This is a genomic window from Pseudomonas sp. X10 (genome assembly GCF_054889225.1).
This window is the reverse complement of the sequence record NZ_CM142677.1, coordinates 1,714,255-1,771,367: the sequence shown is the minus strand read 5'-3', so window position 1 is coordinate 1,771,367 and position 57,113 is coordinate 1,714,255. Positions and strand designations below refer to the sequence as shown.

Sequence of the window (57,113 nt, the reverse complement as noted above, 5' to 3'; positions counted from 1 at the left end):
CAGGTGGATGTCGGTGATTGCCTGGTTGGCCGACAGCCCCATGTACTTCAGGGCGCGCTCGATCGAGCCACGCTTGACCAGGTCCGGCTCGGCGGCAGGATCGGGCACGCGCTGGTCCACGGCCAGGACCATCTCCGGCGAGGTACCCCAGCTGACCTGTGGCTTGATCTGCGCGGCATCCAGCTCGACCACAGTGTCGAACACCGCGTCCTCGTCGGACACCAGGCTCTTCCAGGTCTCGACCGCCTGCTCCCATTGCTCGCCCTTGGGCGCATAGGGGCGGCCTTTCACGTATTCGATGGTCTTTTCATCAGTGGCGACCAAGCCGACACGGGCGCCGGCCTCGATCGACATGTTGCAGATGGTCATGCGACCTTCCATGGACAGGTCGCGGATGGCGCTGCCGGCGAACTCCATGGCGTGGCCATTGCCGCCTGCGGTACCGATCTTGCCGATCACCGCGAGGACGATGTCCTTGGCGGTCACGCCGAACGGCAGCGTACCCTCGACGCGCACCAGCATGTTCTTCATCTTCTTGGCGACCAGGCACTGGGTGGCCAGCACGTGCTCGACTTCGGAGGTGCCGATGCCGTGGGCCAGCGCGCCGAAGGCGCCGTGGGTCGAGGTGTGCGAATCGCCGCAGACCACTGTCATACCCGGCAAGGTCGCGCCCTGCTCAGGGCTGATGACATGGACGATGCCCTGGCGCACGTCATTCATCTTGAATTCGACGATGCCGTATTCGTCACAGTTCTCGTCGAGGGTCTGCACCTGCAGGCGCGACACCTGGTCGGCGATGGCCTCGATACCGCCCTTGCGTTCCGGCGTGGTCGGCACGTTGTGGTCCGGCGTGGCGATGTTGGCATCGATGCGCCATGGCTTACGGCCAGCCAGACGCAGGCCTTCGAAGGCCTGTGGCGAAGTCACTTCATGAATGATGTGGCGATCGATGTAGATCAGCGACGAGCCATCGTCGCGCTGCTTGACCACATGCGAATCCCAGAGTTTGTCGTAGAGCGTTCTGCCGGCCATCAGACGGTTCCTCATCAGTGTTTCTATGCCAATTAACCCCTTGGCTTGTACGGTCGATGCTATGGGGTTAGATTGAATAACTCAAATTCATAATTTTTATGCTTTGGATAACCAAAAGGAATTCGTGAAGTGGACCTGGCCAACCTCAGTGCCTTTATCGCGATCGCCGAAACCGGCAGCTTCTCCGGGGCGGGAGAACGCCTGCACCTTACCCAGCCGGCCATCAGCAAGCGCATCGCCGGTCTCGAGCAACAGCTCGACGTGCGGCTGTTCGACCGCCTGGGGCGGGAAGTCACCCTGACCGAGGCTGGCCGGGCGCTATTGCCTCGCGCGTACCAGATCCTCAATGTACTGGATGATACCCGGCGCGCCCTCACCAACCTGACAGGCGAAGTGGCTGGCCGCCTGACCCTGGCCACCAGCCATCATATCGGCCTGCACCGCCTGCCGCCGCTACTCAGGGCCTTCACTCGCCAGTATCCGGCCGTGGCGCTGGATATCCAGTTCCTGGATTCGGAAGCCGCCTATGACGAGATCCTCCATGGCCGCGCCGAAATCGCCGTGATCACCCTGGCTCCGGAGCCTCATCACCTGGTCCGTGCCGTGCCGGTCTGGGAGGATGCCCTGGATTTCGTCGCCGCGCCCGAGCACCCCCTGGCCAACAACAGCGAGGTCAGCCTGGCCGATGTCGCCCACCACCCTGCAGTGTTTCCCGGCGGCAACACCTTCACCCACCATATCGTCCAGCGCCTGTTCGAAAGCCAGGGCCTGGTCCCGAACATCGCCATGAGCACCAACTACATGGAAACCATCAAGATGATGGTCTCCATCGGCCTGGCCTGGAGCGTGCTGCCGCGTACTATGCTCGATGGACAAGTCGCACCGATCGCCCTGCCCGGCATACAACTGTCGCGCCAGCTAGGCTACATTCTGCACACGGAACGAACGCTATCGAACGCGGCAAGAGCCTTCATGGCCCTGCTCGACAGCCAGGCAGGGTCCGCCTGAAGGTCGGCTGCCCGCCATTGCCCCAAGGACGCGCCATCCGCCAAAGGTCTGGTATCGATGTCCAAATCAGCAAACCGTTTTCCGCGCTTGCCGCGCATACACGCGGCAGATCCCCAGGAGTCGGAGCAGGCCTGGCAGAACGCCCCGCAATTGCTGGCGGCACTCAACGGCGCGCGCCTCGGGGCCTGGCTATGGGACATCGAAAGCGGCCGGGTGAGTTGGTCACGGGGCACCCAGGCATTGTTCGGCTTCGATCCACAGCAGCCCCTGCCCTACGACATGGACTACCTGGACCTGCTGCCCGAGGAAGACCGCGCCCGCACGCGCCAAGCGTTCCACGCAGTGGTCAACGGCGAACCGGTGGAGAAGGCGATGCGTCACCGCATCCGCTGGCCGGACGGCAGCCTGCACTGGCTGGAGATCACCGGCAGCCTGACCCGCGACAGCCACGACCACCCGCAGATGATCGGGGTGATCCGCGAAATCACCCGCCAGCGGGAACGTGAAACCGCGCTGATCAACTCGGAAAAGCGCTTCGCCACGCTTTTTCACCTCAGCCCCAACGTGATTCTGCTGACCCGCCGCCATGACGGCATGATCTTCGAGGTCAACCAGCATTTCGAGCACATCCTCGGCTGGCCCGCGCTGCAGGTGATCGGCAAGACCACCCTGGAGCTCGGCCTGTGGGTCAACCTGCAACAGCGCCAGCAAGTGCTGGAAGCGACCCGCAGCAACACCGGCCCGGTGACCCTCGAGGTCCAGTTCCGTGCCAGCAGCGGCCATGTCCATGATGGCATCCTCAGCACCCAGGGTATCGAACTGGAAGGCGTCACCTACCTGCTCAGCACCTATGTCGACACCAGCGAGCGCAAACGCGCCGAGCAAGCGCTCAAGGACAGCCAGGAGCGCCTGGACCTTGCCCTGGACTCGGCGCAATTGGGCACTTGGGACTGGCACATCCCCAGCGGCATGCTCTACGGCTCGGCCCGTGCTGCCCAATTGCACGGCCTGGAACCGGTGCCCTTCCATGAGTCCTTCGAAGCGTTCTTCGAGGGCGTCCCGGAGCAAGAGCGCAACACCATGCGCCAGGCCTACCGCAGCCTGCGCGAAGGCCCGGCAGGCAATTACCAGATCACCTACCGCATCCAGTTGGAGAACGGCACCTCGCGCTACATCGAGAGCCGCGCCCGACTCTACCGCGACGAACAGGGCAACCCCTTGCGCATGGCCGGCACCCTGCTGGACATCACCGATCAGGTGGAGCGCGAGCAGCGCCTGAGCGCCTCGGAAGAGAAGTTCGCCAGCCTGTTCCAGGCCAGCCCCGACCCGATCTGCGTCACCCGCCAAGACAACGGCCAGTTCATCGAGATCAACCCGGCCTTCGCCCAGATCTTCGGCTGGAGCACCGAGCAGGTGATCGGTCGCACGGCCGAGGAAATCGGCCTGTGGGGCGAGTCGCCCAAGCGCGCGCAGCGCATCGAGCGGGTGATCCGCGACCAGGCGCTGAGCAACGTCGCCGTCGTGGTCAACCATTGCAACGGCACGCCGCTGACCTGCGTGATTTCCAGCCGCCTGATCACTGTCGACAACCAGCCCTGCAGCGTCACCACCCTGCGCGACATCACCCAGCAACAGAGAGCCGAGGCCGCGCTCAAGGCCAGCGAAGAGAAGTTCGCCAAGGCCTTCCACTCAAGCCCCGACGCCATCACCATCACCGAACACCTCAGCGGCCGCTACCTGGAGGTCAACGACGGCTTCTGCCGCCTGACTGGCTACAGCGCCAGCGAGGTGATCGGCCGCACGGTCTATGAGCTGGGCATCTGGGCCGACGATAAGCAGCGCAACGCACTGCTCAATGAACTGACCGAACATGGCCGGGTGCATCACCGGGAAATGCTCGGGCGCAACAAACGTGGCGACGTCCTTACCGTGGAAGTCTCGGTGGAACCGATCAGCCTCAACGAGACCGACTGCTTGTTGCTGACTGCCCGCGACGTCAGCCAACTGAAGAACGCCCAGGCGCAGATCCGCCACCTGGCCTACCACGACCCGCTGACCAACCTACCCAACCGCGCCTTGTTGATGGATCGCCTGAGCCAGCAGATCGCCCTGCTCAAGCGCCATAACCTGCGTGGTGCCCTGCTCTTCCTCGACCTGGACCATTTCAAGCACATCAACGACTCGCTCGGCCACCCGGTGGGCGACACCGTGCTGAAAGTCATCACCGCCCGCCTGGAGGCCAGCGTACGCCTGGAAGACACCGTGGCCCGCCTGGGCGGCGATGAGTTCGTGGTCCTGCTCAGCGGCCTGGAGGGCAGCCGCGAAGTGGTGGAAAACAAGGTCCGCGAACTGGCCGACACCCTGCGCGAACTGCTGGCCGAACCCATGTCCCTGGACGGCCAGCGCCTGCAGGTGACACCGAGCATCGGCGTGGCGCTGATCCCCGACCATGGCGCGACACCGGCGGATCTGCTCAAGCGCGCCGACATCGCCCTGTACCGGGCGAAGGATTCCGGCCGCAACACCACGCAACTCTTCCATACCACCATGCAGAAGGCCGCCAGCGAACGCCTGCGCATGGAAAACGACCTGCGCATGGCCCTGGCCCGTAGCGAGCTGACCTTGCACTTCCAGCCCCAGGTGGATGCCCGCGACAACCGTATCGTCGGCGCCGAGGTCCTGTTGCGCTGGCATCACCCGCAACTGGGCCAGCAGCCACCGGTGCAGTTCATCCAGGTCCTGGAGGAAAGTGGCTTGATCCTCGAAGTTGGCAGCTGGATCCTAGACGAAGCCTGCGATGCCTGTGCGCGCATGCTCGAGGATGGGTTGATCGACGCCGATGACTTCAGCCTGTGCGTCAACATCAGCCCGCGCCAGTTCCGCCAGAACGATTTCGTCGAACGTGTGTTGCGCAGCCTCGACGACTACCGGCTGCCGCGGCGCATGCTCAAGCTGGAGATCACCGAAGGCATCGTCATCCAAAACCTCGAAGACACCATCAGCAAGATGCGTGAGCTCAAACGCTACGGGGTGAGTTTTGCCATGGACGACTTCGGCACCGGCTATTCGTCGCTGACCTATCTCAAGCGCCTGCCGGTGGATGCCCTGAAGATCGACCAGTCCTTCGTCCGCGACGCCCCGGTGGACCCCAACGACGCAGAGATCGTCCGCGCCATCGTCGCCATGGCCCGCAGCCTGGACCTGGCGGTGATCGCCGAAGGGGTGGAACTGTCGGAGCAGTTGGAATTCCTCGAACGCCAAGGCTGCCATCTCTACCAGGGCTACCTGCACAGCCGCCCCCTGCCGCTGCTGGAGTTTCGCCAGATGCTGATGGAAGCACCCGCGGATTATTGAGCGTTGCACGCCCCCATAGGGGCAGTATCGATCCGCCAGAACGCAAAAAAGGGCACTCGAAAGTGCCCTTCTTCTCACACAACCGGCCTCAGTTCAGTGCTGGTTTTTCCGAGTTGATCGGAATGCGCTTGGCCTTGGCCTCTTCCGGCACGAGGCGCAGCAGGTCAATGCTGAGCAGGCCATTGGCCAGTTCCGCGGCCTTGACCTCGATATGGTCGGCCAGGCGGAAGGACAGTTTGAAGGCCCGCTGGGCAATACCCTGGTGCAGGTAGGTGACGCTCTCAGCGCTGCTGTCACGCTTGCCGCCAGTGACGGTCAAGACGCCTTTTTCCACTTGCAGGTCCAGGTCCTGCTCTTGGAAACCGGCTGCAGCAACGACGATCCGATAGTGGTCATCGCCATGTTTTTCAACGTTGTAGGGTGGGTAGCTGCTACCCGCCTCGTTACGCGCCGCGGACTCGAATAGGTCGTTGAAACGGTCGAAGCCAACGGAATGGCGGAACAGTGGAGCGAGGGAAAAAGCGGTAGTCATGGTACATCTCCTGATATTCAGCGAGTTTGTCATCACGCGACCCGAATTCGGCATCGCGTACAGAACAGATATGTCCCATCAACAGCTTTTCAAGCGCTCCTGGGTAATTTTTTTATGACTAGTGGGTGCATGCCTACGCAGTCGCCCCCTGCTCCGCATCCGCCACAGGCATCCCCAGCAAACCACTGATCCGCGCGCAATCGCTCTCCCGGCGTACCTCGGCAAACAGTGCCACCGCTTCCGGGTAGCTGCGGGTGAGCATCGCCAACCACTGCTTCATACGCCCCGGCGCATAGCGCGGCGAGAGCTTGTCCTGAGCCTGGCGCCAGAACTCTTGGAGCAACGGCAACAAGGCAGCCCAATCCAGCGGCTGATACGCTCGCCCCTCCCGAGCCGCAGCGATCTGCAAGGCCAGGTCAGGCCGCGACACCAGCCCCCGGCCCAGCATGATGTGTTCGGCACCGCTGACGGCGCGGCAGCGCTGCCAATCCTCGACCGTCCAGATCTCGCCATTGGCGAACACCGGCACCTTCACCACCTCCTGCACCCGCGCTACCCACTCCCAGTGGGCCGGCGGCTTGTAGCCATCGATCTTGGTCCGCGCATGCACCACCAAGTGCTCCGCACCACCTTCGGCCAGCGCCGTGGCGCACTCCAGGGCGCCGGCCGGGCTGTCGTAGCCCAGACGCATCTTCGCCGTCACCGGAATGTGCGCAGGCACTGCCCGCCGTACTTCACGGACGATAGCGTGCAACAACTCCGGCTCCTTGAGCAGCACCGCTCCCCCACGTGACTTGTTCACCGTCTTGGCCGGGCAACCGAAGTTCAGGTCGATCACCGGCGCCCCCAGCTCACAAGCCTGCACCGCGTTGTCAGCCAGGCAGGCAGGGTCCGAACCCAGCAGTTGCACACGCATCGGCACCCCGGCCGCCGTGCGTGCGCCATTGCGCAGCTCCGGAGCGAGCTTGTCGAATTGAGCAGGAGGCAGCAGCCGGTCACAGACACGAATGAACTCGGTGACACACCAGTCGATGCCACCCACCCGGGTCAGGACGTCGCGCAGGATGTTGTCGACCAGCCCCTCCATGGGGGCTAAGGCAATTTGCATAAAAAAACCTAAAGAAAAGCAAATAATACCAGAGTCATCACCTGCCTGGTCCAGCCAGAAAGCTGACACCTAGGGGCACCTCAACTGATACAGGTGTTAAAAAACGATGAACGGTGCAAAAAAAGTCCATTCAAGCAACCGCTATTTATCACTCCTTCCCACCTATAAATAGGAGTACTCCCACAGCTTTACAATCCCAAAGCCTCACACATTTAGGCGCACCCCTTCAAAAACACAACTTTCAGAAACACCCTACATAACAATTAGACGTCACTGTAAGCCCCATCACCAAGAAAAATCTCCAGCACTTGACCCTATTTAAACATAACAAACTCCAACTCCAGCCAAACTCAACATCGAGCATTTGACTCCATGGGCGGTACAAGCTAAAACCAAATCACCCGCAAACGCGGGCCCAATTACACAATGGAGATACCATAACAATGAATAGTCATTATGGAATCGAACTTTTGAGCCTCAATCTCGAAAACCAAGACCTATTGGACTCAGAGTTCTTTGGTGGATCCGGCGGACAAGGTGGATGCGGTGGTAGCGGCGGTTGCGGCGGCGGAGGTGGCTGCAGTGGTGGTAGCGGTGGCTCGGGCGGATGCGGAGGAAATGCAATAACTACCCAGCATCATGAAGAATAAATGATTGGCCAGCGTCCCCACTTCCTTGGGATGGGGACGCCTTCTCAAGGAAACAACAATGAAAAGCCTGAAAATCTGCAATTACGAAATCCTTAACTTCGAGACGGAACCGTTAGTTTATTCAGCCAAAGGCATAACAAAAATCACAAACCCAAATCTAGCAAGTGCACTGCATAAGATAATCAAGCTAAAAGAAACAGGAGTCGCACCCAGCCTTATCGAAGAAATCCTCAAAGAGGAGGGAGTTCATGCTCAGAGCGCACTACAGTTCCTGAAAGATATTGCGATCCTCTCAAACGACATCCCCGCCCCATATTTCAGCAAAGCTGTGATTTACTGCGACTGGCAGATTTCACCAAATACGGAATACCTAGCAAACCGTCAGAACCCAATTCAGATTGAAATAAGAGATCTCGATAAAAACTACAAACCACAAGAGCCATCTCCCACTCTATTCATACTAGCCAGTCTAAAACTGGACTACAAAGAAACCCGAAAAAAATATCATGCATTAATAAAAAACAACCCCACCAGTGCGATCAGCATGGGCTTCATCAGTGGGGGGCACTTTCACTTAACCGAGCCCTATATCCCAACCATAAAAAACCCCTGTGCTTTCTGTACCATCGATCGCATTATCCACTATGAATCTCAAAGATCGAGTCACCACCCCTGGAGCAGGGTGCTAGCATTTTGCCACAACCACAACTTACCATCACCAAAAACGGAGATAGATGAATTTCAAAACGCATTAATACTTGGCGCAATACTTAAGATCGCAAAGAAATTCACAACACATCAAACCTCAAAGACGACACAAGATAGAGTATTACAATCGATAACCATTGAACTAGACTCCGGAAGACTAGTTGAAGAACCTAGCATTCACTGGCCACTTTGCGAATGCCTGGAGGCACATTAAATGAACATCCCCCACGACTACTACTTAAAATTCATCGAAAACGAGGTCATATACAACACACTTTTATTTCATAATAGGGGCAACTTTGTCATCCATAAATCCACACAGCACTTTAGTACCTTACATCATATCCCCCAAAACGAGCTACCCATATTAACCGGCAACGAACTGAGACTTAATCCATTTCCGGAGCAACTCAGAAGCAGAATAGCACTTTCACCTTTAGCTCAGAATCACACATTAAAAAGAAATGATTCATGCGAGAAATTCAAGAAAAGAACGATCCCCTTCACTGACGTAAAAAAAATCCTTTCCCCTCTCCTCAGAAAAGAAGGCTCTACTTATAGGCGAGGATATCCGAGCGGAGGAGCTCTATATCCCGTAGAAGTATTTTGCTGCAATCTTGAAAATCGAATAACAGCATGGCCCAGCAGCAACAAAACCCTGCACCTCCTTTCCAATTCAAAACAGCTGGAGAGTCACTCCCCAAACATAAATCAGGACAAACTAAAAAATGCCCTTATTCCAAAACCATCTAATTTAGGGCACCCTGCACTCGCACTGATCTATTGTATTTATCTGCCCAAAGCAATATTTAAATATAGATATCGCGGTTATCGACTGGCCCACATGGAAGCTGGCTCTATGTACATGTTGACCGATCTTCGTTGTAAAGAGCTTCATTTAGATAGCAGACTTTGGTCTGGCTTCACCGACCACGAAGTCGCTCAAGGCCTGAGGCTAAACCCTAGCCTCTTTCTTCCAGCGTGTGTCCAGTTCATAGGTTAGCCCAGTGAATATATATAATGAGTTGCACTTCCCTGCAAAACCTGACTTCCAATGCCTTCAACCAAGTGCCGTAAACCACCTTCCACATAGCATGGAGTCTGGTAGTCGATGGCATACATATGGATCAAGTAGTGGCTGGTCCTCAAACATAATCAACTCAGCGAGCGGTGAACATCTGGAGCGCAAACATTTTTACCTAGACATTACAGTGAATGAGATCAACACCCTCAACTCAGGCTTGAAACCAGAAGAGGCTTCCATATTTTCAGACGCCTTTAGTCAGACAGCAAGCTCAAAATATCTCCCTGCAATAGAAAAACATCACTTCGAACTAACAAACGCATACAGAATATCCGACTACTCAGAATGCAAGATTCCAACAGCGTGCCTATCAATAAACCCAAGCAGAAACACTACAGACAATCAATTCTATCCAATCAGGGATACCTGCGGATGCTGCGCGCACACATCAGTAGAGAAAGCAATACTTGGCTCATTAAAAGAATCACTTGAAAGACAATTTCTTTTGAAGTTTTGGCTAACAAAAATAGCAACAGCGAAGATTGACAATGAAACAGCTTTCAACGCGTTGCAACATTCACCCACAAAGGAACTTATTAAAGAACTCGCAAAAACCGGAAATATATGCATACTCGATTTAACTGACAATAGATTTCCCGGCACATGCATACTTCTATGCTACGGAAACGATACAGATATTTCCTCCCCAATCAAGTACTGTACGGGAATGGCTTATTTTGATGACCTCACCACCGCCTTAGAAAAGGCGGTCATTGAACTATGGCAAACATACCGCTTTATGTATTCCTTTACTACGAGAGGGAAGCTAATTAGTGACATTGAGGACCCTTACCTTAAGCACTTTTTAAGTTGCAACAGTTATGAGACCTATATTGATATCTCTCATTCTATAGCCACAGGAAACCGTCAAGCCGAACCTAAATCTCTATCTATTCAACGAATAATAGAGAGCATCAAAAAAATCAAACTCGACGGATACCTTTACTTATCCCACCTACAAACTCACCACTCAACCTCCTACTTTTGCAAATATGTATCACCAAATATTTTCTTACACATGAACAACTCCTCGAACTTCAACCTTAAGAACAAATACTCCCAAGACTTTCTACACGCAATATTGCCTGAACAGCAAAAAACAATGGTGCCATTTCCATGAATAAAAAAAAAGAAGCTACAAGCATGATAAAAAGAACATTATACATATCAGCAAAACTATTCATGGAGCAACTAAAAGAACCATCAACACTTCTATGGACGACGCTATCTCCTTCCGCATTCTTCATTCTTGTATCGGGTTCTCGACAAACGAGTGGCTCATCGCCCATTGATGACTACATTGGCTCTGCTGCTTGGTTCTACGCTTATATTTCATCCAGTATCGCGCTCTTCGGCTTAAGCCTTTACTTGATAGGCAGAAGAGAAAGTGGATTTGTTCGATCCTTCATATACCGCAAGCAGGCGATTTCGATATTTCTAGCAGCCCACTTACTATGCTACTCAGCAATCAGCCTGCTTCACTTTAGCGCCTTCTACTTGATCACCAAAGCCATCTATGGGAGTTACGAGCTACATGAATTTCTTCACTTAATGGCCAGCTACTATGTAAGTTACCTTTTCTTCTCTTGCATAGGTCTGATTGGTTCCTTGCTACCTCTCAAGTTCACCACTGCAAGCACCTTATTTTCCATTATAGCGTTCACTATGTTAGCGCTAGGTTATATGGGAGCAGTACAACTCAATTCTGGCCTTAACTTTTTGCGGGACAATAATCCGCTCGCCTTCAGCACGAAAATATTTCTGGGCGAGATACCCCTCACCTCTAGCGCTCTCTTCGCCAGTGCACTTCTATTCACATCCATCCTTATAACTTATCGCTACTACAGGATACAGCCAGTTTGGAGTAGATACTGAATGAGCATTATAGAAATAAAAAACCTACACCATGCATTCAAAAATAAGACCCTATTCGAAAACATAAGCCTTACTGCCAACAAGGGAGAAATTATCGGACTGCTAGGTAATAACGGGACTGGAAAAACCACCCTCTTGGATATAATTTGCGATTTAAGATCCCCCAAAAGCGGCACAATAACAAACAGGGCCAAACACCCTATTTATCTATCTCAAACATTATCTCCATCGGCAACTTTAAGAATGGGCGAACTGCATACTCTTATCACAAACTTGAGCGCCCACAACCCACCCAGTAAAGAAGAAACGCTTAGTCGGCTCGAAGCATGGTCACCGTCACTTCATGAACGCTATTCTGATATATGGAAAAGAAAGCCTTCTGCGTGCAGCTATGGTGAAATCCGTAGTTTCTTTACGCTAACACTGCTCACGCTTGGCAGCGACCTCATCCTACTGGATGAACCCACAGCGGGCGTTGACCCTGAATTCCGTCATTATATATGGCTAGGGATCAAAAACGCCTGCAGCGATGGGGCGACAATTCTTGTCTCGTCACACTACATTCAGGAAATCACATCTAACTGCCATCGTTTTTACATGCTCGCACAATGCAAGCTGAAATCGTTCGACAATGTAGAACAGTTCTTGAATAGTCATCAGGCTGATACGCTTGACGAGGCCTTTATCAAGGCCTCGGTATAGTCTGTTTTAACTTATCATTTTCCCTGGCTGAAGCGCCGGACCATAACCGTCGAGAAACTCCGCCGGCATGCGCCGTGGCTTGCCGGTGGACAGTTCGATACAGGCGAAGGTGGTCTGGGCACGCAATAGGGTAACGCCATCACGCGGACGCTTGAGCTGGAAGCGGCGGGTCATGCGCAGGCGCTGGTCCCAGTCAATGATCCAAGTGGCCAGTTGCAGTTCGTCGTCTTCATAGGCCGCCGCGAGGTAGTCGATTTCATGGCGGACGACGGCCATGGCACGGTCCAGGCGCCGGTACTCGGTCAGGTCCAGGCCCAGGCGCTGGGAATGGCGCCAGGCGCAGCGCTCCAGCCAAGTGACGTAGACAGCATTGTTGGCGTGGCCGAGGCCGTCGATGTCCTCGGCGCCAACACGAAGGTCGATGATGAATGGCGTTGCCAGGTCCCAGCTCATGCCCGCTCCCATTTGTGATGAACGGGCAGAGTGTAACGGAAGCTCAGGCCGATTGCCGCGCCGGTGCCGCCACACGCGCCAGCAGGTCGATCACCGCCTCGCTCAGGCGCGGGTCGGCCAGCACTCGCTGGTGGCCACCCTCCTCCAGTAGCATCAGGCGGCTGTCGAACCAGGCCTTGTGGATAATCTGCGCCTCACTGGCCGGCACCAACGGGTCGTCGCTGGCGTGCACTACCAGGCCAGGGAGTTCGAGCTGATAGCCACTGACATCGAGACGGGCGATCTGCACTCCGACATCTCGCTCGACCTGACGAATAAATGCTGCCCGTGCGCGAGCCGGCATGCCCAGACGCTGGGCAAAACCACGTAGGACACCCAGCAACTGGGCCGGCGCGGCGATGCTCACCGCCGCCTCGGTACGTAACCCCCATTGCAAGGCCAGCAATACACTGGCGCCGCCCATGGAATGGCCGATCACTGCACGTAGCGGTGGAAGCCCGGCAGCCGCTTCCAGCAAGGCACGGGCGAACAGAACCACATGCGCCTGCTGCCCAGGCGAGCGACCATGGGCCGGCCCTTCCAGCGACACCACGGTATGGCCGGCGTTGACCAAGGTTTCGATCAAGGCGGCGAACTGGGTTGGCCGCCCTTCCCAACCGTGCATAAGCAGCACGGTCGGCCCCTGCCCCCAACGCAAAGCCGATAGCCCGAAACGCAGCGTGATGCGCTCGGCCCGCTCAAGCAGAGGCAGTTCCCATTGCCTGGGCGGCAGGTTGCGCGGGGTCATGAAGGCTCGGCGCATCTTGCCTGCGATATGCTCAGGGGCCAGGTGGCCCAAGGTGCCATTGACGCCACGGATCCAGCTCAAGGTAGTCATCGCCTTGCTCCAATTCAGGTTGCTCAGATCACCGCCGACTTGGCGGCACGCAGGATACGATCAGACAGTTCGGTGCTGCCCAAGGCCCTGGCCAGGGCGAGGCCACCGACCATCAGGGAGAGGTCGGCAAGCACTTTGTCGATGTCTTCGGGGCGCTCGGCCAATTGCGCGGTCATCAGCTCGATGTGTTCGGCCAGAACGTCACGGAAGGCTTCTGGCAGCCGCTGCATATCGCCCAGGGAGTTGGGCAACGGGCAGGCATGCTCGTGGGCATCCCGGTGCTTACGCGAAAGGTAAAAGGCCGCCACCAGGGCTCGCCGCCCTGCGCCATCGAGGCTCGGATCGACCTCGGCAAGCAAAGCCCGTCGCTCGCCCAACAACTGACGGAAAGCCTCCAGCATCAAGGCGTCCTTGCTGTCGAAGTGCGCGTAGAACCCTCCCACGGTCAGCCCAGCAGCCCCCATCACCTGGTTCACGCTAGGCTCGGCGGGCCCCTGCTGGATCAATGCACTGCAGGCCGCCTCGAGAATACGTTCGCGGGTCTTGCTCTTCTTGTCGCTCATGGCCCACCTCGTAAAATATTATGATCACAATATTATTCTCATAATATTTTCTGGCAAGCGAAATCGACCGCCGTTGGTCGCAGTACCTGAAATTTTCGGGGGGAGAAAAAAACAAAAGGCCCATTCAATATTCGAATGAGCCTTGAAAATCCCGCAAATGCGGGTAAAAGTGGCGTCCCCTAGGGGACTCGAACCCCTGTTACCGCCGTGAAAGGGCGGTGTCCTAGGCCACTAGACGAAGGGGACATGTAACCTTCGTTCAGATCCGTTTTCACGAATCCTGGCGGAATTGGTGGAGCTAAGCGGGATCGAACCGCTGACCTCCTGCATGCCATGCAGGCGCTCTCCCAGCTGAGCTATAGCCCCAGATTTATAGCCTCGCGGCCCAGCGACATCATGGATATCGCTTGTATGAAACTGGCGTCCCCTAGGGGACTCGAACCCCTGTTACCGCCGTGAAAGGGCGGTGTCCTAGGCCACTAGACGAAGGGGACGAACCTTCTACCTCAAGACCCGGTTGCTGGACCCGGTCTTTCTTCCCGGCCATACTCGCTGACCGTGAAGCGGAATTTGGTGGAGCTAAGCGGGATCGAACCGCTGACCTCCTGCATGCCATGCAGGCGCTCTCCCAGCTGAGCTATAGCCCCACAATGTCGCTCTGAACTTGATCCGCTTGGCTGGGTGCTTCGCGCTTCGTTTCGTTCATCGCTGTGGACGGGGCGCATATTAAGATCGGATTGCAGACCTGTCAAACAAATTTTCGAAAAAAATTAAAATTTTTTTCCGAGATAACAATCACTTACCTACCCACGCCGGACAAAAGCCCGTATTTACTGGGCCCGGCCAGGCCCTCGCTATCGGCGCTATCACTGTAGGAGCGGCGGTTCGGCGCTCCTACAGTGATAGCGCCAGCCTTGAAGACAGGAATAAAGAATCGGTCAGGCAATACTAGCCAGCAGTTTTTCCCACTCCTTGTTTTCCTTCTTCGACACGCCACCGAGCAGGTCCAAAGCCTGGCGCAGGCGGTAACGGGTCAGGTCAGGGCCGAGGATCTCCATGGCGTCGAGCACCGACACCGAGCTGGCCTGCCCAGTGATGGCGGCGAACATCAGCGGCATGGCGTCACGCAGCTTCAGTTCCAAGGACTCGACCACGGCCTGGATGCAACCGGTGATGCGGTCCTTTTCCCATTGGCGCAAGCTTTCCAGCTTCCACAGGATCAGTTGCATGACCTGGCGCACCTGGTCCGGTGACAGCTTCTTGTGCTCGAACAGCGTGGCGTCCAGCTTCAGCCCACCTTCGAAGAAGAAGCCACCCAGCGGGGCGATCTGGCTGAAGGTCTCTACCCTGCCCTGCACGTGCGGCGCAATCTTCATCATGTAGTCGCTGTTGAACGCCCACTTCTGCACCCGCGCGGCGAACTCCTCCACCGGCAGGTCACGCAGCCATTGGCCGTTGAGCCAGGACAACTTCTCGATGTCGAAGATCGGCCCACCCAGCGACACCCGGGACAGGTCGAAGTGCTCGACCATCTCGGCCAGGGAGAACTTCTCACGCTCGTCGGGCATCGACCAGCCCATGCGGCCCAGGTAGTTGAGCATGGCTTCAGGCATGAAGCCCATGCGCTCGTAGAAGGTCACCGAGGTCGGGTTCTTGCGTTTGGACAGCTTGCTCTTGTCCGGGTTGCGCAGCAGCGGCATGTAGCACAGCTTCGGTTGCTCCCATCCGAAGTATTCGTACAGCTTGATCAGCTTGGGTGCCGACGGCAGCCACTCCTCGCCGCGCAGGACGTGAGTGATGCCCATCAGGTGGTCGTCGACCACGTTGGCCAGGAAGTAGGTCGGCAGGCCATCGGTCTTCATCAGGACCTGCATGTCCATGCGGTCCCACGGGATCTCGACATCGCCACGCAACATGTCCGGCACAACGCAGACGCCCTCGCTCGGCACCTTCATACGGATCACATGGGGCTCGCCTGCGGCCAGGCGGCGCTGTACTTCCTCGGCGCTCATCAGCAACGCGCGACCGTCATAGCGTGGCGTCTCGCCACGTGCCATCTGCTCGGCACGCATCTGGTCGAGTTCTTCAGCCGTGCAGAAGCAGTAGAAGGCGTGGCCAGCGTCGACCAGTTCCTTCGCGTACTTGGCGTAGATATCGCCACGCTCGCTCTGTCGGTACGGACCGTGCGGGCCACCGACATCCGGGCCTTCGCTCCACTCGATGCCCAGCCAGCGCAAGGCGTCGAAGATCTGTTGCTCCGACTCACGGGTCGAGCGCAACTGGTCGGTGTCTTCGATACGCAGGATGAACTCACCGCCATGCTGCTTGGCGAAGCAGTAGTTGAACAGGGCGATGTAGGCGGTGCCGACATGGGGGTCGCCGGTGGGCGATGGCGCGATACGCGTGCGAACGGTGGTCATGGAGAGTCTCGAACTAGAGATGAAACAAAGGCAGGATGTTAACAGGGAGCGGGCGCCAGGCTCCAGCAATGGCGTGCTCGTCACGTGCGGCGGCTCAACCCGGCTTGCGCCGGGCACGGTTCAACCACATCCAGATCACTTACACACAGCCAGCCCTCGCCTTATCGGCGGGGCATCTCAGGCGGTAATCAAGCGCTCACGCAACTGGGTGATCTCGTCACGCAACTGCGCTGCCGCTTCGAACTCCAGGTCGCGGGCGAGCTGGTACATTTTCTCTTCCAGCTGCTTGATACGCTTGGTGATCTCGGCCGGCGAGCGCAGTTCGGCTTCGTAACGCGCACTCTCTTCCGCTGCCTTGGCCATGCCCTTGCGCTTCTTGCTACGGGCACCCGGCACGGTGGCGCCTTCCATGATGTCGGTGATGTCCTTGACCACACCCTTGGGCACGATGCCATTGGCCTCGTTAAAGGCGACCTGCTTCTCTCGGCGACGCTCGGTCTCGCCGATAGCCCGCTCCATGGAGCCAGTCCTATGGTCGGCATAGAGGATCGCCCGGCCATTGAGGTTACGCGCCGCGCGACCGATGGTCTGGATCAGCGATCGCTCGGAACGCAGGAAACCTTCCTTGTCGGCGTCGAGGATGGCCACCAGCGACACCTCGGGCATGTCCAGGCCCTCACGCAGCAGGTTGATCCCCACCAGCACATCGAAGGTGCCCATGCGCAGGTCGCGGATGATCTCGACCCGCTCCACGGTATCGATGTCCGAATGCAGGTAGCGGACCCGTACATCGTGATCCGCCAGGTAGTCGGTGAGGTCTTCGGCCATGCGTTTGGTCAGGGTGGTGACCAGCACGCGCTCCTCGACAGCCACGCGCTTGCGGATCTCCGACAGCAGGTCGTCAACCTGGGTCAGCGCCGGACGCACCTCGACCTCTGGGTCGACCAGCCCGGTCGGGCGCACGACCTGCTCGATCACCCGCCCAGCATGCTCGGCCTCGTAGGGCCCCGGGGTCGCCGAGACGAAGATGGTCTGCGGGCTTACGCTCTCCCATTCGTCAAAACGCATGGGTCGGTTGTCCAGCGCCGACGGCAGGCGGAAACCGTACTCGACCAGGGTCTCCTTGCGCGAACGGTCACCCTTGTACATGGCACCGACCTGGGGAACGCTGACGTGGGACTCGTCGATCACCAGCAGCGCATCGGCCGGCAAGTAGTCGTAGAGGGTCGGCGGTGGTGCGCCGGCCGGGCGTCCTGAGAGGTAGCGCGAGTAGTTCTCGATGCCGTTGCAGTAACCCAGCTCCAGGATCATCTCCAGGTCGAAGCGGGTGCGCTGCTCCAGACGCTGGGCCTCCACCAGCTTGTTCGCCTTGTGCAGGTACTCGAGGCGTTCCTTGAGTTCCACCTTGATGCCCTCCACCGCTTCGAGCAGCGTCTCGCGCGGGGTGACGTAGTGGCTCTTGGGGTAGAAAGTGAAGCGCGGCAGCTTGCGGATCACCTCGCCGGTGAGCGGGTCGAAGGCGGCGATGTTCTCCACCTCATCGTCGAACAGCTCGATACGGATGGCCTCGAGGTCCGACTCGGCCGGGAAGATGTCGATCACGTCGCCGCGCACGCGGAAGGTGGCGCGGGCGAAGTCCATTTCGTTGCGGGTGTACTGCAGGTCGGCCAGGCGGCGCAGCAAAGCGCGCTGGTCGAGCTTGTCACCGCGGTCCACGTGCAGGACCATCTTCAGGTAGGTCTCAGGACTGCCCAGGCCGTAGATGCACGACACCGTGGTGACGATGATCGCGTCACGGCGCTCCAGCAGCGCCTTGGTCGCAGACAGGCGCATCTGCTCGATATGGTCGTTGATCGAGGCGTCCTTCTCGATGAAGGTGTCCGACGACGGCACGTAGGCTTCCGGCTGGTAGTAGTCGTAGTAGGAAACGAAATACTCCACCGCATTGTTCGGGAAAAACGCCTTGAACTCGCCGTAGAGCTGTGCGGCCAGGGTCTTGTTCGGCGCCAGCACCAGGGTCGGGCGCTGCACCTGGGCGATGACATTGGCAATGCTGAAGGTCTTGCCCGAGCCGGTCACGCCGAGCAGGGTCTGATGCGACAGGCCCGCCTCGATCCCCTCGACCATCAGACGGATGGCCTCAGGCTGGTCGCCGGCCGGCTGGAAACGGGTGACGAGCTGGAACTCGGACATGACAGACCTCGGTGATAACCCGGTAAGCTGGGAACTGTAAATTTAGCCAGTAGTCTACACCCGATCAAGGCCAACTGCCGCCCGTTTGCAGAATGGACCAAGGGCATTCCCTGCTATGGACCGGTCAATTCGACTAACGGTCGAAAAATATTCGGAAAAACCGCAGGAAAAGCTGCGCCAGACTGTCGCGGCGACCGACAGGTATCACTATACTGACTCCCCGTTTGCGCACCGCTTCAGTGCATTCGGCTGGAGCGTGCGACCCCTATCACACTCCAATCAGAGCCAAGGTAACAATGAGCCTGTTTTCCGCTGTCGAGCTGGCACCCCGCGACCCCATTCTGGGCCTCAACGAAGCATTCAACGCCGATACCCGTACCAATAAGGTCAACCTGGGCGTAGGCGTCTATTGCAATGAGGAAGGGCGTATCCCGCTGCTGCGCGCAGTGATCGAAGCCGAAACCCAACGTGCCGCCCAGCACGCCTCCCGTGGCTACCTGCCGATCGATGGTATCGCCGCTTACGACCAGGCAGTGCAGAAGCTGCTGTTCGGCGCCGAATCGCCACTGCTGGCCGAAGGCCGCGTGGTCACCACCCAGGCAGTGGGTGGTACCGGCGCTCTGAAGATCGGTGCGGACTTCCTCAAGCAGATCGCGCCGAATGCCGTGGTCGCCATCAGCGACCCGAGCTGGGAAAACCACCGCGCCCTGTTCGAAGCCGCGGGTTTCCCGGTGCAGAACTACCGTTACTACGACGCCCCGAGCAACGACGTCAACCGCAGCGGCATGCTCGAAGACCTCAATGCCCTGCCGTCCGGCTCGATCATCGTCCTGCACGCCTGCTGCCACAACCCGACCGGCGTCGACCTTAGCCTGGCCGATTGGAAGAACGTCCTGGAAGTGGTCAAGGCCAAGGGCCATGTGCCGTTCCTCGACATGGCCTACCAAGGCTTCGGCGACGGCATCGCCGAAGACGCCTTCGCCATACGCCTGTTCGCCGAGTCGGGCCTGAACTTCTTCGTCTCCAGCTCCTTCTCCAAGTCGTTCTCGCTGTACGGCGAGCGTGTCGGCGCCCTGTCGATCATCACCGACTCCAAGGAAGAAAGCGCCCGCGTGCTGTCGCAGGTCAAACGCGTGATCCGCACCACCTACTCCAACCCGCCGACCCACGGCGCCAGCATCGTCGCGGCCGTGCTCAACAGCCCGGAACTGCGCCAGATGTGGGAACAAGAGCTGGGCGAGATGCGTGGCCGCATCCACGGCATGCGCAAGCAGATGGTCGAGTTGCTGGCCGAATACGGCGCCAAGCGTGACTTCAGCTTCGTCGGCCGCCAACGCGGTATGTTCTCCTACTCGGGCCTGAGTGCCGAGCAGGTCGGCCGCCTGAAGAACGAATTCGGTATCTACGCCCTGGATACCGGACGCATCTGCGTCGCCACCCTGAACCAGAGCAACATCCACGTGGTGACCAAGGCGATCGTCGAAGTCCTGTAATGGGCTCCTGCCAAGGGGAGGCTTGACTTCCCCTTAGCAATCAGTAAGATACGCCACAGATTCCGCGATAGCTCAGTCGGTAGAGCAAATGACTGTTAATCATTGGGTCCCTGGTTCGAGTCCAGGTCGCGGAGCCAAATACAGAAAAACCTCCAGTTGCGCTAAGCACTGGAGGTTTTTTCGTTTCAGGCCCTGCCCTTACTGCTGTACGGGCACGGTGACGGGCTGCTCTTCATCCACCAGACTCCAGACCAGCAGCTTGGCCGACTGGGTCTGACTGACATTACGCGACACACTGTGCACGGTGCCCGGCGCTTCGTACCAGTAGTCACCGGTCTTGTAGGTGACCTCCTGCTCACCCTTGAGCTGGGACACCACCGCCCCCTCCAGCACATAAGCCATGACCGCTCCCGGATGCTGGTGCGCGGGAGATGCCTCGCCGGGCGCATAGCTGACGGTCAACATGACCGCCTTCTTGCCAGGCGCGTTGCTTGGCAGCTGTTCCTGCAGGACCGTTACGGCATCGAGGTTGGACTCGGTATCGTGGGCCGAGGCCTGCTGGAGAACGCCGACGGCGACCAACAGGGCGAGGGATAAGTGCGAGGTTTTCATCGGCGACACTCCTGAATTGGCGACTGCCAGCAGGTTATGCCGATGGCTCAGTAGGACAAAGGGCCAATTCTCAGGAAAACGAGGAGGCTAACTGCATCAGGTCCGCCCAATGGGATAGAACACGCCCCCACTCCAGACGCCCAGCCATTGTTGGCCGTCGATCTGTTGCGATACGGCCAGCTCGACCAGTTGGTAGAAGACATTGCGATGGATCAACGCCTCCAGGTTGCTGCGCATAAGCACATAGGGCGCAGGCTCCTGGGTCTGCGGATCGATCTCCACCCGCAGCGGGTTATCCGGGCCGGCGTCGACCTGATCATCGACGTTGCTTGTGAAGCGCAACACTTGTTGCTCACCGCTGCCCAGCACCTCCAGGGCCACGGCGACAAAAGGTGCATCGTCGACCTTGATACCGACCTTCTCCACCGGCGTCACCAGGAAGTAATCATCGCCATCGCGGCGGATAATGGTGGAGAACAGGCGGACCATAGGCTTGCGCCCAATTGGCGTACCCAAGTAGTACCAGGTGCCGTCACGGGCAATACGCATGTCGATGTCGCCACAGAACGCCGGGTTCCACAGGTGCACCGGCGGCAGCCCCTTTTCCGCTTTAGGGATCTGCGCCAAAAGATCGTTGGCCTTGCCGGTACCTGTCATCACCTTCTCCTTATCGGCTCATGCCCAAGAGACTACGAGCGTAATCGCGCATGGGCGGGCCAAGCAAATCTTCCGGTTTCTTATCATGGAACGCCAGCAAACCACCACGGCTCTTGATCCGTGCACTATCGATCAAGTAGCGGGTGCTGGTCTCGATCAGCATCATCTGCACCACGCCCGTGTCGACGCCCAGGCGGTCGAGCGCCTGCTCGTCATACCATTCGTCGCCATTGCCGATGCGATCATCGGTGCGGGCGAAACGGGTGTAGAGCACATAGTGCGCGCCGACCGAACGCGCCTCAGCAATCGCCTCCTCCAAGCCCAGCGGGCCCTGGGCACGACGCACCAGCGGGAAGTACTCGACGAAACTCTTGAAGGCTTCCTCGGCCACCACGTTCTGCCGGGGGTAAGGGCCGCGCCCCGGCGGCACGAAAGCGCCCTGGCCAATGAAAATGAATGAATCAGGTTGCAGGCGGACCGACAGGGTGCGGCGGGTGTCGCTGTGATCGAGCAGGCCAGCATCGCTCATGTGGTAGCGGACACCTTCGCCCATATCGCTGACATTCATGCAGCCACCCAACGCCATCAGCGCCAGCAGCAAGACCAGGCTACGCATCTTTCCTCCAGAAGCCGGCGACGGAAAACCGGCGAACAGCCGGCAGATGCAGCTTTTGCGCCAGACTCAGCCGCCGATGATCTTCATCACCGTCGCGCCCCCGGAAAACGCCACGCTCTGCTTGTCGGCAAGGGCCTTGACCAGCAGGCCCTGCAAGGCGGGAAGCGCCTGATGGCGCGGCTTGTCGAGCAGGTCGCCGATATAGTGACGGTTACTCGACGACAGGCAACCATGCAGCCAGCCGGTGGAAGACAGGCGCAGGCGCGAGCAAGTCCGACAGAAAGGTACGCTTTCGTTGGCGATCACACCGAAGTAGCCCTGCCCTGGCACTTGGTAGCGCAATGCAGTCGAATCCACCGGCGCATTGGCCTGCAGGTAGGCATGCTCCTCGCCGATCAGTTGCAACAGCTGCTCCAGGCCAACGAACTGCTGCAGGAAGGCATTGTGGTCGCGGGCCAGGTGGCCCATGCGCATGAGTTCGATGAAGCGCAACTCGTATCCATGCGCCAAGCAGTAATCGAGCAGCGGCACGACCTGATCGAGGTTCTGCCCCCTCAGGGGCACCATGTTGACCTTGATCTTCATGCCGGCTGCACTGGCCTGCTCCATACCGGCCAATACGCTGGCCAGGTCCCCGCCCCGCGCGATCCGGCGGAAGGCATCGGCGTCAAGGGTGTCCAGGGAAACGTTGAGCCGGCGGATACCGGCAGCCTGCAACAAGGGCAACTTGCGCGACAGCAGTTGGCCATTGGTGGTCAGGCTGATCTCCGACAAACCCAGGCGCGAGACGCTCGCCAGGAAGTCCTCCAGCCTGGGACTGACCAGAGGCTCGCCGCCGGTGATACGCAGACGCTCGATGCCCGCCGCTTCGATCAGGTAGGCCACGCCACGGGCCAGGGCCTGTGCCGAGAGTTCGTCCTGGGCGGCTACCAGACGTTTGCCGTCCGGTACGCAGTAGGTACAGGCGTAGTTGCATGCAGCCGTCAGGCTGACACGCAAATTGCGAAAACGCCTGCCTTGACGATCAACGATCATGGGTGACTCCGGCATGGATGAATCGGGCTGGCAAAACCTGACTCAAAAATCAGGTTTTTGCAAGCCCTCATACCAGAAGTATAGGCTCCCAGGGTCCCACCCAACCACGGAAAACCCGCCAGGCGTCTTAGCCAGCGGCTTCCGGGTCGCGCTTGCGCTTGTTGCCCATGCGCACGCCGATGTCCATGAGGAACTGGAAGAAGCCTTCCTGGTCCTCCAGCACGTTGCTCCAGAACGGCGAGTGATAGAGCGCCACGGCACCATGCACCAAGGCCCAGGCCGCACAGTAGTGGAAATACGGCGGCACGTCCTCGAGCTTGCCCTCGCTGATGCGCCCCTTGATCAGAAGCGTCAGGCGGTCGAAATTGGAGGCACGGATACGGTGCAGTTCCTCGACCATTTCGGGAACCTGGTTGCCCTTGACCACCTTTTCTTCCAGGCGGTCGAACAGCCGGTAGCGCTGCGGGTCGCGCATGCGGAATTCGAAGTAGGCACGGGACAAGGCTTCCTTGTCACGATCGACATCGGCCGAATTCAACAGCGTATTCAGGTCGCGCTCATAGTCGAGCATCAGGCGCAGGTAGATCTCCGCCTTGGACTTGAAATGCTTGTAGATCGTGCCTTTGCCGATGCCCACGGCATCAGCGATCATCTCGACGGTGACGCTGTCTTCACCCTGTTCGAGAAACAGCTTGAGTGCCGTATCGAGGATTTCTTGCTCACGACGGCGAAACTCACGGACCTTACGAGGTTCTTTCTGCATAAGAAGGACTGGATGAAAATCGAAGCGGATTATTATGCCTAACTTGCAGCAAATTGCACGGATCATCCGACCATGTCTATGTTTCATGATGAGTTCGACCAAGCACCAGGCCTTCGTTACCTGAACCATGCGGCTATCTCGCCCTGGCCCAGGCGCGCCAGCGAAGCCGTGGCGCGCTTCGCCCGCGACAACGTGCGCCTGAGTGCCAGCGAGTACCCCGCCTGGCTGGCGATGGAGCGGCGCCTGCGCGAACGCCTGACGCGCCTGTTCAACGCGCCATCACGCGACGATATCGCCCTGGTCAAGAACACTTCCGAAGCACTCTCGCTCGTCGCTTTTGGCCTGGAGTGGCAAACGGGCGAGCAAGTCATCATCGGCGACGAGGAATTTCCCTCTAACCGAGTCGTCTGGGAAGCCCTGGCCGACCGTGGCGTGGAAGTAGTTCAGGTCAGCCTCAAAGGTAACGAGCCGGAAGCCGCACTGCTGGCCGCCTGTGGTCCGCGTACACGGTTGATGGCGGTCAGCGCCGTGCAGTTCGCCAGCGGCCTACGCCTGGACCTGCCGCGTCTTGGCCAGGGCTGCCGGAGCCAGGGCGTGCTGTTCTGCATCGATGCGATCCAGCAGGTGGGCGCCCTACCCTTCGATGTCCAACATTACCAATGCGACTTCGCCATGGCCGACGGCCACAAATGGATGCTCGGCCCCGAGGGACTGGGGGCGTTCTACTGTCGCGCCGAACTGCGCGAACAACTGAGGCTCAATGCCTACGGCTGGCACATGCTCGAGCACCTGGGCGACTTCGAACGCAAGCAATGGCAGCCAGCACACAGTGCCCGCCGCTTCGAATGCGGCAGCCCGAACATGCTGGGCGCATGTGCCCTGGAGGCCAGCCTGTCGCTGCTAGAAGACATCGGCATGACACAAGTGACCGAACGGCTCGCAGAACGGGTGCAGCAGTTGCACGACGGGCTCGCCGCCATACCCGGCGTACGCCTGCACAGCCCGCACAATCCGGCCCGGCGTGCCGGGATCCTCAATTTCAGCGTGGCCGGCCAGGAGAATGCCCAAGTCTTCAAGCAACTGGCCGAAAACCGGGTGATCTGTGCACTACGAGGTCCAGGGCTCCGCTTTTCGCCACACTTCTACACAACTGAGAGCATTATCGACGAAACACTGCAGCTAGTTCGGCAGATTACCGCGCGATGAGTGCTCAACAAGCCCGGTCGTATTCCAAATCTGTTTAAAAAACGACCAACCGTCAGTGGCGCAGAGCCGATCCTGGCCAATACTTCAGGTGTTGGCGCGGCGCATCCCCCCAAGTGGCGCGCTGATAAAGGTGCCCAGGGACCGTGTACCTTTGTTTTACTCCTAATGGTCTTAACCCGGATTCCCCCCCCAGAACCCGGGTTTTTTTTATGGCTAGCGGGTGCATTCCTTGGGGTCTTTAGTGCTCTTTAGATCCCGCGATGCTGTGCATGCCGGCAGTTCCTCGGCGCCCTCAAGACCCCGCGCTGCGCGGGATCTCAAGAGCGCCACAAAACTCAGGACATGCACCTGGGACCGCTTCAGCTCACACGCGCCAACGGGAACAGGCGCTTGAAGTTGGCAGTGGTTTGCTCGCACAACTGCTCATAACCCTCCCCCCGCACAAGGGCGACGAACTCGGCCACTTCGCGCACATACTCCGGCAGATTGGGTTTGCCACGATGCGGAATGGGTGCCAGGTAAGGTGAGTCGGTTTCCACCAGCAAACGGTCGACCGGCACCTGGCGTGCCACATCGCGCAGGGCGTCGGCATTGCGGAAGGTGACGATGCCGGACAGCGAGATGTAATAGCCCAGGTCCAGCGCCGCTTTGGCCATGTCCCAATCTTCGGTAAAGCAGTGCAGCACCCCGGCCTGGGGCAAGTCCGCCTCACGCAACAGAGCCAGAGTATCGGCCCGTGCCGCACGGGTATGAACGATGACCGGCTTGCCAGTCACACGCGAGGCTTCCAGGTGCAGGCGGAACGAAGCCTGCTGCAGCTCCGCCGCTTCCGGCTCGTAGTGATAGTCCAGCCCGGTTTCACCGATGGCGACCACATGGGGATGGGCCAGTTCCTGCAGCAGCCAGTCCAGCGCTGGCGCCTCCCCTGGCGCCAGATCCAAGGGATGCACGCCCACCGAACAATCGACATCGGCGTAACGCTCGCTCAGGGCCTTGACCGCCCCGGCGTTCTCGGCGCTAACACCGATGCACAGGAAGTGCCCGACTCCGCGCTCGCGCGCAGCCTGCAGGGCGGCATCGAGGGAGCCCTGGTAGGCACTTAGGTCAAGACGGTCGAGGTGGCAATGGGAATCTACAAGCATGGACTGATGGCACGTGTGAAAAGTGAAGGAGAGCCAGGATCAGCGCGAACCCGGCAACTGGGCCCAGGACGCCAATAAGGCTTCGAGGAGCAGGACGCGGTTCAGGTTAGCCTTGCCCAGCACCTTCTGCCGCTGGCCGAGGATCCACTCCTGGATTTCCAGGACTTTGTCCTGACGGCTCTTCTGCGCCAGGTACTGGACGACCTTGCGCATATCGCCCAAGCCTAATCCCTCTTCGTCCTGGGTCAATTGGTATCTCAGGATCAAGTGCGCCCAATCGCAGAACCAGTCGAACAACAGCAGCAAGGGGATGCCGTTCCAGGCCTCGGCCAGTTGGCTGGGCGATTGCTGCTGCTTGAGCAGCTTCTTCACCCCCTCGGTCACCAGCGCCCGCTGTTCGCGTACGCCCTGCCCTTGCAGGCTGACGGCCATAAGCGGAGAACCGGCGGCCAGGGCGAGCAATTCGTCACGCTCGGCCTCGTCGCAGTCGGGCAGGGCCGTGGCCAGCCAGGTCTTGCTCTGGGCCAGGCTCGGTTGCGGGCACGCCACCTGCTGGCAGCGGCTCTTGATGGTCGGCAACAGGCGGCTTGGCTGATGGCTGACCAATAACAGCACGGTATCGCCAGACGGCTCCTCCAGGCTCTTGAGCAAAGCATTGGAGGCATTGATGTTCATTGCCTCGACCGGCTCGATCAACACCACCTTGCGCCCGCCCTGTTGGGCGGTCTGAACGACAAAGGAGACCAAATCGCGTACTTGGTCGATCTTGATTGGCTTGTCGGCCTCTTCCGGTTCCAGGATGAAGTTGTCCGGATGGCTGCCGGCCTTGAGCAACAGGCACGACTTGCACTGGCCGCAAGCATCCAGCCCCTGCGGCTGCAGGCAAAGCAGGCGGGCCATGAGGCGTTCGGCCAGGGCACGCTTGCCGATCCCCTGGGGTCCGTGCAGCAGGTAGGCATGGGCATGCTGGCTGCGTCCGGCCAGTTGCTGCCAGAGCGCCTGCTGCCAGGGGAAGGCTTCAGCCACCGCAGCGCTCCAGGATCCGCGGCAACAGGCCATCGAGGGCGCTCTGCACCGACTCCAGCGACTGTGCGGCATCCAGCAGGCTGTAGCGCTGCGGCTCACGCTGGGCACGCGCCAGATAGGCTTGGCGTACCGCCTCGAAAAAGGCCAGGCCTTCCTGCTCGAAGCGGTCCAGTCGCCCACGGGCAGCGGCGCGGGCCAGGCCGACTTCGACCGGCAGGTCGAAGACCAGGGTCAGGTCGGGGCGCAGCTCGCCCTGGACGAAGCGCTCGAGGGTAGCAATGCGCTCCATCGACAAGCCGCGGCCACCGCCCTGGTAGGCGTAGGTGGCATCGGTGAAACGGTCGCACAAGACCACCGCGCCGCGCGCCAGGGCCGGACGAATGACCTCGGCCAGGTGCTGGGCGCGCGCGGCGAACACCAGCAACAGCTCGGTATCGGCATCCATCTTCTCGTCGCTGGGGGCCAACAGCAGCTCGCGGATGCGCTCGGCCAGCGGAGTGCCGCCGGGCTCGCGGGTCAGGACGACATCCAGGCCGTGCTCGCGCAAACGCTCCGCCAGGTAGTCGCGATTAGTGCTCTTGCCCGCGCCTTCGGGGCCTTCCAGGGTGATAAACAAGCCGCTCACAGGCAGTCCTTACAGTGGGTCATTGCGGGGCCGGTTCGGTGACCGGCGCCGGATCTACAGCCTCGGGAGAGGGGCCGGCCTCAGGCGGCTCAGTATCCTCCGCCGACGGCTCGGCCGGTGCCGCTTCCTCGCTGGCACCTGGTTGCGGCAGTGGCGCCGGACTGGAACGATAGCCGGCACGGCGCTTGAGCTGGTACTCGCGCACCGCCGAGTTGTGGGCGTCCAGGTCGTCGGAGAAGACATGGCTGCCATCCCCCCGGGCAACGAAGTACAAGCTAGTGCCGGATGCCGGGTTAAGCGCGGCATGGATGGCCTCGCGCCCGACCATGGCGATCGGCGTCGGCGGTAGGCCGACGTTGGTATAGGTATTGTAGGGGGTGGGCTCGCGCAGGTCGGCGCGGGTGATCTTGCCATTGTAACGCTCCCCCATGCCGTAGATGACCGTGGGGTCAGTCTGCAACATCATCCCCAGACGCATGCGCCGGACAAAGACGCCGGCGATCTGCCCACGCTCCTGGGGTACGCCGGTTTCCTTCTCCACCAGCGAGGCCATGATCAACGCCTGGTAGGGGTCGCGGTAAGGCAAACCGGTGGCGCGCTCGGCCCACTCCTTGGCCAACACTTCGTCCAGGCGCATGTAGGCCTGCTGCAGCAGCTCGACATCAGTCATGCCCCGCACGAAGCGATAGGTGTCGGGGAAAAAGCGCCCTTCTGGAAACACGCCAGTATGGCCGAGCCGGTCCATGACCTCGGCATCGCTCAGGCCGTCGAGGGTCTGCTTGATCTTCTCGTGCTTGGCCAGCGCTGCGCGCACCTGGCGGAAGGTCCAGCCTTCGACCAGGGTCATGCTGTACTGCACCACATCGCCGCGGCGCCAGACCTCGAACAGGTCCTGCACGGTCATGCCGGGCGTCAGGCGGTATTCGCCGGTGTGCAGTGGCACGCCGATCATGTTGAAGCGCCAGTACAGGCGCAACCAGAAGGCATCCTTGAGCAGTCCCTCGCCTTCCATGCGGTAGAACATGCGGTTGGGATTGGTGCCGGTGGGCACATCGAGCAGGCGCTCTTGCGCCACTTGCAGCGGCTGCTCCAGGATCGAGTTCAACTTCCAGGCCGACCAGCCCAACGCCAACCCGGCCAGAATCAACCCCATTTCCAGCAGCAGCAGGAATTTACGTCTCACGAATCAGGCATCCAGTAGCGTACGGGCAAAGGCCTGCAGTTTACGGGTGAGAGGCCCCGGCGGCCAGTTCAGCGATGCGAAACCTCGGACCGGCCAGACACCATAAACGCTGTTGCAGAGGAAAACCTCGTCAGCCTGCTCCAAGTCGGACAGCGCCAGGTCCCTGACCTGCGCCGGGATACCCAAGGCAGGCAAGCGGTCGAGCAATGCCGCGCGCATGACACCTGCCACGCCGCAGCGGCTCAGGTCCGCAGTCAGCAACTGGCCGTCGTGGACGATAAACAGGTTGCTGTAGACCCCCTCGATCACCCGCCCTTGGGTGTCGCACATCAAGCCTTCAGCATATTCGCTGTCCTGCCATTCGGCGCGGGCCAAGACCTGCTCCAGTCGATTCAAGTGTTTGAGACCGGCCAACAGCGGTTGTTCCGCCAGACGGGTTCGGCAGGGAAACAGGCGCACACCCTGCTCGGCGTGGTGGGCGGGATAGGCCGGAGCCGGGCCGCCTTGAAGGATACGCCGTGGCATGGCACCAACGGCTGGCGCATAGCCGCGCTGGCTGTCGCCGCGGGTCAGGATCAGCTTGGCCACGCCCTCGCCCAACTGGCTGGCGTACCGGCAGAGCTCATCACGGACCAGAGGAAGGTCAACCTCGATCCCCAGGCGTTGGCAACCCAGCGTCAAGCGACCGAGGTGATAGTCCAGCAAGGTAGGCCGGCCCGACCGCACGGCGATGGTCTCGAACAGACCATCACCGTAGGCCAGGCCCCGGCTCTGCAGATTGAGCGCAGTCGCCGGCCGGCCATCGACCCAGCTGTGCATCAGCCGGCGAACCGGCGGAACACCAGCGAACCGTTGGTACCACCAAAGCCGAAGGAGTTGGACAGCACGACGTCGATCGGCATGTTGCGCGCCTGGTGCGGCACGAAGTCCAGGTCACAGCCTTCGTCCGGCTCATCCAGATTGATGGTCGGCGGCGCCACCTGGCTGTTGATAGCCAGCACGCTGAAGATTGCCTCCACCGCGCCGGCAGCGCCGAGCAGGTGGCCGGTCATCGACTTGGTCGAGCTGACTGCAAGCGCATGGGCGTGATCGCCAAACACCTGCTTGATCGCCGAGACTTCCGCCAGATCGCCCGCCGGAGTCGAGGTGCCATGGGCATTGATGTAGTTGACCTGGTCCGGGCTCAGGCCGGCGTCGCGCAGGGCGTTGGCCATGCAGCGTGCGGCACCGGCGCCATTCTCGGGTGGCGAGGTCATGTGGTAGGCATCACCACTCATGCCAAACCCAACCAGCTCGGCATAGATGGTCGCGCCACGGGCCTTGGCATGCTCGAGCTCTTCGAGCACCAGGGCGCCAGCACCGTCGGCCAGGACGAAACCATCACGGCCTTTGTCCCACGGACGGCTGGCACGGGCCGGCTCGTCATTGCGGGTGGACAGCGCCCGGGAAGCACCGAAGCCCCCCATACCCAGGCCGCAGGCGGCCATCTCGGCGCCACCGGCGATCATCACGTCGGCTTCGCCGTAAGCGATATTGCGCGCGGCCATGCCGATGCAATGGGTGCCCGTGGTACAGGCGGTGGAAATTGCGTAGTTAGGCCCCTGTATCCCCAGGTGGATCGACAGGAAACCGGAAATCATATTGATGATCGAACCCGGCACGAAGAAAGGTGAAATCCGCCGAGGGCCCTGTTCATGCAAGGTCCGGCTGGTTTCTTCGATATTGGTCAGGCCTCCAATGCCCGAGCCCATGGCGACACCAATGCGCTCGCGGTTGGCGTCGGTGACTTCGAGCCCGGCATTGCGCACCGCCTGGAAGCCGGCCGCCAGACCGTACTGGATGAACAGATCAAGCTTGCGGGCTTCCTTGGCCGACAGATATTGCTCGACTTCGAAGCCTTTCACCGAGCCGCCAAAACGGGTGGAGTAGGCAGACAGGTCCGTATGCTCGATCAGACCGATGCCACTGCGGCCAGCCAGAATGCCCTGCCAACTGCTCGGCACGTCCGTACCCAGTGGCGACAGCATACCCATACCGGTGACCACGACGCGTCTACGCGACACAGTACTCTCCTTATTCTATTGACTACGGCTCTTGCAAAGAAAAAACCGCACGCCGGCAAAGGCAGTGCGGTTTTTCCCGTCAAGAAGCGACGACTACGAACGTCTTAGACCTGATGGCTTTTGACGTAGTCGATTGCAGCTTGAACGGTAGTGATCTTCTCGGCTTCTTCGTCAGGAATCTCGGTTTCGAATTCCTCTTCCAGAGCCATCACCAGCTCAACGGTGTCAAGCGAATCGGCACCCAGGTCTTCGACGAAGGACTTCTCGACAGTCACTTCCTCTTCCTTGACGCCCAGTTGTTCGGCGACGATTTTCTTGACGCGTTCTTCGATGGTGCTCATACCTAGTTTTCACTCCTAATGGACATATGTCAGGCAGCTGGCCGGTGAACAAGTTTATAGAAAGACGCCTGCTTTTCAAGCGAAACGCGCCTTCGAACTGGTCACCCACCCTCTGTCTGGAATCTGGTTGCAGCTTTATAACGGATTTTAGGCCTCGTGTATGACTCTTTTTTGAAGCAATCCGTCACATTCAGTTGCAGGTTTACATATACATACCGCCGTTGACCGGAACCGTCGCACCGGTCACGTAAGCTGCACCGTCGGATGCGAGGAACGCAACCACTTTCGCGATCTCCTCAGCCTGACCCAGGCGGCCCAGTGGAATTTGGGTCTGCAGAGCTTCACGCTGCGTTTCTGGCAGCTCGCGGGTCATGTCGGTGTCGATGAAGCCTGGAGTCACCGAGTTGACGGTGATACCACGCGAGCCGACCTCACGCGCCAGAGCACGGCTGAAACCTTCCAGACCGGCCTTGGCTGCCGCATAGTTGACCTGGCCGACGTTGCCCATGGCACCGACCACGGAGCCGATGCTGATGATACGACCCCAGCGCGCCTTGGTCATGCCACGCAGAACACCCTTGGACAAACGGTAGAGGCTGTTCAGGTTGGTGTCGACCACGTCGAACCACTCGTCGTCCTTCATGCGCAGCATGAGGTTGTCACGGGTGATGCCGGCGTTGTTGACCAAGATGGCCGGCGCGCCGAACTGCTCCTGGATTGCAGCCAAGGTGGCGCTGACCGACTCATCGCTGGTCACGTTCAGTTCCAGGCCGGTGCCGGTGATGCCGTGCTCCTTGAGGGTGGCGGCAATACGCTCGGCGCCCGAGGCGGAGGTGGCGGTACCGATCACGGTGGCACCCTGGCGCCCCAGCTCCAGGGCGATGGCCTGGCCGATACCACGGCTGGCGCCGGTGACCAATGCAACTTTACCTTGCAGGCTCATGCAAGCTTCTCCTAAATCAGGCCAGCGCCGCACGGGTGGCGGCGACAGCATCAGGGGTATTGAGGTTGTAGGTGGTCACGCCGTCGGCGCAACGCTTGTTCAGGCCCGCCAGAACCTTGCCCGGGCCGCACTCGACCAGTTGCACGGCGCCCTGCGCCGCCAGGGTCTGCACGCACTCGACCCACCGCACAGGCTTGTACAGCTGCTCGAGCAGGTCGCGCTTGAGGATGTCCAGGTCCGCCGGAACAGCGGCGCTGACGTTCTGCACCACCGGGATCTGCGGCGCCCGCCAATCGATGGCGTTGACCGACTCGGCGAAGCGTTCGGCCGCCGGCTTCATCAGCGCGCAGTGCGACGGCACGCTAACCGGCAGTGGCAGCGCGCGCTTGGCCCCCTTGGCCTTGCACAGCTCAATGGCGCGGTCGACCGCAGCCTTGTTGCCAGCGACCACCACCTGGCCCGGGGAATTGAAGTTGACCGCGCTAACCACTTCATCCTCAGCCGCTTCGGCACAGATGGCCACCACGTTGGCGTCATCCAGGCCCAGGATCGCAGCCATGGCGCCGTGCCCAGCCGGCACGGCCTCCTGCATCAACTGGCCACGGCGCTCGACCAGCTTGACGGCATCCTTCAGGCTCAGGCTGCCAGCGGCAACCAAGGCGCTGTATTCACCCAGGCTGTGGCCAGACACGAATGCAGGGCGCGCCCCCCCCTCGGCCAGCCACAAGCGCCACAAGGCGATGGAGGCAGTGAGGATGGCTGGCTGGGTTTTGTCGGTTTGATTGAGTTGCTCTTCGGGGCCGTTCTGGGTCAGCGCCCAGAGGTCATAACCCAGAGCCTCGGAGGCCTCCTGGAAGGTCTCGATGATCAGCGGGTGCTGGGCGCCGAGCTCGGCGAGCATGCCCAGCGACTGGGAACCTTGACCGGGAAAGACGAATGCGAGGGATGCAGACATTGAACAAGCCCCTAATGATCTTGTCGTCGGATACAGGGCGCCCAGCCAATGGCTGGACACCGGAAACTGAAAACTTGGATGAAAACGAAGACCAAGCGGTCACATTTAACCACTTCCTGGCACATAAACCTAAAGCAACAGGTCTTCCAGGCGCCCATGCAGGCGCTGCGGCAGGTTCTCCTGGATCTCGATCAAAGCTCGCTGGATGGCGCTCTGGAAACCCTGCACACCAGCCGAGCCATGACTCTTGATGACAATGCCCTGCAACCCCAGGAAGCTCGCGCCATTATGCCGTGCCGGCGCCAGATCGGCCTGCAAACGCCTGAGCAAGGGCATGGCCATGGCGCCAGCCACGCGGGCAAGCACGCCCCCCTTGAATAGGGCCTGGATACGCGCAGCGATCATGGACGCCAGGCCCTCGCTGGACTTGAGCAGGATATTACCAACGAAACCATCGCAGACCACCACGTCCGCCTCGCCCCGGTACAGCCCGTCACCCTCGACGAAACCTATGTAGTTAAGGCCGCGAGCGTTCTGAAGCAGATTGGCGGCCAGCTTGACCTGCTGGTTACCCTTGATGTCCTCGGTGCCGACATTAAGCAGCGCGACCCGCGGCCGATGGACGCCCAGCGCCTGAGCAGCCACTGACCCCATCACCGCAAACTGATAGAGGTTCTCGGCACTGCAGTCGACATTGGCACCCAGATCGAGCAACTGACAGTAGCCTGCCTGGGTCGGAATGGCCGCGACCATTGCCGGCCGGTCGATGCCCGGCAGAGTCTTGAGCACGAAGCGCGACAAAGCCATCAGCGCGCCTGTATTGCCGGCACTCACGCAGGCCTGGGCCTTGCCATCACGCACCAGCTCGAGGGCGACGCGCATCGACGAGTCAGGCTTGCCACGCAACGCCTGGGACGGCCGCTCATCCATGCCGATCACCTCGCTGGCCGCGACAATCTGCAGGCGAGCGCGATCCGCTGCCGACAGGCCAGCGACGAGATCTTCAAGAAGGGAGGGTTGACCGACGAGGGTCAGGTGTAGCGAGGGGGTAGCCGAAAGACAGGCAAGACTTGCCTCGACAATGCTGCGGGGACCGAAGTCCCCGCCCATTGCGTCGATCGCGATGATCTGAGCAGACAAGGATTACTCGTCAGCGCCCTTGTCGATCACTTTGCGACCACGGTATACGCCTTCTGGCGATACGTGGTGACGCAGGTGTACTTCACCGGTGGTTTTTTCTACCGACAGCGCGTTTTCCGACAGAGCGTCGTGGGAACGGCGCATGTCACGGGCAGAGCGGGATTTTTTGTTCTGCTGAACAGCCATAATTGATTAACTCCTAAACGTTTGGGTCACGCTTTAACTGCGCCAAAACACTGAACGGGTTGGACCGCGATACCTCGTCCTTGCTCGGTTCGGGCTCATCGGCGCCCGCCGGCTGCTGGCATTCTTCCGGATGATGAGCAGGCACGATCGGCAGGGCGAGCAGCAGCTCTTCCTCGACCAACGCCTGCAGATCCAAAGGATCTTCGCCCAGTTCCAGCACGTCATAGCCTTTCGGCAACGACTGGGTATTCGCACCCTCCTTCACCACCGCGTAGGTACACTCGCTGTGGATCGGCAGGGTGACCAGCTCAAGACAACGCTGGCAAACCATCTTGACTTCGACGTCGAGTTCGCTGTGGATAACCACAACTTTCTGCTCGTCTCGCTCAAAATCGAACTTCGCCTGCACCGTACCGACATTGTCGGAAAGCGGGTCGCAGAGTCTTTCCAAATCAGCGAGTTGCAGCGAACCTTGAAGGGTTACGCCGCGATCAGCCAATTTGCGCGGGTCAACGTGAGGTGGAATCGGGTCATTCAACATAGGCGCAGCATTCTAGGGATGCCCCCCGTCCCTGTCAAAGGAAATTCGGCAGCATCTGTTAGAATCGTTTCGTCTACCCAGGAGTCCACCATGCTGCCCTTGTTACTGGCTTCCAGCTCACCTTACCGGCGCGAACTGCTGCAACGCCTGCGCCTGCCCTTCAGCTCGGCAAGCCCCGACATCGACGAACAACGCCTGCCGGACGAACCCGCCGTCGAAATGGTCCGCCGCCTGGCCCGACAAAAGGCCGAGGCCCTGGCTGACAGCCATCCAGGCCACCTGATTATCGGCTCCGACCAGGCCGCGGTGCTTGGCGAGCAGGTTCTCGGCAAGCCACACACCTTCGACCGCGCCTGCGAGCAACTGCTCGCCGCCAGCGGCCAGCAAGTAACCTTCCTTACCGGCCTGACCCTGCTCAACAGCGCCAGCGGCCACTGCCAGGTCGACTGCATCCCCTTTACCGTCACCCTGCGCGAGCTTGACCTGCCCCGCATCGAGCGCTACCTGCGGGCCGAACAGCCCTACGACTGCGCCGGCAGCTTCAAGGCAGAGGGCTTGGGAGTCAGCCTGTTCCAGAGCACCCATGGGTGCGATGCGACCAGCCTGGTAGGCCTGCCGCTGATCCGCCTGGTGGACATGCTACTGAAGGAAGGGGTACAGATCCCCTGACAAAGAGCCGCCCCATCGCGAAACAAGGCCACCCCACAGGACCCCAAACGAATCCTGTAGAAGCGGCCTTGCGTCGCGAAGGGTACGCCAACGAATCCAAATTGAATCAGCGCAGCGACGGCCCCTGGAAGCCCATCCACATGGCCAGACGCTCAGCCACACTGGCACCCAGGCGCTTGGAGAAGCGGTCGAACGGCGATTCCTGCACAGTGAAATCGACCAACTCCTTCTCACCAATCACGTCACGCGCCACATAGCTGGCGCTGCCCAGCCCATCCACCAAGCCCAGCTCGAGAGCCTGCTCACCCGACCAGATCAGGCCACTGAACAGCTCGGGATGCTCCTTGTCCTTGAGCCGATCGCCCCGCCCCTGCTTGACGCTGGCGATGAACTGGCGATGAGTGGTTTCCAGCACCTGCTGCCAGAATGCCGTCTCTTCCGGCTTCTGTGACTGGAATGGGTCAAGGAATGCCTTGTGCTCACCCGCCGTGTAGGTACGCCGCTCCACCCCCAGCTTCTCCATGGTGCCGACAAAGCCATAACCGGCCGCCGTCACGCCAATGGAGCCAACCAGACTGGCCTTGTCGGCATAAATCTCGTCCGCGGCGCTGGCAATGTAATAGGCGCCGGAAGCGCCGAGGTCACTGATCACCGCGTACAGCTTGATCCCGGGGTACTCGCCACGCAGGCGACGGATCTCGTCATAGATGTAACCCGACTGCACCGGGCTGCCGCCGGGGCTGTTGATACGCAGGATCACGGCCTTGGTCTTGGGGTCCTTGAAAGCATCCCTCAGGCCGGAAATGATGTTGTCGGCACTGGCTGGCTCCTGGTCGGCGATCATCCCGCGCACCTCCACCAGCGCGGTATGGCTGGCGCCGCGCGAGGCAGCCTTGTCCATGTCCATCAAGGGCGTGAACAGCAGCAAAATGCCGAACAGGTAGACGAAGGTCAGCAGTTTGAAGAAAATCCCCCAACGCCGCGCCCGGCGCTGCTCCTGCACGCCGGCCAGCAGCGTCTTTTCCAGCAGCTTCCAGCTCTTGCGCTCTTCCTTGTCATCAGACTCGGGCGCCTTCCACTCGTCAGTCATGCTTGCCTACCCTGGAATTGAGAGTGCGCGGGGCTGGCCCAGCCAGTCGCGCAATTGCGAAAAATGATCGATGCACAGTTGCGGGCCGAACTCGCTCAAGGCCTGCAGTGACATGGCGCCATAACCGACCGCGACAGAATGCATGCCCGCCTCACGAGCCATCAACAGGTCGAACGATGAATCTCCGACCATCAGCGCACGCGTCGGTTCGACCCGACAATGGACGAGGATCTCTTCAAGCATCTGCGGATGCGGCTTGCCACGGCTTTCGTCAGCGGCACGGGTAATGTCGAAGTAGTTCTCCCAGCCATTGGCCCGCAACACCCGGTCCAGCCCACGGCGCGCCTTGCCGGTCGCCACCGCCAGACGGTAGCCGTCGGCCCGAAAAGCTTCCAGCGACTCGACCACCCCTTCGAACAAGGGTGAAGGCTGCTCGTCCAGGGCCATATAGATGTCGGCGTAATGCTGACGGAAGGCCACCACCTGATCGGGGTCGAGATGGGGATAAAGGACACTGATCGCCTCCGACAACGCCAGGCCGATGATGCCCTTCACCGCGCGCTCGGCAGAAGACGCCTCGCCTGCGCGCTCGGCTGCCAGGTTCATGGCCAGGACGATACGGCCAATCGAGTCGGCCAGGGTTCCGTCCCAATCGAAGATCAGCAACTCGTAGTCAGGGTGCACTCAAACGCTCCACGGTCTTGGCCCACATCTCGTCCACCGGCGCTTCGAGCTTGAGCTCGCCGCCATCGGGCAGGGGCACGGTCAGCGCATAGGCATGCAGAAACAGGCGCTTGCCACCGAGCTCGCGGATTTCGCGGGTGAAATCCTCGTCGCCGTACTTGCTGTCACCGGCAATGCTGTGCCCGGCATGCAAGGCGTGCACACGGATCTGGTGAGTGCGCCCGGTAATCGGCCTAGCCTCGACCAGGGTGGCGAACTCTCCAAAGCGGCGCAGCACGCGGAACAGCGTCAGCGCCTCCTTGCCCTCATCGCTGACCTCGACCATGCGCTCGCCTGAACGCAGGTTGCTCTTCTGCAACGGCGCACTGACCTGCTTCTTCGAGGTCGCCCAGTGCCCACGCACCAGGGCCATGTAGCGCTTGTCAACGCCATCGCCACGCAGGGCCGCGTGCAGGTGGCGCAGCATGCTACGCTTCTTGGCGATCATCAGCAGGCCGGAGGTGTCGCGGTCCAGGCGATGGACCAGCTCCAGTTCCTTGGCATCAGGACGCAGTTGGCGCAAGGCCTCGATCACCCCGAAACTCAGGCCGCTACCGCCATGCACAGCGATGCCGGCCGGCTTGTTGAGCACGATCAACGCCTTGTCTTCATAGACGATCGCCGCCTCCAGACGCTGCAACAGCCCCTGGGCCACTGGCACGGGTTCGTCGCGCTCAGGCAAGCGTACGGGCGGCACACGCACGACGTCGCCAGCCTGCAGCTTGTATTCTGGCTTGATCCGTCCTTTGTTCACCCGCACCTCGCCTTTGCGCAGAATGCGGTAGATCAAGGTCTTGGGCACGCCCTTGAGCGCGGTGATGAGGAAATTGTCGATGCGCTGGCCGGCAAGCTCCGGCGCGACCTCGATCAGCTTTACGCCGGAGGTCGGGGGGGTATTGGTCGTCATTTGTGAATCATAACAATTTTTTATGGATTTGAAGCACTTAATGATTGCTGCTATAGTCGCGAACGCCGCCAAAAGCGGCAGGCCAGCGGCGCATGGCCCTGAGCCATGCCCTGACCGACGCAATTCTCTAGGACGCGAGGCCGTCCGACGGGGTTTTCGCCAGTTTACAGAAATGCCTGGAATCGCCACCAGCGCCGAGTAGAGAAGACCGAAAAAAAACGACAAGTGCGGTGTTTCACCCTCCTTCCTGTTCTTTTTCGCTGCACTCTCCCAGCACCGTCGCTTCCACGCAGACCATGGCGAATACTTCGGAAATACCTGCCTTGGACATGAATGCGCCAGCTCCCTATCGGAGATGGCGATAAATGCAACCCGTTGCGGATTCAGCGCGCGGCAGCACCCGAATTATCAGGGATACGTGAAGGGTGGAGATGCACAACCATCGGACCGTGTAGCACTGCGTCCGGCCCACCGGCCCACTGTTTGGCCCGGCGAGCGGACCCGGTCTTGATCAAGATGCCCCCGGGCGTCCACGGCCGAAGGCTGATTCCTCCTCCTGACTGAGTGCATTTGGCACCACAGCAAACAGGACGCGTCGTCGCGACTTCGGCAGCACTGGGCAACCAGTCGGTACTGAATGTCGCTGGACACGGGGGTGGCTCGCCACCCTTTGCGCACCTGACACCGACCGTGAGAAGTCGTGTGTGCCGAACGCCGTTTCCGGCAGCCCGGAAACCGACGGTACAACATGAAAAGAATGCTGATTAACGCAACTCAACCCGAGGAGTTGCGTGTAGCTCTGGTGGACGGCCAACGTCTCTACGACCTGGATATCGAATCCGGGGCGCGCGAGCAGAAGAAGGCCAACATTTACAAAGGCCGGATTACCCGGATCGAACCCAGCCTCGAAGCCGCATTCGTCGACTTCGGCTCCGAACGTCACGGCTTCCTGCCGTTGAAGGAAATTTCCCGCGAGTACTTCAAGAAGGCCCCCGAAGGCCGTGTCAATATCAAAGAAGTGCTGAGCGAAGGCCAGGAAGTCATCGTCCAGGTCGAGAAGGAAGAACGCGGCAACAAGGGCGCAGCCCTGACCACCTTCATCAGCCTCGCCGGCCGCTACCTGGTACTGATGCCGAACAACCCGCGTGCCGGCGGCATCTCCCGCCGCATTGAAGGCGAAGAGCGCAATGAACTGCGCGAGGCCCTCAACGGCCTGGTCGCCCCTGCCGACATGGGCCTGATCGTGCGCACTGCCGGCCTTGGCCGCAGCAGCGAAGAGATGCAGTGGGACCTGGACTACCTGCTGCAGCTGTGGACCGCGATCAAGGAAGCCTCCCTGGACCGCGCCGCGCCGTTCCTGATCTACCAGGAAAGCAACGTCATCATCCGCGCCATCCGCGACTACCTGCGTCAAGACATCGGCGAAGTGCTGATCGACAGCATCGAAGCCCAGGAAGAAGCCCTGACCTTCATCCGCCAGGTGATGCCGCAGTACGCCAGCAAGGTCAAGCTGTACGAAGACAGCGTCCCCCTGTTCAATCGCTTCCAGATCGAAAGCCAGATCGAGACCGCCTTCCAGCGCGTCGTCGACCTGCCGTCCGGCGGCTCGATCGTCATCGACCCGACCGAGGCCCTGGTCTCGATCGACATCAACTCGGCGCGCGCCACCAAGGGCAGCGACATCGAGGAAACCGCCCTGCAGACCAACCTGGAAGCGGCCGAGGAAATCGCCCGCCAGCTGCGCCTGCGTGACATCGGCGGCCTGATCGTCATCGACTTCATCGACATGACCCCGGCCAAGAACCAGCGCGCCGTCGAAGAGAAGGTCCGCGAATGCCTCGAAGCCGACCGCGCCCGCGTCCAGGTCGGCCGTATCTCGCGCTTCGGCCTACTGGAAATGTCCCGCCAGCGCCTGCGCCCTTCCCTGGGCGAAAGCAGCGGCATCGTCTGCCCACGCTGCAGCGGCACCGGTATCATCCGTGACGTCGAGTCTCTGTCCCTGGCCATCCTGCGCCTGATCGAAGAAGAAGCCCTGAAGGACCGCACCGCCGAGGTTCGTGCCCAAGTGCCGATCCCGGTGGCCGCATTCCTGCTCAACGAGAAGCGCAACTCGATCACCAAGATCGAACTGCGCACCCGTGCACGCATCATCATCCTGCCGAACGACCACCTGGAAACCCCGCACTTCGAAGTCCAGCGCCTGCGCGACGACAGTCCCGAAGCGCTGAGCGGCCAGTCCAGCTACGAGATCGCCGCCGCCGAGACCGAAGAGGTTCCGCAGGTCGCCGCCACTCGCACCCTGGTACGCCAGGAAGCCGCGGTCAAGACTGCCCCGGCCCGCGCCAATGCGCCGGTCCCGAGCACTCCTGAACAGCCCGCTGCCACGCCAGCCCCTGCACCAAGCGTGCCTGAGCCAAGCCTGTTCAAGGGCCTGGTCAAGTCGCTGGTGAGCCTGTTCGCCGCCAAGGAAGAGCCTGCCGCAGCTCCAGCCGCGACCGCTACCGAGAAGCCTGCTGCCACCGAGCGCTCGCAGCGCAACGAAGAGCGTCGCAACAGCCGCCAGCAGAGCCGCAACCGCAACGGCCGCCGCGACGAAGACCGCAAGCCGCGCGAAGAGCGTGCCGAGCGCACCCCGCGTGAAGAGCGCCAGCCACGTGAAGAACGTGCACCGCGTGAAGAACGTGCCCCACGTGAAGAACGAGCCCCTCGCGAGGAGCGCGCGCCACGCGAAGAGCGTCAACCACGCCCATCGCGCGACGAGCGTCGCGGCAACCGTGAAGAACGCGTGCGCGAACTGCGTGAGCCTCTCGACACCGCTCCGACCACTCCGGCCACCCGCGAAGAGCGTCAGCCGCGCGAAGAACGTGCCCCCCGCGAGGAACGCGTAGCTCGTGAAGAACGCGCCCCACGCGAAGAACGTGCAAACCGTGAAGAGCGTGCCCCGCGTGAAGAGCGCGCGCCACGCGAAGAACGCCAGCCACGCCAGCCACGTGAAGAACGCCAGCCACGTGCCGCCGAACAGGCAGCCGAGGCTGCCGAAGAGCAACTGCCGAACGAAGAGCTGCTGCAAGACGAGCAACAGGAAGGCACCGAGGGCGAACGCCCACGTCGCCGCTCCCGTGGCCAACGTCGCCGCAGCAACCGCCGCGAGCGTCAACGCGATGCCAACGGCGAGCTGATCGAAGGCGGTGAAGCAGAAGGCAACACCGAAGGCAGCAGCGAAAGCACCACTGAGCCGCACAAGGCTAACGAACTGGGTGCCGAACTGGCCGCAGGCTTGGCCGTGACCGCCGCCGTCGCTACCAGCAACATCAGCGCCGATGCAGAAGCCCAGGCCAACCAGCAAGCCGAACGCGCCACTGCTGCCGCCTCCGAAGCCGCCCCTGTAGCCGCCAAAGAAGCTGCCGAGCCGGTTGCCGAGGCCGCTCCAGCCGAAGCAGCGCCTAGCGCTGTCGAAGCCGCTGAAGAAGTGGCCGCCGCGCCGGTGGTAGAACAGCCAGTCAGCGCACCGGTTGCCGTAATCGAGCCTGCTGCCGAGCCAGTTGGAGAAGTGGCGCCGCAGGTGGCTGAAGAGGCTCCGGCCGCTGAAGCAGCAGCAGAAGCCGCGCCAGTCGTCGAAGCTCCAGCCCCGACGACCGAGCAAGCTGCACCCGTTGTCGAAGCCCAACCTGTAGCGGCCGAAGCTGCTCCGGTTGCTGTCGAGCCAGAACCAACTGCCGAACCGGCAGTGGTCGAAGCCCCCTCGGCGATTCTGCCGAACGGTCGCGCCCCGAACGACCCACGTGAAGTGCGTCGCCGCAAACGCGAAGCTGAAGCCGCTGCTGCAGCCGCTGCCGCCGCTGCAAACGCCGAAGCCGAGCAGCCTGCTGCCCCGGTGGTCGAACAGCCAGCCACTGAAACCACTCCAGTTGCCGACGAGGTAACGCCAGTGGTCGAAGAGTCGGCCGAGACCGAGCAGCCGCACAAAGCCCTGGAAACCACCGAAGAGCACAAACCTCACGGTTGATTCCAATGGCTGAATGAAAAGCCCCGCCAGTTCACACTGGCGGGGCTTTTTGTTTTGTACGGATTGGAGGCCGGTGACGCGTAAGCATCGCCAGCTGACGCTGGCTCCTACAGGGCCTGCGTCGGCCTCAAGCATCTCACAGGCTCAGTAGAGGTTCGGCTCCATCTCCAGCTCAACACCGAAGCGCTCGTGGATATCAGCCTGGATCCTGCGCGCCAGCGCATGCAGTTGAGCTCCCGTGGCCTGGCCATAGTTGACCAGCACCAGCGACTGCAAACAGTGCACGCCCGCATCGCCCTCGCGAAAGCCCTTCCAGCCCGCCTGCTCGATCAACCAACCCGCCGCCAGCTTCACTTGCTCATTCGCCTGTGGATAAGCCACCACGCCCGGATAGCGCGAACGGATCTGCTCCGCCTGCTCAGCAGAAATCACCGGATTCTTGAAAAAACTACCGGCATTGCCCAATTTGGCAGGGTCCGGCAGCTTTTCCCGGCGGATGCTACAGATCGCATCACTGATTACCTGTGCGGTGACTTGTTCGACACCCTGCTCCTGCAGACGCTGACGTACCGGCCCATAGTCCAGGTGCGCCCTAAGCTCGCGGCTGAGGGCAAAACGCACGCGCAGGATCAGCCAGCGCCCTGGGCTGCGCTTGAACAGGCTGTCACGGTAGGCAAAAGCGCATTCCCCAAGGCTGAAATCACGTAGCTCACCGGTCTGGCGGTCCAGCGCCGTCAGGCCGGCGAATACATCCTTGATCTCCACCCCGTAGGCCCCGATGTTCTGCATCGGCGCGGCGCCCACAGTGCCGGGAATCAGGCTGAGGTTTTCCAGGCCACTGAACCCCTGTCCCAGGCTCCATTGCACGAACGGATGCCAGGGCTCACCAGCCTCGGCTTCCACCACCACCCGCTCACCGTCATCCTCAAGCACGCGCAGGCCACGACTGGCCATATGCAGCACCAAGGCCTGGACATCGGCCGTCAACAGCAGGTTGCTGCCACCACCGATCACCAGCACGGGCAGGTCCTGCTCGGCCGCTGCAGCCAGCGCCAGGCGCACCTCGTCATCGTTGTGCGCCTGGACGAACCAGCGCGCCTTGACATCGATGCCGAAGGTATTGAAGGGCTTGAGCGAAACCCGCTCCTGCCACTGCGCCGTCATAGCCGCCCCTTGAGTTCGTCGACCAGGCCCTGGCAGGCGACCTCGATCAGGTCCAGGACCTGCTCGAAGCCTTGCTCACCGCCATAGTAGGGGTCCGGCACCTCTTCCAGGGCGCTACGGTAGCGGCGCAGGAACAGGTCGAGCTCGGCGCGTGCCGCCTGCGGGCGCAAGGCCTGCAGGTGGCCGAGGTTGCTCTTGTCCATGGCCAGAATCAGGTCGTACTCATCGAAGTGGGCGGCACTGACTTGCTGCGCGCGCTGCTGCGATAGGTCATAGCCCCGCAGCAGTGCTGCACGGCTGGTGCGCTTGTCCGGAGCCTTGCCGACATGCCAGTCACCGGTGCCGGCCGAAGCCACATGCACCCGCGAGGCCAGGCCAGCGGCCTGCAGTTGATGACGCAGCACGCCTTCGGCAGTGGGCGAGCGGCAGATGTTGCCCAGGCAAACAAACAAAACGCGCATCAAGCCTCCAGCAAGCGCCGCACGCGCTCCAGGTCTTCAGGGGTGTCGACACCCACCGGTGGCGCCTGAATGGCGTCGGCCACATGGATACGCACGCCATGCCAGAGCGCGCGCAGTTGCTCCAGGGCCTCGGCCTGTTCAAGCCAGCAGGGGCCCCAATTGACGAAGTCCTGGAGGAAGCCGGCACGGTAGGCGTACATACCGATGTGCCGGCGATAGGGCACGCCCTCCGGCAACAGGTCGCGGGCCTTGGCGAAGACATCCCGCGCCCAAGGCAACGGCGCGCGGCTGAAGGTCAGGGCAAGGCCATTGCTGTCGCTGACCACCTTCACTGCATTGGGGTTGAACACCACTTCCGGCTCGCTGATCGGCTCGGCCAGGGTGGCGATACCGGCTTCCGGGTGGGCCGCCAGGTTAGCCGCCACCTGGTCGATGATCACCGGCGGGATCAAGGGCTCATCACCCTGCACGTTGACCACGATGGCATCGTCGGCCAACCCCAGGTAGGCGGCAACTTCCGCCAGGCGATCGGTGCCGGACTCATGGTCGGCACGGGTCAGCAGGACTTCGGCGCCAAAGGCCTTGCAGGCATCGAAGATGCCTTGGTCATCGGTGGCGATCACCACCCGGCTGGCGGCACTCTTACGCGCCTGCTCCCAGACATGCTGGACCATCGGCTTGCCGGCGATCGGCAACAGCGGTTTGCCCGGCAGGCGCGTAGAACGCAGGCGGGCAGGAATCACCACAGTGAAATCCAGGCTCATTTTTCCAGGCGCTCTTCGTCGGTCAGGGTGCGGGCTTCGCTTTCCAGCATCACCGGGATGCCATCACGGATCGGATAGGCAAGGCCCGCGCCCTTGCTGATCAGCTCGGTCTTGTCGGCGCTGAGCTTGAGCGGGCCTTTGGTGATCGGGCAGGCAAGGATATCGAGCAGTTTGGTGTCCATGGAAATTCCTTGAGGCCAATGGCCGGAAAATGAAAAGGGTCAGGGCTGCCGGCGCCCGGGCAGCAGGCGTTCGAGCTGACCATCGAACCAGTCGCCGAAGGCCTCGGACGGCACGGCGTCTACGGCCAGGTACCACCAGTCGGCACTGGCGAAAGCACGGCATTTCACCGCATCCTTCTCGGTCATGACCAGCGGCAACGCCGGGCTGAACGCCAGGCTCTCGGCGCTGAACTGCGCATGGTCGGCAAAGGGATGCGGCACCGGCTGCAAGTTTAGCCCTTGCAGGGTGTTGAAGAAACGCTGGGGATTACCGATTCCGGCCACCGCATGCACGGCCTGGCCGGCAGGAAAATAGTCGAGCCCACGGCGCTCGCCACTGCTCAGGTTGACCAGCGCAGCGGGCTGGAGACGGAAGGCGAAGCCGCCCTCGCGGTCGGCGTTGGCGCCGTTGTACAACACGGCATCGGCCTCGCCCAGGCGCTCGGCCGGCTCACGCAGCGGCCCGGCAGGCAGGCAACGGCCATTGCCCAGGCCCCGTGCGGCGTCGACCAGTACCAGTTCCAGATCACGCGCCAGGCGATAGTGCTGCATGCCGTCGTCACAGAGGATCAGGTCCAGGGGCTCGCTGGCGAGCAACGCCTTCACTGCCCGTGAACGGTCGGGGTCGATCATCAGTGGCACCTGAGTGCGCTGGACGATCAGCAAGGGTTCGTCGCCGGCCTGCTCGGCGCTCTGTTCGGCGCGGACCCGCCAAGGCAACTGCGGGGGCCTGGCGCCATAGCCACGGCTGACCACACCGACCCGCAGCCCACGCTGGCGGCAGTGCTCGATCAGCCAAAGGATCATTGGCGTCTTGCCAGTACCGCCGACGGTGATGTTGCCCACCACCACCACAGGCACGGGAGCGTGGTAGCTGGCGCTTTCACCATTGAGGAAGCGCGCCCGCTTGCGTTGCACCACACGACGGTACAAGGCCTCGAGCGGACGCAATAGGACCAGGGCCGGGTGCCCGGCGTACCAGGCGGCGAGTAAACGGTCGGCGAGCGCCATCAGGGAGTCCCCTGCGCGGCCTCGACGGTGGTCATGCGCAAATGGCTGAAACCGAGCTTGCCAGCAGCATCCATTGCGGTGACCACGGCCTGGTGCGGCGTCTTGCCATCAGCACTGATCGACAACGGCAGTTGGTTGTCGCCCGCCGACTCCTGCTGCAACGCCTCGGTCAGAGTGGCCAGGTCGCTCTTGGGCAGCAGGTGGTTGTTCACCGAGTACACGCCCTCGGCGCTAATGGTGATCTCCACCCGCTTGCCCTCCTCTTCCGTCGCCGGCGTGGCGCTGGCAGCCTCTGGCAAGTCGACGCGCAACTGGGTTTCGCGGGTGAAGGTGGTGGTGACCACGAAGAACAGCAGCAGGACGAACACCACATCGATCAACGACGCCAGGTTGATGTCGACGTTCTCCCGCTGCCGATTGCGCCGGAACTTCACGCCTTGCCTCCAGCCACCTCGACCTCACGGTCGCCCTGGAGCACCTCGACCAGCTTGATCGCCTCCTGCTCCATGCCGATCACCAACTCGTCGATGCGGCGCAGCAGGAAACGGTGGAAGAACACCGCCGGAATACCCACCATCAGGCCAGCCGCCGTGGTGACCAAGGCCTTGGAAATACCGCCAGCGAGCACGGAGGCATTGGCCGTCATCTGCGTGCCCATGAAGGCGCTGAAGATATCGATCATGCCCAGCACCGTGCCCAGCAGCCCAAGCAGCGGCGCCATCGCGGCAATGGTGCCGAGGGTGCTGATGTAGCGCTCCAGCTCATGGATGACCCGGGACGCCGACTCCTCGATGCACTCCTTCATGATCTCGCGGCCGTGCCGGGAGTTGGCAAGGCCCGCGGCGAGAATCTCGCCCAGCGGCGAATCGGCGCGCAGGGCCTTGAGCTTGTCACTGGTCAGTTGCTTGTCCTTGATCCACATCCATACCTGGCCAAGCAGATGCGGCGGGGTCACGCGGCTGGCGCGCAAGGTCCACAGACGCTCGGCGACGATAGCCATGGCGGCGATGGAGCTCAGAATGATCGGCAGCATCATCCAACCGCCGGACTTGACCAATTCCCACACAGTTAGCATCCCCCTGAAAAAGTCCGCCACTCTACCATAGGAGCGAGGGGGGCTCATCTGCCGAACGTCAACAGCTCCTGACCGGGTTAGCGCCAGAAACGCCGTTGACTACGCAGCCCGGTTGCCTCGCCGTGAGAGCCCAGGCGTAAGCGCAGCGCGCCCTCCAGCGCGCTGTCATGGATCGTCAGACCATGCCGACGGTAGCGCGCCATGACCTCGGCATGGGGATGACCGAAACCATTGTGGCGCCCGCGCGAGATCAGCACGCCACGGGGTGCGGTGGCGGCGATGAAGGCTTCACTGGACGAGGTGCGGCTGCCATGGTGCGGCGACTGCAACCAGTCCACCTGCGGCACTGCCGTATCCGCCAGCCAAGCCCGCTCCGCCCCCGCTTCAATATCCCCGGCCAACAGCAAGCGCTCGCCCTGGGCTTCGACCAGCAGTACGCAGGAGCGCTGGTTGCTGTCCGGCCCTTCGGGCCAGCGCCAGAGCGAGAAGGCCACGCCATCCCATTGCCAGCGCTCACCGCTGACGCAGGGTTGGGCCTGCAACGCCTCGGGTAGCGCCGCCGCTTCGCCGCCCAGCACCCGCCTGACCGGCAATCCTCGGTGGATCGCGGCAGCGCCTCCGGCATGGTCGGCATGGGCATGGCTGATCAGCATCAGGTCGAGCTCGCGCACGCCCAATTTACGTAGGGTCGGCAACACTACACGCTCGCCCAGGTCCATCTCCCCCATGGCCGGCCCGGCATCGTAGAGCAAGCTGTGCTGACGGGTACGCAGTAGGATCGCCAGGCCCTGGCCGACATCCAGTTGCCAGACTTCCACCTGTCCTTCAGGTATATCTTCCCTGGGCACCCACAGCGCCAGCAGCATGACCGCGCCCAGCCCACGCAGCGGGACGCCACGGGGCAGTAGCAGCAGCAACGCGCCGAGGCAGACCAGCGCCCAGGCCCACAATGGCAGGGGCTCCGGCAACCAGGCGGGACGCCAGTGGGCTACCTGGGCCAACAGGCGAAACAGCAGCTCCAGCAAGCCACCGGCCAGCCACAGCAGCGCTTCACCCAGTCCCGCAACTGGCAACAACGCGGTGCCGAGCAGCGCCAAGGGCAACACCGCCAGGCTGATCCAGGGCACGGCCAGCAGGTTGGCCAGCGGCGCGCTGAAGCTGACCGGCAAGCCCAGCGCCAGCAGCGCGGGCAACAGGCCCACAGCGATCGCCCATTGCGCACGCGTCCAGGCCTGCCAGGGGCGCCACGCACCCAGGCGGCCGGCAAAGGTGAAGATGAGGATCGCCACGGCCGTGAAAGACAGCCAGAAACCTGGCAACAGGCTGGCCAGTGGTTCGGCCAGCAACACGCCGTTGAGCGCGAGCAGCAATGGCCAGCCAGGCCCCAACTGACGGAAGCGCAGTCGCCAAAGCAGGACCACCGCCAACATCAAACAGGCACGCTGCACCGGCACCTGGAAACCAGCCAACAGGCCATAGCCCAGCGCCGCCGCCATGCCCAGGCCGCAGGCCCAAGGCAGCCACGGCAACCGCTGCGGCCACCAACCCAAGCGCGCCAGCCCGGCGACCATGGCATAGACCAAACCGGCCAACAGGCCGATATGCTGCCCGGAGATCACCAGCAGGTGCACCGTGCCGGTGTCCTGCAACACCTGCCAGTCCTCCCTTGGCAAGCCGCCACCATCGCCCAGCACCAGAGCCACTAGCGCCGCCTCCCGGCCATGGGCCTCGACAGCCAGCAGGCGCTGACGTACGCCATCGCGCCAGGCCAGGCTGGCCGGCTCCAGCAAGGCACCGGCCTTGACCGTACCGGTGCCGCCGATGCGCCGCGCCAGCAACCGCGCTTCGCGGTCCGGTCCATAGGGGTTGAGCAACCCATGGGGGCGCTTGAGGCTGACCGCCAGACGCCAGCGCTCCCCGCTGTTGACCTGAGGCCCGCCAAACCAGCTCAGTTGTAGGCGCCGTGGCAGCTCGGCGCGCCGTGACACCACGTCGCTCAGTTCAAACCGCACCGACTGCCCGTCCTGCCGGGGCAACCCCACCACCCTGCCCTCGAGCCACAGGGTGCGGCCATCCAGTGCCGGGGCCAGGCGGTCATCCAGTGCCCCCTGGGCCGACCAACAGGCCCAGCACAGGCCGAGCAGCAGGCATCCCAAGGGCCACCCCCGCGAACACAGGCAGACAAGGGCGAAAAAAAACAGTAGGCAAAGCCACCCGACCGATGGCAGTGCTGGCAGAAGGCCCAGGCACAACAACCCGAGCGCGAGCGCGAACATCCCTGTGCGCATGACTTGAAGCTCCAGAACAAAAACGTCCCCTGAGGCATAGATCAGCGTTCAGCGATACTCGCTTAATATTTGTCACAAAGTCTGAACCAGGCGGTTATGGAAACCGGTGCATACTGGCCCCCATCAACCTGCCGAGCCCCTACATGCCGCGCCGACTTTTCAAACGCTACATGCCGGATCCGACCAGCATTCGAGACCACAAGTCCTTACGCTTCCTCGGCCGCTTGTTGCATGACCCCAACCTCTGGCACCTGAACCGCCATTCGGTGGCCCGGGCCATGGGCGTCGGCCTGTTCGCCGCCTTTATCCCGATCCCGATGCAGATGCTGCTGGCCGCCAGCCTGGCGATTCCGGTACGCGGCAACCTGCCGATCGCGGTCAGCCTGGTCTGGCTGACCAACCCCTTCACCATGCCGCCGGTATTCTTCTGCACCTACATGATGGGCGCCTGGCTGCTGCAGATCCCTCCCCGCACCCTGCCCGATGAGCTGACCTTCCAGTGGATCACCGAGCAGCTCGGGACCATGTGGCAGCCCTTCCTGCTCGGTTCAGTGGTCTGCGGCGTGTTGCTCGGCATACTCGGCTATGGCCTGACCATGCTCTACTGGCGCTGGTGGGTAGGCCGGCAATGGCGCCGGCGCAAACGCAAGCAATCAGCTGCGCATGCCGCGGCCGCTGACCAGCAGGCGAACGCAGAGCGCGTAGAGCACCGCGGTGGCAACCAGCATGAACGTAATCGCCGTGCCAATGCGGATATCCGAAACCCCTAGGATGCCGTAGCGGAACGAGTTGACCATGTGCAGAACCGGGTTGGCCAGCGACACGGCCTGCCAGAACGGCGGCAGCAGGTTGATCGAGTAGAACACCCCGCCCAGGTAGGTCAGCGGCGTCAGCACGAAAGTCGGGATGATCGAGATATCGTCGAAGTTGCGCGCGAACACCGCGTTGACGAAGCCCAGCAGGGAGAAGATGGTCGCGGTCAGCAGCACCACCACCACGGTCACGCCCAGGTGATGCACCTGCAGATGGGTGAAGAACAGCGACAGGATGGTCACGATCACACCCACCGCCAGGCCACGCAGCACGCCACCCAGCACATAGCCGACGAGAATGGTGTGCGGCGACACCGGCGAGACCATCAACTCCTCGATCGAACGCTGGAACTTGCTGCCGAAGAAGCTCGATACCACGTTGCCGTAGGAGTTGGTGATCACCGACATCATGATCAGCCCCGGTACTATGTACTCCATGTAGGAGAAGCCGCCCATGTCGCCGATCTGCCGGCCGATCAGGTTACCGAAGATCACGAAGTACAGGACCATGGTGATCGCCGGCGGCAGCAGGGTCTGCGGCCAGATACGCAAAAAGCGCCGGACTTCACGGTAGACGATGGTATTCAGGGCGACCCAGTTGGTGCGCAGTTCCACACTCATACGGCCACCTTCGACAGGTTTTTTTCCACCAGGGACACGAACAGTTCCTCGAGTCGATTGGTCTTGTTGCGCAGACTCAGCACCTCGATGTTCTGCAGCGCCAGTTGGCCGAACAACGCGGTGATGCCAACATCCTTGTCTACCTGGACCTCCAGGGTATGCGGGCTGATCAACCGGCACGGGTAGCCGGCCAGGTTCGGGGCCTGGGCCAGGTCGTGCTTGAGGTCGAGGACGAAGGTCTCCACATGCAGCTTGCTCAACAGTTTGCGCATGCTGGTGTTCTCGACGATGGTGCCGTGGTCGATGATGCCGATGTGGCGGCACAACTGCTCGGCTTCCTCAAGGTAGTGGGTGGTCAGGATGATGGTGATGCCCTTCTGGTTGAGCTCGGTGAGGAAGCTCCACATCGAACGGCGCAGCTCGATATCCACCCCAGCGGTTGGCTCGTCCAGGATCAGCAGGCGCGGCTCGTGGATCAACGCGCGGGCGATCATCAAGCGGCGCTTCATGCCCCCCGAGAGCGAACGCGACGGCACGTCGCGCTTGTCCCACAGCCCCAACTGGGTCAGGTACTGTTCAGCGCGCTCCTTGGCGAGCTTGGGTGGAATGCCGTAGTAGCCGGCCTGGGTAACGACAATGTCGAAGGTCTTCTCGAACTGGTTGAAGTTGAACTCCTGGGGCACCACGCCCAGGCAGCGCTTGAGCGCCGCCGGCTCGCGGTCCAGGTCATGGCCGAAGACATTCACCGTACCGCTGGTCTTGTTGACCAGGGTCGAGAGGATACCGATGGTGGTGGATTTACCGGCACCGTTGGGGCCGAGCAAGGCGAAAAAGTCACCTTCGGCGACATCCAGATCGATGCCCTTGAGGGCCTGGAAGCCGTTGCCGTAGGTCTTGGTGAGCTGTCGGATGGACAGGGCAGAACTCATAGCGGGTCACGTACCGAGGAGTAGAGGGTTCGGAACACGCCAGATCACGGTGCTGGCGCAGTGAGTGCGGCCATGGTGCTAGGCCTGGCCGCTTAAGTACAGTCACGCGTATTGATAGTGACTATCGAAAGAGCAGAGGTGTTCGATCAGGTCAGCGCGGTCATCACCGCTGCCTGGTAGGCTGGGCGCGCTTTCAGGCGCTCGTACCAGGCCTGCAGGTGATGCATGTCCGGGCGCTCGATAGGCATCTCGAACCAGGCATAGACGAAGCTGCCCAGGGGGATGTCACCCATACCGATCTCGTCGCCGGACAGGTAGGGCTGGTGCGCCAGGGTCTGGTCGGCAATCGACAGCAGTTCGGCGCACGCCTTATGCGCGGCGTTGATCGCCACCCAGTCGCGCTGCTCTTCGGGGGTGCGCAGCAGACCCCAGAACAACGGACGGAAGGGTGTGGCGAAGGATGAAGTGGTCCAGTCCATCCACTTGTCCGCCTGGGCGCGCTGGCGTGGGTCGTCGAGGTACCAGCCCTGCTCACGACCGTACTGGGCGCAGAGGAAGCGGACAATGGCGTTGGACTCCCACAGCACCAGATCGCCGTCCTCGAGCATCGGTACCAGGCCGTTGGGGTTGCGTGAGCGATAGTGTGGTTCGTTGACCACACCGAAGGCACCACCGGCGTCGATCGACTCGAAGTCCAGGCCCAGTTCATGGGCGATCCACAGCGCCTTGCGTACATTGCTCGAATTCTTGCGACCCCAGATCTTCAGCATGGCAACGTCCTGATTGAATGCAAAGGACAGCCAGTTTACTCCAGGCCAGTGAGTGTGAGGTGTTTTGGGATTGCATGATGGCCACCAGATGCATGCCTGAACTCCTGTCATCACGCCCTGTCACTGAACAGACAAGGCGGTCTCGCGGATGCCGACTAAGCTCTGGTGGCACGCTGACACGATATTTCCACGGAGGAAGGACTATGTTGCTGTTGTGGTTGGTAGTTCTGGTGATCGGCGCGGCGTATCTCGCGCACCGGCGCATCGCGCCCTTGCCGGCGCTGGGGATACTCGCGGCATATCTGGTACTGATGGGTATCTTCAGCCATACCCCAGGCTGGCTGTTGACGATCTTCTGGCTGCTGCTGGCAGCCTCCGCAGCGTTCGTGCTGCTGCCGGATCTGCGCATCAAACTCTTCACCAGCCCGCTGTTCAGTTGGTTCAAACGTACCCTGCCACCGATGTCGCAGACCGAACGCGAGGCTATCGATGCCGGCACCGTATGGTGGGACGGCGAACTGTTCAGTGGGCGCCCCGACTGGCGCACCTTGCTGGCCTACCCGGCACCGAAGCTGACTGAAGAAGAACAGGCCTTCATCGATGGCCCTACCGAAGAACTGTGCGCCATGGTCAGCGACTGGCAGATCGGCCAGGACCTGGACCTGCCGCCCGCAGCCTGGGCACACATCAAGCAACATGGCTTCTTCGCCCTGATCATTCCCAAGGAATACGGGGGCAAAGGCTTCAGCGCCTATGCCCACTCCCAGGTGGCGATGAAACTGGCCACCCGCAGTGGCGACCTGGCCTCCACGGTGATGGTGCCCAACTCGCTCGGCCCGGCCGAGCTGCTGCTGCACTATGGCACCGACGAGCAACGCAACCACTACCTGCCACGCCTGGCCCGCGGGGATGAGATCCCCTGCTTCGCCCTGACCGGCCCGCTGGCCGGCTCCGATGCGGGTGCCATGCCCGACACCGGCATCATCTGCAAAGGCCCGTGGCAAGGCGAAGAAGTCATCGGCCTGCGTCTGAACTGGGAAAAGCGTTACATCACGCTGGGCCCGGTCGCCACCCTGCTGGGCCTGGCCTTCAAGGCCTACGACCCGGACCACCTGCTCGGCGAGCAAGAAGAACTGGGCATCAGCCTGGCGCTGATCCCCACCGACACCCCGGGGATAGAAATCGGCAAACGCCACCTGCCACTCGGCGCTGCGTTCATGAACGGCCCCAACAGCGGCAAGGACGTGTTCATACCGTTGGACTTCCTCATCGGCGGCCAGGCCATGCTCGGCAAGGGCTGGATGATGCTGATGAACTGCCTGTCGGTGGGCCGCTCGATCTCGCTGCCCGCCGTGGGCACCGGCGCGGCCAAGTACACCAGCTTGGTGACCGGCCAGTACGCCAATATCCGCGAGCAGTTCAACGTGCCGCTGGCCGCCTTCGAAGGCATCCAGGAGTCGCTGGCGCGCATTGGTGGCAACGCCTGGCTGATGGACAGCGCCCGCCTGCTGACCGCCAAGGCCGTGGACCTGGGCGAGAAACCCTCGGTGCTATCGGCGATCCTCAAGTACCATCTGACCGAACGTGGCCGCGAATGCATCCAGCACGCCATGGACGTGCACGGTGGCAAGGGCATCATCATGGGCCCGAACAACTACCTGGGCCGCAACTGGCAAGGTGCCCCGATCTTCATCACGGTCGAGGGCGCCAACATCCTTTCGCGCAACTTGATGATCTTTGGCCAGGGTGCAATTCGCTGCCATCCGTTCGTGCTCAAAGAGATGGCCCTGGCCGGGCGCGAGGATCGAGACCAGGCGTTGAGAGAGTTCGACGATCTACTGATGAAGCACATCATGTTCGCCGCAGGTAACGCCTCCAGTACGCTGATCCATGGCCTGGGCCTTGGCCGTCTGGAAACGGTCCCGGGCGACGCGTTGAGCCAGAGCTACTTCCGCGCCCTTAATCGCCAAGCCGCAGCGTTCGCGCTACTGGCAGACCTGTCCATGCTGCTGCTCGGCGGCACCCTCAAGCGCCGTGAACGGCTCAGCGCACGGCTGGGCGATGTCCTCAGCTATCTGTACCTTGCCAGCGCTGCGCTCAAGCGTTATCACGATCTGGGTTCGCCGGAGCACATGCAGCCGCTACTGCGCTGGGCCATGGAAGAAAGCTTGGGCCAGGCGGAAAAGGCCCTCGACCGCTTGCTGAACAACTTCCCCAACCGGTTTGTCGGCTGCGCGCTTCGGGTATTGGTGTTCCCCTTGGGCCGCCGCCATACCGGGCCTAGCGATGAGCTGGATGCAGAGGTGGCGGGCCTGATTGGGCGGAGTAAAGGAGATCCGGCGCTAGAGGAGTTGCTGGCGGGATGCTTCAGGCCCAGCGCCGAAGGCGACCCGGTCGCTACCCTGCAAACGGCCAACGACCTGGTGGCCGAAATTGCACCGCAGGCCAGGGAACTTCAGCAAGCAATGCGAGCCGGTAAGTTGCGTATTGCTGCAGGCGAAGGGCCAGTCGAGGCAGCGGTTCGAGCCGGTATATTACAACCGGCGCAAGCACGGCGCCTAGAGGAAGCCGAACATCATAGACGCCAGGTGATTGAGGTAGATGCATTCGATAAAGAAAGTCTCGCATTAACCAAGGGCAAAATTCGTTAGGTGACTGCCGCAGAACACCGATGAGGCCACGAAGTGCCTCGTCGGTTCGCTGCGCGGATGCCTCCTGGCACCGCAGTCAAAGCACATATCAGCTTTCGAATAATGCTACAAACTGCGGTGGGGTATACAAGGGGACAGGTATGACTGTGACCGCCCAGTAAAGAAGTCTGGAACTGCCCAGATCGCGCCCCGCAATTACGGTGAATGGCGTAGGCGCCGCAGGCGCTTGAGTGAATACACCCGCGCTGGAAACTGATCCATTTCCAGCAATGATCGTCCACTCAGTCTCATCGTCAGGCACAGGCATATCCTCTCCGAGATCGGCATCGAAATACCAGAGCTTGAGCTTCAGTGCATTCCTTTCCAGTGCAAATGTCAAATAGTGAGTTTGTCGTGCATAGAGTGTGACAAACGTTGACAAGGCACTTCCACCATTCACAGTTACCTGGATAACATCCGCACTCGCCCGCTCGCGCAGTGTCTCCAGTATCGCCGGGGCCTGGAGGGTTTTGCAGTCTTGCTCATAGACAATGGCTGGCTGTTGGTTCGCAGGAGGCACATAATAATAAGTGCCATTGCCTTCATGAAGCCCGCCTCTATGCTCACCTATGAACTCCACCTCGGCAGCGCCAGAACGAGAGAGTTCAAGCGGCTGCTTGTCATAGCCGGCCCCAACAACGCTGACCAGAGGGCTGACAGTGAGGGTATCTTCATTACCTACCTGCGGTGCTGTCTTGGCATAGCTGGTCCGACGGTAGCCAAAGTTAAAACCAATCCCTGGAGCAGGTACGTCTTGCGAGGGGTCGTGTGTTACGGTGTTTGGCGGAACCACCAATGAAGGCAACCAGGCAACGTCCAATGGCGGCTTACCCAACAGGTTCTCCGGAAATGCCATCGCCAAGCTGACCATGGCTAAACCACTTCCAGCCAATAGCGGAGCTATGCCAGTCGATTGTGATTCAAACGGGTACGCGGCTGCAGTTGAGAATGAATACAGACCGTAGTTAATAAAGCCGACATCGGAGGCCGCTGGCGTGACTATCACATCGTGCAGTAGCAGATTGAGCGGCGGAAGCGGTAGCTGATAAAGAACGACAGCTTTTCGTGCATCGTAGTGCTCTGCCAGTAGCCGTTTATCAGTATCGTTGCCGCTGTAGCTATACTCGACATTCCCAACCCACGCAAGGCTAAGCTCCCGTTGCGGCAGCGACTTGTAAATGAGTTTATGCCGCTCGCTAGACTTGATAAAGGAAATCTCGATAGCTAACACCCTGTCGCGGGGCAGGTTCATCTTTCGGATACTACTCAACCAAGGGCTACCCGCGCCTTGCTCGGTAAGCAGAACAACCTCCTGATCAAATAACGCGCGCTGCTTAAGGGTCAGGCACAGCGTGGCATTGGAATGGGTATATTCGAGCTTGGGTAACCCCATCCGAATTTGTTTGATTTTTCTATTATTCCCTGCAGCCCCCCTGTCTAGAACAATCAACTCTCCCGGTTCTTTGGATAATTCGGGGTAGCGCCCGTGCCAACAGGACTCAAGCATTTCAGAGGTTACCTCGATCGCAGCAATCAGCACCTCTGACAAGGATTTACCGGACATACAGTTACTCCCAAGAGTCGGAACGCCAAATCAACTGGCGTTTACCGTTCAGTAAGCCTGATCTATCCGCTCGTTCGACGATACTGGCAAAAATGTCAGTCGGACGCCCTCACACCAGCTGGCTGCGCTGCAACGCGGTACAATGCCTTCATCACCCCTGCATCAGGACCAACCCGTGACCACCCCCTACCAGCGCTACAACTTTCAGCTACTAGAACACCTGCGCACCATTCTGGTCGCACTCGAAAACGCCGAGCAGGTG

General features: G+C 60.9%; 54 protein-coding genes and 5 tRNA genes (2 of these 59 only partly in view). 15 read left to right on the top strand and 44 right to left on the bottom strand.

Annotated features, from left to right (window positions below; translation table 11 throughout):
- Positions 1–1,032: the 5' portion of a 3-isopropylmalate dehydratase large subunit gene (gene leuC / locus ACYU03_RS08230; protein ID WP_461889617.1), read on the bottom strand. 402 nt of this gene lie to the left of the window's left edge; the window shows 1,032 of its 1,434 coding nt (coding positions 1–1,032); the start codon lies at positions 1,030–1,032; its stop codon lies beyond the left edge, outside the window.
- Positions 1,033–1,161: 129 nt separating this feature from the next.
- Here leuC and ACYU03_RS08225 point away from each other — a divergent pair, with 129 nt between their 5' ends.
- Positions 1,162–2,040 (top strand): LysR family transcriptional regulator, encoded by an 879-nt coding sequence (locus tag ACYU03_RS08225; protein ID WP_461889615.1) that lies wholly within the window; start codon positions 1,162–1,164, stop codon positions 2,038–2,040.
- A 57-nt stretch (positions 2,041–2,097) separates the two neighbouring features.
- On the top strand, positions 2,098–5,394 hold the full coding sequence (locus ACYU03_RS08220) for a PAS domain S-box protein (protein ID WP_461889613.1): 3,297 nt from the start codon (positions 2,098–2,100) through the stop codon (positions 5,392–5,394).
- 88 nt (positions 5,395–5,482) lie between these two features.
- On the opposite strand, the gene ACYU03_RS08215 is transcribed toward ACYU03_RS08220, so the two are convergent.
- Together ACYU03_RS08215 and ACYU03_RS08210 are read right to left on the bottom strand one after the other, a co-directional pair.
- Complete coding sequence (locus tag ACYU03_RS08215) at positions 5,483–5,926, bottom strand: Hsp20 family protein (RefSeq protein ID WP_461889611.1); 444 nt, start codon at positions 5,924–5,926, stop codon at positions 5,483–5,485.
- Positions 5,927–6,059: 133 nt separating this feature from the next.
- The gene (locus ACYU03_RS08210) at positions 6,060–7,034 is read right to left on the bottom strand and encodes a tRNA dihydrouridine synthase (protein WP_461889609.1); all 975 of its coding nucleotides are present in this window, start codon (positions 7,032–7,034) and stop codon (positions 6,060–6,062) included.
- Between the two features lie 708 nt (positions 7,035–7,742).
- Between ACYU03_RS08210 and ACYU03_RS08205 the strand changes: the two genes are divergently transcribed.
- The 5 genes from ACYU03_RS08205 (at position 7,743) to ACYU03_RS08185 (ending at position 12,053) form a co-directional block, all read left to right on the top strand.
- The gene (locus ACYU03_RS08205; RefSeq protein WP_461889607.1) at positions 7,743–8,606 is read left to right on the top strand and encodes an McbB family protein; all 864 of its coding nucleotides are present in this window, start codon (positions 7,743–7,745) and stop codon (positions 8,604–8,606) included.
- Entirely contained in the window at positions 8,607–9,395 is a 789-nt protein-coding gene (locus tag ACYU03_RS08200; protein ID WP_461889605.1) for a nitroreductase family protein, read from the top strand. It begins immediately after the preceding gene.
- Between the two features lie 91 nt (positions 9,396–9,486).
- Entirely contained in the window at positions 9,487–10,596 is a 1,110-nt protein-coding gene (locus ACYU03_RS08195; protein WP_461891419.1) for a YcaO-like family protein, read from the top strand.
- Complete coding sequence (locus ACYU03_RS08190; RefSeq protein ID WP_461889603.1) at positions 10,593–11,351, top strand: hypothetical protein; 759 nt, start codon at positions 10,593–10,595, stop codon at positions 11,349–11,351. Before ACYU03_RS08195 ends, ACYU03_RS08190 begins: the two co-directional genes overlap by 4 nt.
- The gene (locus ACYU03_RS08185; RefSeq protein ID WP_461889601.1) at positions 11,352–12,053 is read left to right on the top strand and encodes an ATP-binding cassette domain-containing protein; all 702 of its coding nucleotides are present in this window, start codon (positions 11,352–11,354) and stop codon (positions 12,051–12,053) included.
- Positions 12,054–12,059: 6 nt separating this feature from the next.
- Here the strand turns inward: ACYU03_RS08185 and ACYU03_RS08180 are convergent, their stop codons facing one another.
- The 9 genes from ACYU03_RS08180 to uvrB all read right to left on the bottom strand — a co-directional run bounded on the left by ACYU03_RS08180 (position 12,060) and on the right by uvrB (position 18,559).
- Positions 12,060–12,506 carry an acyl-CoA thioesterase gene (locus ACYU03_RS08180; protein WP_461889599.1) on the bottom strand — a complete coding sequence of 149 codons (447 nt, stop codon included), beginning with the start codon at positions 12,504–12,506 and terminating at the stop codon, positions 12,060–12,062.
- 43 nt (positions 12,507–12,549) lie between these two features.
- Positions 12,550–13,383, bottom strand: coding sequence for an alpha/beta fold hydrolase (locus ACYU03_RS08175; protein WP_461889597.1), 834 nt, complete (start codon positions 13,381–13,383; stop codon positions 12,550–12,552).
- Positions 13,384–13,406: 23 nt separating this feature from the next.
- Positions 13,407–13,946: a TetR/AcrR family transcriptional regulator gene (locus tag ACYU03_RS08170; RefSeq protein ID WP_461889595.1), complete on the bottom strand. Its 540-nt coding sequence runs from the start codon at positions 13,944–13,946 to the stop codon at positions 13,407–13,409.
- A 170-nt stretch (positions 13,947–14,116) separates the two neighbouring features.
- Positions 14,117–14,192, bottom strand: a tRNA-Glu gene (locus tag ACYU03_RS08165).
- Positions 14,193–14,236: 44 nt separating this feature from the next.
- Positions 14,237–14,312: transfer RNA gene (locus tag ACYU03_RS08160), tRNA-Ala, on the bottom strand.
- Positions 14,313–14,364: 52 nt separating this feature from the next.
- Positions 14,365–14,440 (bottom strand) — tRNA-Glu (locus ACYU03_RS08155).
- Positions 14,441–14,517: 77 nt separating this feature from the next.
- Positions 14,518–14,593: transfer RNA gene (locus ACYU03_RS08150), tRNA-Ala, on the bottom strand.
- 291 nt (positions 14,594–14,884) lie between these two features.
- Positions 14,885–16,366 carry a glutamate--tRNA ligase gene (gene gltX / locus ACYU03_RS08145; RefSeq protein ID WP_461889593.1) on the bottom strand — a complete coding sequence of 494 codons (1,482 nt, stop codon included), beginning with the start codon at positions 16,364–16,366 and terminating at the stop codon, positions 14,885–14,887.
- Between the two features lie 177 nt (positions 16,367–16,543).
- Positions 16,544–18,559 carry an excinuclease ABC subunit UvrB gene (gene uvrB / locus ACYU03_RS08140; RefSeq protein WP_461889591.1) on the bottom strand — a complete coding sequence of 672 codons (2,016 nt, stop codon included), beginning with the start codon at positions 18,557–18,559 and terminating at the stop codon, positions 16,544–16,546.
- A 296-nt stretch (positions 18,560–18,855) separates the two neighbouring features.
- On the opposite strand from uvrB, the gene ACYU03_RS08135 reads away from it, so the two are divergent.
- Both ACYU03_RS08135 and ACYU03_RS08130 read left to right on the top strand, forming a co-directional pair.
- A complete protein-coding gene (locus ACYU03_RS08135; protein WP_461889589.1) occupies positions 18,856–20,052 on the top strand; it encodes an amino acid aminotransferase in 1,197 nt (398 codons plus the stop codon).
- A gap of 61 nt (positions 20,053–20,113) precedes the next feature.
- A tRNA-Asn gene (locus ACYU03_RS08130) sits at positions 20,114–20,189 on the top strand.
- Positions 20,190–20,250: 61 nt separating this feature from the next.
- Here ACYU03_RS08130 and ACYU03_RS08125 read toward each other — a convergent pair.
- The 5 genes from ACYU03_RS08125 to ACYU03_RS08105 all read right to left on the bottom strand — a co-directional run bounded on the left by ACYU03_RS08125 (position 20,251) and on the right by ACYU03_RS08105 (position 23,735).
- Positions 20,251–20,664 carry a cupin domain-containing protein gene (locus ACYU03_RS08125; RefSeq protein WP_461889587.1) on the bottom strand — a complete coding sequence of 138 codons (414 nt, stop codon included), beginning with the start codon at positions 20,662–20,664 and terminating at the stop codon, positions 20,251–20,253.
- Positions 20,665–20,760: 96 nt separating this feature from the next.
- Positions 20,761–21,321: a DUF1285 domain-containing protein gene (locus tag ACYU03_RS08120; protein ID WP_461889585.1), complete on the bottom strand. Its 561-nt coding sequence runs from the start codon at positions 21,319–21,321 to the stop codon at positions 20,761–20,763.
- Between the two features lie 10 nt (positions 21,322–21,331).
- Complete coding sequence (locus ACYU03_RS08115) at positions 21,332–21,937, bottom strand: DUF4823 domain-containing protein (RefSeq protein WP_461889583.1); 606 nt, start codon at positions 21,935–21,937, stop codon at positions 21,332–21,334.
- 66 nt (positions 21,938–22,003) lie between these two features.
- Positions 22,004–22,972 carry a GTP 3',8-cyclase MoaA gene (locus tag ACYU03_RS08110; protein WP_461889581.1) on the bottom strand — a complete coding sequence of 323 codons (969 nt, stop codon included), beginning with the start codon at positions 22,970–22,972 and terminating at the stop codon, positions 22,004–22,006.
- Positions 22,973–23,099: 127 nt separating this feature from the next.
- A complete protein-coding gene (locus ACYU03_RS08105) occupies positions 23,100–23,735 on the bottom strand; it encodes a TetR/AcrR family transcriptional regulator (protein ID WP_461889579.1) in 636 nt (211 codons plus the stop codon).
- A 72-nt stretch (positions 23,736–23,807) separates the two neighbouring features.
- Between ACYU03_RS08105 and ACYU03_RS08100 the strand changes: the two genes are divergently transcribed.
- Positions 23,808–24,941 carry an aminotransferase class V-fold PLP-dependent enzyme gene (locus tag ACYU03_RS08100; protein WP_461889577.1) on the top strand — a complete coding sequence of 378 codons (1,134 nt, stop codon included), beginning with the start codon at positions 23,808–23,810 and terminating at the stop codon, positions 24,939–24,941.
- Positions 24,942–25,300: 359 nt separating this feature from the next.
- Here the strand turns inward: ACYU03_RS08100 and ACYU03_RS08095 are convergent, their stop codons facing one another.
- The 12 genes from ACYU03_RS08095 to ACYU03_RS08040 form a co-directional block, all read right to left on the bottom strand.
- Positions 25,301–26,083 carry a TatD family hydrolase gene (locus ACYU03_RS08095; protein WP_461889576.1) on the bottom strand — a complete coding sequence of 261 codons (783 nt, stop codon included), beginning with the start codon at positions 26,081–26,083 and terminating at the stop codon, positions 25,301–25,303.
- 39 nt (positions 26,084–26,122) lie between these two features.
- Complete coding sequence (locus ACYU03_RS08090; protein ID WP_461889574.1) at positions 26,123–27,109, bottom strand: DNA polymerase III subunit delta'; 987 nt, start codon at positions 27,107–27,109, stop codon at positions 26,123–26,125.
- Positions 27,102–27,734 (bottom strand): dTMP kinase, encoded by a 633-nt coding sequence (gene tmk / locus ACYU03_RS08085; protein ID WP_461889572.1) that lies wholly within the window; start codon positions 27,732–27,734, stop codon positions 27,102–27,104. Before tmk ends, ACYU03_RS08090 begins: the two co-directional genes overlap by 8 nt.
- Before the next feature lie 19 nt (positions 27,735–27,753).
- Positions 27,754–28,917, bottom strand: coding sequence for an endolytic transglycosylase MltG (gene mltG / locus ACYU03_RS08080; protein WP_461889570.1), 1,164 nt, complete (start codon positions 28,915–28,917; stop codon positions 27,754–27,756).
- Positions 28,918–28,920: 3 nt separating this feature from the next.
- Positions 28,921–29,736: an aminodeoxychorismate lyase gene (pabC, locus tag ACYU03_RS08075; protein WP_461889568.1), complete on the bottom strand. Its 816-nt coding sequence runs from the start codon at positions 29,734–29,736 to the stop codon at positions 28,921–28,923.
- Complete coding sequence (gene fabF, locus ACYU03_RS08070) at positions 29,736–30,980, bottom strand: beta-ketoacyl-ACP synthase II (protein ID WP_461889566.1); 1,245 nt, start codon at positions 30,978–30,980, stop codon at positions 29,736–29,738. The genes pabC and fabF overlap by 1 nt, the downstream gene beginning before the upstream one ends.
- Before the next feature lie 104 nt (positions 30,981–31,084).
- Positions 31,085–31,321, bottom strand: coding sequence for an acyl carrier protein (acpP, locus tag ACYU03_RS08065; RefSeq protein WP_461889564.1), 237 nt, complete (start codon positions 31,319–31,321; stop codon positions 31,085–31,087).
- Positions 31,322–31,523: 202 nt separating this feature from the next.
- Positions 31,524–32,264 (bottom strand): 3-oxoacyl-ACP reductase FabG, encoded by a 741-nt coding sequence (fabG, locus tag ACYU03_RS08060; RefSeq protein ID WP_461889562.1) that lies wholly within the window; start codon positions 32,262–32,264, stop codon positions 31,524–31,526.
- A 16-nt stretch (positions 32,265–32,280) separates the two neighbouring features.
- Positions 32,281–33,219 carry an ACP S-malonyltransferase gene (gene fabD / locus ACYU03_RS08055; protein WP_461889560.1) on the bottom strand — a complete coding sequence of 313 codons (939 nt, stop codon included), beginning with the start codon at positions 33,217–33,219 and terminating at the stop codon, positions 32,281–32,283.
- 129 nt (positions 33,220–33,348) lie between these two features.
- Positions 33,349–34,359: a phosphate acyltransferase PlsX gene (gene plsX / locus ACYU03_RS08050; protein WP_461889558.1), complete on the bottom strand. Its 1,011-nt coding sequence runs from the start codon at positions 34,357–34,359 to the stop codon at positions 33,349–33,351.
- A 3-nt stretch (positions 34,360–34,362) separates the two neighbouring features.
- Positions 34,363–34,545: a 50S ribosomal protein L32 gene (gene rpmF / locus ACYU03_RS08045; RefSeq protein ID WP_010223221.1), complete on the bottom strand. Its 183-nt coding sequence runs from the start codon at positions 34,543–34,545 to the stop codon at positions 34,363–34,365.
- 13 nt (positions 34,546–34,558) lie between these two features.
- Complete coding sequence (locus ACYU03_RS08040) at positions 34,559–35,086, bottom strand: YceD family protein (protein WP_461889555.1); 528 nt, start codon at positions 35,084–35,086, stop codon at positions 34,559–34,561.
- A 90-nt stretch (positions 35,087–35,176) separates the two neighbouring features.
- Between ACYU03_RS08040 and ACYU03_RS08035 the strand changes: the two genes are divergently transcribed.
- A complete protein-coding gene (locus ACYU03_RS08035; RefSeq protein WP_461889553.1) occupies positions 35,177–35,755 on the top strand; it encodes a Maf family protein in 579 nt (192 codons plus the stop codon).
- 106 nt (positions 35,756–35,861) lie between these two features.
- Here the strand turns inward: ACYU03_RS08035 and sppA are convergent, their stop codons facing one another.
- The 3 genes from sppA to rluC are packed head-to-tail and all read right to left on the bottom strand — an operon-like array spanning position 35,862 to position 38,475.
- Positions 35,862–36,845, bottom strand: coding sequence for a signal peptide peptidase SppA (sppA, locus tag ACYU03_RS08030; RefSeq protein WP_461889551.1), 984 nt, complete (start codon positions 36,843–36,845; stop codon positions 35,862–35,864).
- Positions 36,846–36,851: 6 nt separating this feature from the next.
- On the bottom strand, positions 36,852–37,529 hold the full coding sequence (locus ACYU03_RS08025; protein WP_461889549.1) for an HAD family hydrolase: 678 nt from the start codon (positions 37,527–37,529) through the stop codon (positions 36,852–36,854).
- Positions 37,519–38,475 (bottom strand): 23S rRNA pseudouridine(955/2504/2580) synthase RluC, encoded by a 957-nt coding sequence (gene rluC / locus ACYU03_RS08020; protein WP_461889547.1) that lies wholly within the window; start codon positions 38,473–38,475, stop codon positions 37,519–37,521. The genes ACYU03_RS08025 and rluC overlap by 11 nt, the downstream gene beginning before the upstream one ends.
- Before the next feature lie 748 nt (positions 38,476–39,223).
- On the opposite strand from rluC, the gene rne reads away from it, so the two are divergent.
- Positions 39,224–42,481 (top strand): ribonuclease E, encoded by a 3,258-nt coding sequence (gene rne / locus ACYU03_RS08015; protein ID WP_461889545.1) that lies wholly within the window; start codon positions 39,224–39,226, stop codon positions 42,479–42,481.
- 144 nt (positions 42,482–42,625) lie between these two features.
- Here rne and murB read toward each other — a convergent pair whose 3' ends face one another.
- The 8 genes from murB to ACYU03_RS07975 all read right to left on the bottom strand — a co-directional run bounded on the left by murB (position 42,626) and on the right by ACYU03_RS07975 (position 49,465).
- Positions 42,626–43,645: a UDP-N-acetylmuramate dehydrogenase gene (murB, locus tag ACYU03_RS08010; protein ID WP_461889543.1), complete on the bottom strand. Its 1,020-nt coding sequence runs from the start codon at positions 43,643–43,645 to the stop codon at positions 42,626–42,628.
- Complete coding sequence (locus ACYU03_RS08005; RefSeq protein ID WP_461889541.1) at positions 43,642–44,106, bottom strand: low molecular weight protein-tyrosine-phosphatase; 465 nt, start codon at positions 44,104–44,106, stop codon at positions 43,642–43,644. The genes murB and ACYU03_RS08005 overlap by 4 nt, the downstream gene beginning before the upstream one ends.
- Complete coding sequence (gene kdsB / locus ACYU03_RS08000; RefSeq protein ID WP_461889539.1) at positions 44,106–44,870, bottom strand: 3-deoxy-manno-octulosonate cytidylyltransferase; 765 nt, start codon at positions 44,868–44,870, stop codon at positions 44,106–44,108. The genes ACYU03_RS08005 and kdsB overlap by 1 nt, the downstream gene beginning before the upstream one ends.
- On the bottom strand, positions 44,867–45,052 hold the full coding sequence (locus ACYU03_RS07995) for a Trm112 family protein (protein ID WP_065761464.1): 186 nt from the start codon (positions 45,050–45,052) through the stop codon (positions 44,867–44,869). The genes kdsB and ACYU03_RS07995 overlap by 4 nt, the downstream gene beginning before the upstream one ends.
- 39 nt (positions 45,053–45,091) lie before the next feature.
- A complete protein-coding gene (gene lpxK / locus ACYU03_RS07990; RefSeq protein ID WP_461889536.1) occupies positions 45,092–46,102 on the bottom strand; it encodes a tetraacyldisaccharide 4'-kinase in 1,011 nt (336 codons plus the stop codon).
- On the bottom strand, positions 46,102–46,536 hold the full coding sequence (locus ACYU03_RS07985) for an ExbD/TolR family protein (protein ID WP_461889534.1): 435 nt from the start codon (positions 46,534–46,536) through the stop codon (positions 46,102–46,104). The genes lpxK and ACYU03_RS07985 overlap by 1 nt, the downstream gene beginning before the upstream one ends.
- Entirely contained in the window at positions 46,533–47,168 is a 636-nt protein-coding gene (locus tag ACYU03_RS07980) for a MotA/TolQ/ExbB proton channel family protein (protein WP_461889533.1), read from the bottom strand. The genes ACYU03_RS07985 and ACYU03_RS07980 overlap by 4 nt, the downstream gene beginning before the upstream one ends.
- Positions 47,169–47,254: 86 nt before the next feature.
- Positions 47,255–49,465: a DNA internalization-related competence protein ComEC/Rec2 gene (locus ACYU03_RS07975; RefSeq protein WP_461889531.1), complete on the bottom strand. Its 2,211-nt coding sequence runs from the start codon at positions 49,463–49,465 to the stop codon at positions 47,255–47,257.
- 143 nt (positions 49,466–49,608) lie between these two features.
- Between ACYU03_RS07975 and ACYU03_RS07970 the strand changes: the two genes are divergently transcribed.
- Positions 49,609–50,235: a DUF2062 domain-containing protein gene (locus ACYU03_RS07970; RefSeq protein WP_461889529.1), complete on the top strand. Its 627-nt coding sequence runs from the start codon at positions 49,609–49,611 to the stop codon at positions 50,233–50,235.
- Here ACYU03_RS07970 and ACYU03_RS07965 read toward each other — a convergent pair.
- The 3 genes from ACYU03_RS07965 to ACYU03_RS07955 form a co-directional block, all read right to left on the bottom strand.
- Entirely contained in the window at positions 50,119–50,898 is a 780-nt protein-coding gene (locus tag ACYU03_RS07965) for an ABC transporter permease (protein WP_461889527.1), read from the bottom strand. The genes ACYU03_RS07970 and ACYU03_RS07965 overlap by 117 nt on opposite strands.
- Positions 50,895–51,827: an ABC transporter ATP-binding protein gene (locus ACYU03_RS07960; protein ID WP_461889525.1), complete on the bottom strand. Its 933-nt coding sequence runs from the start codon at positions 51,825–51,827 to the stop codon at positions 50,895–50,897. Before ACYU03_RS07960 ends, ACYU03_RS07965 begins: the two co-directional genes overlap by 4 nt.
- Before the next feature lie 146 nt (positions 51,828–51,973).
- Positions 51,974–52,597, bottom strand: a complete 624-nt coding sequence (locus ACYU03_RS07955; protein ID WP_461889523.1) for a glutathione S-transferase — start codon at positions 52,595–52,597, stop codon at positions 51,974–51,976.
- 203 nt (positions 52,598–52,800) lie between these two features.
- Here ACYU03_RS07955 and ACYU03_RS07950 point away from each other — a divergent pair, with 203 nt between their 5' ends.
- On the top strand, positions 52,801–55,248 hold the full coding sequence (locus ACYU03_RS07950; protein WP_461889521.1) for an acyl-CoA dehydrogenase: 2,448 nt from the start codon (positions 52,801–52,803) through the stop codon (positions 55,246–55,248).
- Positions 55,249–55,336: 88 nt separating this feature from the next.
- On the opposite strand, the gene ACYU03_RS07945 is transcribed toward ACYU03_RS07950, so the two are convergent.
- Positions 55,337–56,851: a hypothetical protein gene (locus ACYU03_RS07945; protein ID WP_461889519.1), complete on the bottom strand. Its 1,515-nt coding sequence runs from the start codon at positions 56,849–56,851 to the stop codon at positions 55,337–55,339.
- Positions 56,852–57,026: 175 nt separating this feature from the next.
- Between ACYU03_RS07945 and ACYU03_RS07940 the strand changes: the two genes are divergently transcribed.
- Positions 57,027–57,113: the beginning of a PA2817 family protein gene (locus ACYU03_RS07940; protein ID WP_461889517.1), read on the top strand. Its footprint extends 318 nt past the window's final position; the window shows 87 of its 405 coding nt (coding positions 1–87); the start codon lies at positions 57,027–57,029; the stop codon falls past the right edge of the window.

Coding starts and splice junctions, on each gene's coding strand:
- ACYU03_RS07950 (WP_461889521.1), top strand. CDS start 52,801: ATGTTGCTGTTGTGGTTGGTAGTTCTGGTGATCGGCGCGGCGTATCTC.
- lpxK (WP_461889536.1), bottom strand. CDS start 46,102: ATGGCGCTCGCCGACCGTTTACTCGCCGCCTGGTACGCCGGGCACCCG.
- ACYU03_RS08100 (WP_461889577.1), top strand. CDS start 23,808: ATGTCTATGTTTCATGATGAGTTCGACCAAGCACCAGGCCTTCGTTAC.
- ACYU03_RS08220 (WP_461889613.1), top strand. CDS start 2,098: ATGTCCAAATCAGCAAACCGTTTTCCGCGCTTGCCGCGCATACACGCG.
- ACYU03_RS08215 (WP_461889611.1), bottom strand. CDS start 5,926: ATGACTACCGCTTTTTCCCTCGCTCCACTGTTCCGCCATTCCGTTGGC.
- ACYU03_RS07960 (WP_461889525.1), bottom strand. CDS start 51,827: ATGAGTTCTGCCCTGTCCATCCGACAGCTCACCAAGACCTACGGCAAC.
- ACYU03_RS08035 (WP_461889553.1), top strand. CDS start 35,177: ATGCTGCCCTTGTTACTGGCTTCCAGCTCACCTTACCGGCGCGAACTG.
- ACYU03_RS08200 (WP_461889605.1), top strand. CDS start 8,607: ATGAACATCCCCCACGACTACTACTTAAAATTCATCGAAAACGAGGTC.
- gltX (WP_461889593.1), bottom strand. CDS start 16,366: ATGACCACCGTTCGCACGCGTATCGCGCCATCGCCCACCGGCGACCCC.
- ACYU03_RS08190 (WP_461889603.1), top strand. CDS start 10,593: ATGAATAAAAAAAAAGAAGCTACAAGCATGATAAAAAGAACATTATAC.
- rpmF (WP_010223221.1), bottom strand. CDS start 34,545: ATGGCTGTTCAGCAGAACAAAAAATCCCGCTCTGCCCGTGACATGCGC.
- kdsB (WP_461889539.1), bottom strand. CDS start 44,870: ATGAGCCTGGATTTCACTGTGGTGATTCCTGCCCGCCTGCGTTCTACG.
- fabG (WP_461889562.1), bottom strand. CDS start 32,264: ATGAGCCTGCAAGGTAAAGTTGCATTGGTCACCGGCGCCAGCCGTGGT.
- ACYU03_RS08210 (WP_461889609.1), bottom strand. CDS start 7,034: ATGCAAATTGCCTTAGCCCCCATGGAGGGGCTGGTCGACAACATCCTG.
- ACYU03_RS08110 (WP_461889581.1), bottom strand. CDS start 22,972: ATGATCGTTGATCGTCAAGGCAGGCGTTTTCGCAATTTGCGTGTCAGC.
- sppA (WP_461889551.1), bottom strand. CDS start 36,845: ATGACTGACGAGTGGAAGGCGCCCGAGTCTGATGACAAGGAAGAGCGC.
- ACYU03_RS07955 (WP_461889523.1), bottom strand. CDS start 52,597: ATGCTGAAGATCTGGGGTCGCAAGAATTCGAGCAATGTACGCAAGGCG.
- ACYU03_RS08125 (WP_461889587.1), bottom strand. CDS start 20,664: ATGAAAACCTCGCACTTATCCCTCGCCCTGTTGGTCGCCGTCGGCGTT.
- uvrB (WP_461889591.1), bottom strand. CDS start 18,559: ATGTCCGAGTTCCAGCTCGTCACCCGTTTCCAGCCGGCCGGCGACCAG.
- ACYU03_RS07995 (WP_065761464.1), bottom strand. CDS start 45,052: ATGGACACCAAACTGCTCGATATCCTTGCCTGCCCGATCACCAAAGGC.
- ACYU03_RS08205 (WP_461889607.1), top strand. CDS start 7,743: ATGAAAAGCCTGAAAATCTGCAATTACGAAATCCTTAACTTCGAGACG.
- ACYU03_RS08105 (WP_461889579.1), bottom strand. CDS start 23,735: ATGCAGAAAGAACCTCGTAAGGTCCGTGAGTTTCGCCGTCGTGAGCAA.
- ACYU03_RS07945 (WP_461889519.1), bottom strand. CDS start 56,851: ATGTCCGGTAAATCCTTGTCAGAGGTGCTGATTGCTGCGATCGAGGTA.
- ACYU03_RS08185 (WP_461889601.1), top strand. CDS start 11,352: ATGAGCATTATAGAAATAAAAAACCTACACCATGCATTCAAAAATAAG.
- ACYU03_RS08095 (WP_461889576.1), bottom strand. CDS start 26,083: ATGCTTGTAGATTCCCATTGCCACCTCGACCGTCTTGACCTAAGTGCC.
- ACYU03_RS08180 (WP_461889599.1), bottom strand. CDS start 12,506: ATGAGCTGGGACCTGGCAACGCCATTCATCATCGACCTTCGTGTTGGC.
- ACYU03_RS07970 (WP_461889529.1), top strand. CDS start 49,609: ATGCCGCGCCGACTTTTCAAACGCTACATGCCGGATCCGACCAGCATT.
- ACYU03_RS08170 (WP_461889595.1), bottom strand. CDS start 13,946: ATGAGCGACAAGAAGAGCAAGACCCGCGAACGTATTCTCGAGGCGGCC.
- murB (WP_461889543.1), bottom strand. CDS start 43,645: ATGACGGCGCAGTGGCAGGAGCGGGTTTCGCTCAAGCCCTTCAATACC.
- ACYU03_RS08115 (WP_461889583.1), bottom strand. CDS start 21,937: ATGCGTAGCCTGGTCTTGCTGCTGGCGCTGATGGCGTTGGGTGGCTGC.
- acpP (WP_461889564.1), bottom strand. CDS start 31,321: ATGAGCACCATCGAAGAACGCGTCAAGAAAATCGTCGCCGAACAACTG.
- pabC (WP_461889568.1), bottom strand. CDS start 29,736: ATGCACAGCTGGGTCGATGGCCGGCCGGCGACTGCGCTCAATCTGCAG.
- ACYU03_RS08120 (WP_461889585.1), bottom strand. CDS start 21,321: ATGACAGGTACCGGCAAGGCCAACGATCTTTTGGCGCAGATCCCTAAA.
- rluC (WP_461889547.1), bottom strand. CDS start 38,475: ATGACGACCAATACCCCCCCGACCTCCGGCGTAAAGCTGATCGAGGTC.
- fabD (WP_461889560.1), bottom strand. CDS start 33,219: ATGTCTGCATCCCTCGCATTCGTCTTTCCCGGTCAAGGTTCCCAGTCG.
- rne (WP_461889545.1), top strand. CDS start 39,224: ATGAAAAGAATGCTGATTAACGCAACTCAACCCGAGGAGTTGCGTGTA.
- ACYU03_RS08135 (WP_461889589.1), top strand. CDS start 18,856: ATGAGCCTGTTTTCCGCTGTCGAGCTGGCACCCCGCGACCCCATTCTG.
- ACYU03_RS08005 (WP_461889541.1), bottom strand. CDS start 44,106: ATGCGCGTTTTGTTTGTTTGCCTGGGCAACATCTGCCGCTCGCCCACT.
- ACYU03_RS07975 (WP_461889531.1), bottom strand. CDS start 49,465: ATGCGCACAGGGATGTTCGCGCTCGCGCTCGGGTTGTTGTGCCTGGGC.
- ACYU03_RS08040 (WP_461889555.1), bottom strand. CDS start 35,086: ATGTTGAATGACCCGATTCCACCTCACGTTGACCCGCGCAAATTGGCT.
- ACYU03_RS08195 (WP_461891419.1), top strand. CDS start 9,487: ATGGAGTCTGGTAGTCGATGGCATACATATGGATCAAGTAGTGGCTGG.
- ACYU03_RS07965 (WP_461889527.1), bottom strand. CDS start 50,898: ATGAGTGTGGAACTGCGCACCAACTGGGTCGCCCTGAATACCATCGTC.
- ACYU03_RS08175 (WP_461889597.1), bottom strand. CDS start 13,383: ATGACTACCTTGAGCTGGATCCGTGGCGTCAATGGCACCTTGGGCCAC.